Source organism: Clostridium sp. C8-1-8, assembly GCF_009928445.1.
GTDB lineage: Bacteria > Bacillota > Clostridia > Clostridiales > Clostridiaceae > Clostridium_AR.
Window position 1 is genome coordinate 115344 of sequence record NZ_JAABNO010000007.1, and the last position, 57671, is coordinate 173014.

The following is a 57671-nucleotide window of genomic DNA, read 5'->3' on the forward strand; positions in this document are numbered from 1 at the left end:
TAAACATATAAACATGTTTGATAAGAATGTAGTAAATGAAATAGGAAAAGTGGATATAATAATCTGTAGAAACGTATTAATATATTTTGACACAGATGCGATAAAGAAATTAGTGGGGACATTTTATCAACTTATAAAGCATAATGGATATCTTTTGTTAGGTCATGCAGAAACTATAACTAATATAAATCCTGGTTTTGAAACCATATATACACCATCGATCTTTTATTATAAGAAGGAGGAAGATTAATATGAAACAATATGGAGTTCTTGTGGTTGACGATTCTTCCTTCATGAGAAGATGCGTAAGCTTAATTATAGAAAGAGATCCGCAGTTTTTCATAATAGGAATTGCTAGAAATGGAATAGATGCCATAGAAAAAGTAAAAAGATTAAAGCCAGACTTAGTAACTATGGATGTGGAAATGCCAGAGTTAGATGGAAAAGCCGCTGTAAAGGAAATAATGCATCAATGTCCGGTACCTATAATTATGTTAAGTAACCACACAGAAGAAGGGACAAAAGTTGCATTGGAGTCTCTTGAATTAGGGGCTGTGGACTTTTTCCTGAAGAGCTCATTAGTAGGAGAAGATATAAAAGAAGAGGTTGTTATTGAGTTCTTGAGCAAGTTAAAGGCTATCGCAGAAAGTGGAAAAGTTCAGAATATCGAAGAAAATATTGTTGATAAACAAATCAAAATAGATAATGAGGCCAAGGTAATACATGCTAAAAAGAGAGATTTACTTATAATAGGCTGTTCTACAGGAGGACCTTCAGCACTCCAATCCATACTGCCAAGGTTCCCTAAGGATATGAATATACCAATTGTAGTACTTCAGCATATGCCTCCTGGTTTTACTAAACCACTAGCTGAAAGGTTTGATAATATCTGCAACTTAAAGGTTAGAGAGATTGAGAATGGCGATATCTTAGAAAGTGGTAATATATATATTGGACCAGCTGGATTTCAGACTTTTATAGAAAAGAATAGAGAAGGTAAATATATTTTTAAAGTTGCAGATTATTCTCCTATAGAGACCTTATATAAGCCGTCTATAAATGTTACATTAAATTCAGCAGCTCCTCTATTTAAGGAAAGACTGCTTTCGGTAATTCTAACAGGTATGGGCAATGATGGGCTCATTGGATGTGAAAATGTAAAGGCCAATAACGGTTATGTAATAGTTGAGGCCGAAGAATCTTGTATAGTTTATGGAATGCCTAAAGTAGTTTTTGAGGCTGGACTTGCAGATAGACAAGTACCTTTACCTAGGATTTTCGAACAAATCATGCTTAACTTATAGTAAAGTTTCTGTATCGTGATTAGAAATATAGATGTGGAAAACTTATTTAAAAAGCTCGTTTTACTATTATTATTTGTTAACTAATTATAATTTTTACATTAAAGTATTTATTAAATAAATATATTGTTATATATTATATTTGGTAGATATGTTTTAAGATACATATTTTTGCTATTTATCTAGTTATGTTCTTATAGAAGTTTTATTTTTAAGAAACCATAATATCTGTTAAAGAGTAAAAGTAATAATGTGGTAACAGTTGACGTTGTTAATTAACATGGAAAAAATAGTTGCAGAAAAAATATATGACTATATAAATTGGAGAGTAAAATGAGAATATTAATAGCAGAAGATGATTTAATAAGCAGAAAGTTTATGCAGAAGTTTCTTTCAGCCTATGGAGAGTGTGATGTTACTGCAGATGGAGTAGAAGCAGTAGAGGCTTTTATTGCAGCATTAGACGCAAATAATCCTTATGATTTAATATGTTTAGATGTAATGATGCCTAGGGTAGATGGAATAAAGGCATTAAAGACAATAAGAGAATTAGAAGAAATCAGAGGGATAAAGGGAGAAAAGCGTTCAAGAATAATAGTGACAACAGCTCTTGCAAAAGTGGACTATATAATTGAATCTTTTCAAACTGGCATGGAGGATTATGTTGGTAAGCCTATAGACCTAGAAGAAATGGAAGCTGCTATGAGAAGAATTGGAGTTTTGAGTAACAAATAGAAATAAGGTGAGGTACTTGAATAAATATAAGATAAAAACATCAATATGGAGTGATGGTGACATCTTGGCTCAAGACATAATAGTTGATGGTGGAAAGTTCATATGTCAGGATACTACATTAAATAAATATATAATAGATAAGTTATTGAGTAATTATATATTTGAAATCTCTGTTTATAGGGAAGAAGATGTTTCTGGTGAAGTTAATAAAAAGCAGGATGAATTGACGCAAAGAGTAAAAAGTAGCTACGGTTTATCCATATTTAATATAAAAAGAATAATAAATACAATTACATTAAGAGGTACTATAGATTACGAAGCAATATCAAATTTATCTAATTTAGTAGTAGAGCTATCTAAATTTGGAAGCAGTATTGTAAAATATCTAAGGTCTCTAAGAGACGTTGATGAGTATACTTACACTCACTGCATAAATGTTGCGATTTATGCATCCCTTATAGGAAACTGGATGGGACTTTCTCCTGATAAATTGGAGTATATAGCTCAATCAGGATTATTGCATGATATAGGAAAGATTAATATACAAGAATGTATTTTGAAAAAGCCCGGCAAGCTGACTAACAATGAGTTTTATGAGATAAAAAATCATACTATTTATGGATATGATATAGTTAATAATGATAAGAATATTGATTTTAATGTGAAACAGGCTATACTGATGCATCACGAAAGAATTGATGGCTCTGGTTATCCTTTTGGGCTACTAAGTTATGATATACCTTTATATGCTAAATTAATATCTGTAGCTGATGTGTTTGATGCTATGACTTGTGATAGAGTTTATAAGAAAGGGGTTAATCCATTTAGAGCGTTCCATATGTTTTTGACTGAAGGTATAACGCTTTTTGATACAGGAGTTTTGTATGCTCTACTTGAGAACCTATCAGCATATTATGTTGGCATGAAGGTGTTACTAGATGATGGGAAAGTAGGAGAAGTAGTTTATATACCACCTAAAAATGTATTGAGTCCAATTATAAAGATTGATGAGGAGTTCATTGATTTTTCAAAGGAGAGTATATCTCGAATAATTGATGTAATATAAAATAAGAAAATGTTTATAATTAAAAGTTTTGTAAAGCTATTGGCTATAAATAATATAAAGTAAAAAACCACTAAACTAATTTTGTTAGTGGTTTTTTCATATGTTAGTCAATTTTCATACTTTCAACTAATACTTGTGAGTTATCAGATATTTGCTTTACTGTTGACGACACCTCTTGCAGAGCAGATGCTTGGTCTGTTGCAATCTGGCCTAATTCGTTTATTGTATTAATAATGGCAGTCATATTGCTGCTCATTTCTGCAAGGGCAGCTGAAATCTTCTTAGAGAATTCTCCGCTGTTAGAAGATAATTTTCTCATCTCACCTGCTACTACTGAAAAGCCCTTACCGTACTCTCCGGCTCTAGAAGCCTCTATTGCAGCATTAAGTCCAAGTAGATTAGATTGTTTTGATATACCTTCAATTAAAGAAACAGCTTCATTACTTTCAAGTATTAATTTCTCTGTAATCTCAGTGTTCTCTATCATACGATTTAATCTTTCTGACAGTTTCATAGCACTATTTGCTATTTCAGCAATAGTTGTATTGGTTTCTTGAAGTGAACTCTTCAATTCTACTGTAGAGCCTTTTATTTTCTTTAAGTTTTCAGTGCTTGCCGACAGACTCATAAAACCAATAGCATTATTATTTTCATCTAATGCAGGAATCAAAGTAAGCTTTAAATCAGCTCCATGTTGACCTTTATTAAGACTAGCTGTAAATGATTTCTTCTTTCTGAATAAGGTATCACTAGCACCAATATTGTCTATAAATTTACTATCAAAAGGCTCTCCGACTTTTACTGAGGATTTAGTAACTTTACTATCTAAACTATATATACACTGATATTTGTCCCAAATTGTTATTACTACATTTCCTTCAAGAGCCTCGCTTATGATTGGTGCAGTATCAATTAATGATTCGAAAATTCTTTCCATATTGGTCCTCCCTAGTGGCTTTCATCGTTTCTACAGTTAAAATTATAACATTATTCGACAAAGTTTACTACTTGTATAATATGTATATGATAGAATATTGCATCAATGAATACTAGGATGTTGTGGCTAGTGAGAATTATATATTAATACCAAGAATATAATATAGACTACCATAGAATATTATTAATTAAAATTTAATATTTAACATTACATAAACGGAATAGTTAATTGTATTTTTGATAAAGATATAAAGAAGTATATTAAAAGCTAAAATGAGGTGTTATTTTGAATTTAAATACTACTACCAATAGACTAGCTGATGAGAAGTCCCCATATCTACTGCAACATGCCCATAACCCTGTTGATTGGCATCCTTGGAATGAAGAAGCTTTTGAGAAGGCTAAAAAAGAAGATAAGCCTATATTTCTGAGTATAGGTTATTCGACCTGCCATTGGTGTCATGTAATGGCTCATGAAAGTTTTGAAGATGAAGAAGTTGCAAGACTAATGAATGAAACCTTTATATCAATTAAGGTAGATAGAGAAGAGAGGCCTGACATAGATAATATTTATATGACTGTATGTCAAATGTTAACTGGACACGGGGGGTGGCCGCTAACCATAATAATGACTCCTGACAAAAAACCTTTTTTTGCAGGAACTTATATACCAAAAAACAGTAAATACGGAAGAATAGGAATGATTGAGCTTACAAACAAAACAAAAGAGCTTTGGAGAGATGAAAAAGATAGGTTATTTAATTCTGCAGAAGATATTTCTTCAAGAATTAAAGAAGCTATAAAAAGCACTCCAGGCGATGTGTTGGGAAAAGAAACTGTAGAACTTTGCTTTAAGCAGCTAGTTAATAATTTCGATAAAGTAAACGGAGGTTTTAGCAGTTCTCCTAAATTTCCAACTCCTCATAATCTTTTGTTTTTGATGAGATATTATCATATATACAATAATGAAGATGCATTAGATATGGTAACAAAGACTTTAGATAAAATGAGTATTGGTGGAATACATGATCATATAGGATACGGGTTTCATAGATACTCCACTGACTCAAAGTGGCTTCTTCCACACTTTGAAAAAATGCTTTATGATCAAGCTATGTTAATTTTAGCTTATACTGATTGTTACAATATCACTAAGAACCCTTATTATAAAGAAGTTGCTGAGAATACTATAAGTTATTGTGAGAGAGTTTTATTGTCTCCAGAAGGGGCTTTTTATTCAGCAGAAGATGCTGATAGCGAGGGAGAAGAGGGAAAGTTCTATGTATGGTCCATTAAAGAACTTAAAGATGTTTTAGATGATCAGGAGCTACAGCTTTTAAGTAAAATATACAATTTAAAGGATAATGGTAACTTTAAAGATGAAGCTACTGGCAAATTTACCGGATACAATATTCTACATCTTAAAGAAAAGTTGAGTGATATAACCTGTGAGAAGTATGACGATAATCTATATAATAGTTTAAATAAGATAAAAGAAACTTTATTTAAAAAAAGAGAGCAAAGAGTTCACCCTCATTTGGACGACAAAATATTAACTGATTGGAATGGTCTTATGATTGCCGCCTTAAGTAGAGCAGCAGCAGTATTTAATAAAAAAGACTATTCTATGATGGCAAAGCAATGCATTGATTTCTTTATAAACAATATGAAGAGTAATAGTGTGCTTTATCATAGATATTGTAAAGGAGAATGGAATATACCTGGCAATCTGGATGACTACAGTTTCATGATATTTGCTCTTATTGAACTTTATGAGGCTACTTTTGAAACAAGGTATCTTCAGCTTGCTACTGAACTTACAAATCATCAGGTTGAAAACTTTTGGGATGAGGAAGGTGGGTTTTATTTTACTTCTTCAAAGGAGGAAGAAGTTCTAGCTAGAGTAAAGGAAATATATGATGGTGCAATCCCTTCAGGGAATTCTGTCGCTTTTATGAATATGCTTAAATTAAGTAAATTAACAGGAAATGCAGAATATGAAGGGTATTGTGAAAAACTTCAAAAAGCCTTTTCTCAAGTGGTTAAGGATAGTCCGATAGCCTATACTCAACTAGTTTCGGGAATACTTTTGTCTATTAGTTCCAGTACTGAGATAGTTGTGGTAGGTAATACTGCTTCAGATGAGTTCAATAACTATGTAAATAGTCTTAGAAGTATATATTCTCCTACTTCCGTTATCCTTGGAAAGGATTCTAATGATAAAGATCCGCTTATTCATAAGTTAGCTGATTATACAAAATATCAACAAAGCGTAGATCACTACACTACCGTATATGTATGTAAAAACTTTACTTGTAGTGAGCCAACTACCAACTTGGAAGAAGCTATGAAGTTAATACTTGAAAATAAGTAAGTTATTAAATAACTTGCTTATTTTCATTTATGCTACATTTAAAGCTTACTTAAGCAAGTCACTTTAACAATACTGTAATATAAAGTTGGTCAAATATGTATTGTTGGGATTACATGAACTTTTTAACAGAAAAGAAAAAGTAGCTTCGCACGATAATAGTATTATGTATTTATAAAAATACAAAATTTAATAAGGAAATTAAATACATTAAAAAAAGTTTTCTGTTAATAGACATAATTTTTCATATGGATTATAATTATTAGTGATAATATGAAATTTATGTCAAAAAATAAGTAAAAATGTCTTTTAGAAAGGAGGCTTTGTGTTCTGATATGAAGAAAATAAAAAATAGTAGAATAAAGAGAATTACCTTTATTATTTCATTAGTGATAATATTCATATATAACATAAGTCTATCTTCTAATATGGCTTTTATAAAGGCGGAGCAACAACCCAAAAATATCTTGCTAATAAATTCCTATGATAGTACTTATACTTGGACTGTATTAGAAACAAGTGGAATTCTAGGAACTTTTAAAAATTCTTATCCAAATTCTAAGATATATGTGGAATACATTGATTGGAACAACAATCCGTATAGTGAAAACTTGGACAAGTTTAAAGATATTATAAAATATAAGTATTCCAATAAAAGAATAGACTTGGTAATGACAACTGACGATGCTGCTCTAAACTTTTCTATAAAAAATAGAAATGAACTCTTTGGTAATATACCAATAGTATTTTCGGGAGTTTATAAGTATAGAATACCAGAATTAATTAAATCCTCTAGCAATACATATGGCGTAATAGAAAAAATAGACGTTGAAGATACAATAAAATCCGCATTAAACTTGTATCCAGATGCTAGTAAAATATATGTTGTTCATGATAATACAGAGACAGGGACCGCAGCATTAAATGAGGTCAAAAGAGCAGTAGATAAATTGAAAATTAATATAAGATTGGAATCTATTAATAATCTTGATTTATATGATTTTGATAGTAAGTTACCATTAATTGACAAGAATTGTATTGTTTTAATGACTACTTATGCTAGGGATAAAACAGGAAGAGCTGTTCAGCATGAGGATGTGGCATATTACCTAAGTAGAAGAATAGAAGTACCTATATTTACTGTTTATGAAACAGGGCTTAATCATGGAGCACTTGGAGGTAATGTACTAAGTGGAGAAAGACATGGTATAAGTGCTGCTGAGATTGCTATTAAGGTAATAAGTGGAGAAAAAATCAGTGAAAATATAATTGAAGCTAATGGATCAGTTAGAAGTGTGTATGACAATCAAGTAATGAAGAAGTTTGGTATTAGTATTAATAAGATACCATATGGAAGCGAAGTGATAAACAAGGATTTCTCTTTTTATGCTTCATATAAATATCTAGTATGGATAATAACATGTATTATTACTGTATTAATTATATTTATAATAATTCTTATGAGAAACGTGGTAAGAAGGAAAAAAGCTGAAAATGAATTGTTAGAAAGTAATTATCAATTATCTGAGATATACGAGGAGTTGTCAGCTTCTGATGAGGAGCTTAGAGATCAATATATTAAGTTAGAGGAAAGTCGAGATCTTATACAGAAGAATGAAGAAATGTATAGAATTATCTTTGAGACAGCAAACGATGGTCTGTGGGAGATTGACTTAGAAACTGGTGAGAGATACTTCTCAGATAGATGGCATGAGATTTTTGGCCTTACTAGAAGTGAAGTTAAAACTATGGAAGATTGGTTTAGTATAGTTCACCCAGAAGATATTTTAGTGGCTCGAGGTGTTATAGATGATATTATTTCTGGAGCTTTAGAAAGCTTTTCCTGTGACTACAGGATAAGAAGTAAGGATGAAGACTATAAATGGATTCATGCTATTGGAAAGGTAATAAAAGATAATCATGGAAAACAATTCAAGTTAGTGGGATCTCATTCAGATATACACGAAAGAAAGCTTCAGGAAGAGCAGATAAGACAAATGGCATTCTTTGATTCACTTACAGGATTGCCTAATAGGGTAGAAATAGCCAATAACTTTAATCATTTAGTAAAAAATAAATATAACAACATAGCTGTTATATTTATGGATATAGATAATTTTAAGAATATAAATGATTCTTTTGGACATACAGTTGGAGATGATTTGCTTGTTGAAGTATCGAAAAGGATTAAAAACTTTACTGGAGATAGAGGGATAGTAGCTAGGCTAGGTGGAGATGAATTTTTAATATTATTGCCTAATATAAGTGATGATAGTGTTAATAGTTATGTTAGTGATTTATCTAATATATTAGAGGATAAGATAATAATAAATGGAATAAAAGTTATAGCTTCAGCAAGTTTTGGAGCTGCAGTTTATCCAAGAGATGGAGAGAATTTTGGTGATCTTCTAAAGAATTCAGACACTGCCATGTACAAGTCTAAGGAGGTTGGTAAAAGAACCTTTACTTTCTTTGAAAAATGGATGAATGATAATATATTAGAGATGGTTATAATGGAAAATCAATTAAGAACTGCTTTAGAAAAAGATGAATTTATACTACATTATCAACCAAAGATTTCAGTTAAGGATTCAAAGATTGAAGGTTTTGAAGCTTTGATAAGGTGGAATAGTGAGTTATTAGGATTTGTGTCTCCCTTTAAGTTCATCTCTTTAGCAGAAAAGACAGGCTTGATCATAGAAATAGGACAATGGGTTTTAGAGAAGTCCTGTGAATTTATTGAAAGAATCCATAGATTAGGCTACAAGGATATAAGTGTTTCGGTAAATGTATCAGTAGTGCAATTGCTACAGGATGACTTTATATCTATGGTAGAGGATGTTATCTCCAAGTATGATATTCAATCTAAATATATAAACTTAGAGATTACTGAGTCTATACTTATGGAATCAATAGATAAAAATATATCTAAGCTAAATAAGCTTAAAGAAAAGTCTATAAATATATCCTTGGATGACTTTGGTAAGGGATACTCTTCACTTACGTATTTAAAGGATATGCCTTTTGATGTTTTGAAGATAGACAAGGTGTTCATAGATGAGCTAAATGCGGAGAGTATAAGTAGCTCAAATGAAAGCATAGTAGGGATAATAATACAACTAGCTCATCATATGGGACTAAAGGTTGTCGCTGAAGGTGTGGAAACAGAAGAACAGTATTTATATTTGGCTAATCAACACTGTGATATCGTCCAAGGCTATTATATATCAAAGCCTTTACCAGAAAACCAAATACTGGATTTGTTAAAAAAATATAATGATATATAGATTAAAAAAAGATTTCATACATCTTTACTAAAAGAGATGAAGATTGCTAATGAATATAATCATTGGCAATTTTTTGTTCTAGAAGGTATGGAGAAAACTTTTCATTAAATAAAATGTTATTAGAGATTACAAATTAAGCTATTAATATAGTATAATACAAAATACAGTGGAAACGTGTGTTCTTTTTGATATAATAGTTATATTGTCTAATTTAAATAGAGCCTTTTCCGATGGAGGGATTGTTTTTGGATAGTATAATAATTCACGTTGATATGGATGCTTTTTTTGCATCAGTAGAGATATTGGATAATCCAAGATTAAAGGGTAAGCCGGTTATAGTGGGAGGAACTTCAAATAGAGGTGTGGTGGCAACATGCTCTTACGAAGCAAGACGGTTTGGAGTAAAAAGTGCAATGCCTATATTTATGGCAAAAGAACTATGTCCAAATGCTGTTTTTCTTAAACCTAGATTTGGCAGGTATAAGGAGATATCAAATAATATATTCAACATTTTTCGCAGCATAACTCCCTATGTAGAGCCATTAAGTATTGATGAAGCCTACTTAGATGTAAGTCATATAAAGCAAGACCCTGTAGATATAGCTAATAATATAAAAAATAGGGTTAGAGATGAGATAGGATTAACACTATCTGTTGGTATAGCTTATAATAAGTTTTTAGCTAAACTTGCTTCGGATTGGAATAAGCCTAATGGATTAAAAATAATAAATAAAGATATGGTGCCAAAGATTTTGTTCCCATTACCGATAAATAAGATATATGGACTTGGTTCAAAGTCAGTTAAGAAGCTTAACAATATAGGTATTTTTACAGTTGAAGAGCTATATAGGCTTCCAGAGGATATATTTGTCGAGTACTTTGGTAAGTTTGGTCATGAAATTTATGATAGAATAAGAGGTATAGATAACAGAAAGGTTATAACATCCAGAGAAAGAAAGTCTATTGGAAAGGAAACTACTTTGAGGACTGATACTAATGACTTTATTGAACTCAAAGATTATATTAAAGAGTTTTCTAGCGAGATAAGTTCTATTCTCAAAAATAAAAACTTTAGTGCAAGGACTATTACATTAAAAATTAAGACAGCCTCATTTATGAATCATACTAAGAGTAGAACATTGAATATATATATAAATGAAGAAAAAGACTTGTATAAAGAAGCAGTAGATATATTAGAAGGTATGGAATTAGAAGAAAAGATAAGATTGATAGGATTATCAGTTTCATCTTTGAAAGAAGGGACTATAGAGCAAATGTCTTTTTGGAGTAAATAAGTTTGTAGAGTCTATAAATATTAAATAATGGCGATAATTATTATAGGAGATATGGATTTTACAAGGATAAGTTTCTTGGGAAGGGGATTATTATATATGGAACACAATTTAAACATACAAAACGGAGCTTTATTTCAGAGTGACTCAGTTAAGGTAGAGGCTTCACCATTTGAAGTTTTATCTAGCTTCGGTGTAAGTGAAGATGATGTTGTGGCAGATGTTGGATGTGGAAAAGGTAATTTTACTATACCTTTAGGAAAATTAATAAGTAAAAATAAGATTTATGCCTTAGATGTATCTGAAAAAATGCTAGATGAAGTAGATAAAAGGGCTATGTTTAGCGAACTAAACAATATTATAACTATAAAGACTGATGATGATAATCTTAAATTGGAGTCATCTTCAATTAACTTTGCGTTATTATGTGATGTTATTCAGGAAGTACAAGATAAACAAGTTTTTTTATCTGAGGTAAGCAGAATACTAAAGGTTAATGGAAAGCTTGCTTTCTTTAATCATTTAGCAGTATGTGAAGAGCATCAAATAAAAGAAAAAGACTTGATTTCTGTAGATGTGGCTAAGGAACTATTATCTGAAGCAGGTTTTAAGATAGATAATATATATAATTTCAATGAATCAGCCTATGGAATATTAGCAGTTAAAAGATAATGTTATGAATGTGAAGATTAATGAAACTTTGTCGCATACATAAAAAATTATATATGAAAAATCGCTAACGGAAGATATCGTTAGCGATTTTTCATGTTCTTTTTATTATTTATAACTTACGAAGAATTCCATTACATTTGAATTCTGGTCATAACTGTAAGAGAAGCCCTTGGAGCTATTTATGTTTTTCAATTCTGGGTGTTTAGAAATAACATCTACTAAAGCGCTAGGGGAAAACGTATTAGTATCATAATCGCTTGTCTTACATATTATAGTGGTTTTACTTTTTGCAAGTCCATCATATATGATACTGTAAAAATCATTTTTATTGTTAGCTAATAGATTATTTACTTTAAAGTAATTTGCAGCGGTACTTGTAGCAGTAGGATAGTTGTTTCTATTCCAGCTATGATCTCTTGATATTTGACTATCAGTTATATTAAAGTAATTATAGCTTAAAAGATTACCTGAGGATGATATAGGATCATCAAAGGTTGAATCTAAGTGATAATAAGCTCCGTTTATACTAACAAGATTCCAAGCGTGAGGCACTCCGTTAGCAGTACCGGTAACTATCTTAGTTGACACCCCAGCTGCATTTAATAGTCTATACATAGCCTCAGAATATCCTTGACATACAGCAACTTTCTTAAAGAACACACCATAAGCTGTGAAGGAGTCATCAGGTAAGGTGTTTGCTTCAAGATTTTTGGAGTCATATACTGTATTGTTTACAACATAGTCATGAAGAGCTGCTTCTTTTTGAAAATCATTCATTCCTTGTTTTATAACAGAACTAACAACAGATTGGACTTTAGAGTTAACTGCTGACATCTGAGACATAAAACCATCCTTGCCAGCTTTATAGTTAAAGTGCAGAACTACAATATTTCCAGTGGTATTATACTGAACATTTGATAGATAGCCGGCATATCCGGTCTCACTAGCTACTCTTAACGCATAATCTGATATATCTTCATTTATTGAAAGCTTAGATAAATCTACAGATATGTCAGTTCCAGTTTCAATGCTTTTCTTTATTGCCTGGTACAATGAAGATTCAGATGACACATTTGCCTTAGTTGCATTACTAGTTTTTATACTGTTAGACTTACTTGAGGTTACTGACTTAACTGCAGAAGCTCCGTTGTTCTTTTCACCAGAAGCTTGAGAATTTGAATTTTTTGTATTAGAACTAGTACTACTGTTTTTCGACGAGTTAGTAGAGGATGAAGCTCCAGTAGGAGGTTCATATTTTATTACATTAGGCTCACTGCTAACAGGAGTACTGGTTACCACCGCTTCTACTTTAGTGCAACCAGATATTGCTACGCTTAGAGTTATTATAGCGCAAATAATAAGAGAAAGTTTTTTTGTATTCATAAACAGCTCACCTCTTCAATTTCTATAAGTATTTCTTCTTTTTAAAAAATAGGTACTCTATTAAGGCTATAGCTATAGCTAATATGAAAGCTAAAGCAAATCCAAATTTATTTGATAGCAAAGGCATCTTCTCAAAGTTCATCCCAAACACTCCAGTAATAATTGTCAATGGTAAAGTGAATATAGTTATAAAGGTTAGAAGTTCCATAGTCTTATTCATTCTATTTCCAGATATAGAGTTATATATATCGATACATGAATATATGGAGCTTTCAACATTTTCTACTATTTGTAATGAATGGTCAAAGGAAAAGAAGACTTTATTATACATGATCTGATCGGATAGCTCGTCCTCTAGGTAATTAACCATTGATTTATAGTAAGTGGTATACCTTTTTATAAGAGAAACGGTTTTTTTCTTTTTAAGAATTTGTTCCATTGCTATAACCTTATCAGAAATAGCGTTTTCGAATAATTCCTCTATGGTTTCATTAAGTCTCATTAGCTTGTCCATATAGGTGAAAGATAAGTATTCAAATAAATGAAGCAATAAAGCTTTTGAGTTTACATTAGTATCTGTGGCTAATTTTTCTTTCAAAAACTCAATACAGGATTTATCCTTCAGGTTTACTATTAAGATATCTTTATATAAAATAGCCTCTATAATGTATTTACTATGGGTATTTAAGTAGGGGATACTTAGCAGTATCGTATTTTTATCTTTGTGAACAATATCCCTAGTTACTGTGATTGAAGTATTTTTATGAGGAGTTTTAAAAAAACTCTCATTCTTATCTTGTGATATATATAAAATTATATCTGAATTCATATCATTAAGATTATCTATAGACGTGTTACCGACAGAATGTCCATCTTTATAAAATATATAAGCCACAATGCGCCTCCGAAAATATAATATTACTTGATATAAAGAGATGAAACAATTCTCTTTAGGGGGCATCTCTTTATAGATAATTATAAGATAAATAATGAAAGGTAACAACTATGATTATTATGGTATATTAGGATTAATATTTGAAGGCAAAAGTTGTAAGCTTTTTTAATAAAAAATGCCCTCATAATAGTGTGTTTAAGTAAGCACTATATGTGGGCAACAAAAATATATGTATTACTCTAAGCTAAGTTAGGAAGTTTTTCTGCGAATTTGTAGAAATCCTCATAACTTCCTTTATGATCAGCATTAGCTTCATCTGCAGATCTTTGCAATAAGTTATCTGTTATCAAGTAAGTTTCTATCCCTAGGTTTCCAGCAACCATATCTTCTTCTACGTCATTACCTACCATCATGCAATCACCAGGATTTTTTCCTATATCTTTCAATATTTCTTCATAGAACTTGACTTGTGGTTTACAGTAGTGGTTTTTTTCATATGAAGATATGTACACAAAGTCATCAGCATTAAGTCCAGCCCAGCTTATTCTATGTAGTATAGCTTTTAGAGGAAACAGTGGATTAGTTGCTATAACAAGTTGGTAGCCTTTTTTCTTTAATAGAGCTACGCTGTTTTTTATATGTTCATTTTCGTAAACTGCCTTTTTGGCATTTAGAAATCCAGAATCGTAAAAGCTATAAAATCTTTCTTTATAAATATTTATGTCTGTATCTATTCTAGTAGCAAAGTCCTCTAAGAATACTTCTTCATTGGTTTTGAAATCAAGACTTTTTACCATAGCTTCAGTAGAAGCCCATATGTTTTTTGCTAGAGTTTTTCCATCAATAAGATCCGAAAGGTAAATAGCCATTTCTGTAAAATATATTCTTGTGAATTCATCTGTATCCATAGGTAGCAAAGTACCATCTAAGTCAAATAATATAGTGTTCATATAATTCTCCTGTCATATATAAAGTAGTTAGAAATCTAATAAATATTATAAAGTAATAATTATGATTGTACAATATTATGTAACAACATGTTTTTTGAAAAAACAAATTCACAATAGTTGTTAACATGTTACTATAAGTGCTGTAATTGTTTACCCAATGTAATTTTAATTATAGAATTATATAAAAGGGAGTGGTGATTGTGATATACGATAAATTGAGTAAATTTCCCAAAAACTTTCTTTGGGGATCAGCTTCAGCAGCATATCAGGTAGAAGGTGCGTGGAATGAAGACGGAAAAGGTCCATCAGTATGGGACATATATACTAAGATACCAGGTACAACATACATGGGCACTAATGGTGATGTGGCAGTAGATCACTATCATAGATATAAAGAAGACGTTGCCCTAATGAAAGAAATGGGCTTAAAAGCATATAGATTTTCTATTGCATGGAGTAGAATATACCCAAATGGAAGAGGAGAAGTAAACCAAGAAGGTTTAAGGTTTTACGATAATCTTATAAATGAATTAATAGAAAATAACATAGAGCCAGTAGTAACAATATATCATTGGGATGTACCTCAGGCTTTAATGGATGCTTATGGTGCTTGGGAGTCCAGAGAAATTATAGATGATTTTAATGAATATTGTATAACTTTATTTAAGGCTTTTGGAGATAGAGTTAAGCATTGGGTTACATTGAATGAGCAGAATGTATTTATAGGACTTGGCTATGGTTCAGCACTCCACCCACCTGGAGTTAAGGATCAAAAGAGACTTTATGAAGCAAATCATATAGCATTCTTAGCCAATGCAAAGGCTATACAATCTTTTAGAAAGTATGTTCCTAATGGAAAAATAGGACCAAGCTTTGCTTATTCGCCAGCATATCCAGCTAGTTGTAAACCAGAAGATGTATTAGCTTTTGAGAACTATGAGGAATTAAATAATTATTGGTGGATGGATGTTTATGCAAGAGGTGAATATCCTGCCATAGCTTATAAGTATTTACAAAGCAAAGGGTTAGCTCCAACCATAAAGGATGGAGATATAGAACTATTAAAAGCAGGTACTCCTGATTTTATGGGAGTTAATTACTATAGAACCACTACAGTAGAGGCAAATCCACTTGATGGTGTAGGAGAAGGCAAAATGAATACTTCCGGTAAAAAGGGAAGTACTCAAGATAGTGGAATCCCAGGGGTGTTTAAGACTAAAAGAAATGAACATCTTGAAGCTACTAACTGGGACTGGGAGATTGATCCTGAAGGCTTAAGAGTTGCACTTAGAAGAATTTCAAATAGATATGGGCTTCCTGTATTAATAACTGAAAATGGACTAGGTGAATTTGATAAGCTAGAAGAAAATGATGTTGTAAATGATGATTACAGAATAGATTATTTAGAAGCTCATGTTAAGGCTTGTAAGGAAGCAATAACTGATGGAGTAAATCTTATAGGTTACTGCACATGGTCCTTTACAGATCTTTTGAGCTGGTTAAATGGATATCAGAAGCGTTACGGTTTTGTTTATGTAAATAAAGACGAAACTGGTGACAAGGATCTAAGAAGAATTAAGAAGAAGAGTTACTATTGGTATAAAAATATTATAGCTACCAATGGTGACAATTTATAAAAGCAAACCCTTATAGTTAATATATAATAAGTTCCGTTTTATAGATAGATTAATATATTTAAGCTATCTGTAAAACAGTACCTATTGCTGTATCCTAGAAGAATTAGCTTCTTTGATATAGTAATAGGTACATTTTTATTTTATCTGTGTGTAAAAGTGTTTTTATTTTTGTTCTACTATAAAGTAACAAACCTATATTAAGGATTCATATAATATATAAGAAAAGTCTTATGCTCTGATATTTATACGAGCTATCACTACTTATTCGAATTATGAGCGAGGTTTAGAAAGACTAGCTATGCTAAAATCAATAGTAGGCTTAAAAGGTAAATTATTAGACAATTCTAAGAATTTTTCGAATTTGAAAGAATTTTTTTGCTATGATATCATTATAGCTATAATGTTTTAGGAGGTATTAAATATATGGACCCGAGCCCGTATAGTAGTAGTATTTTGTTTCAATTAATATTAATAGTTATTTTAACACTAGTAAATGCTTTTTTCTCATCTGCAGAAATGGCGATAGTTTCTTTGAATAAGAACAGGATTAAAAATCTTGCTGACAAAGGAAATAAGAAAGCCATATCTCTAATCAGACTTTTAGACGAACCTAGTAACTTTTTAGCAACTATACAAGTTGGTATAACTCTTGCGAGCTTTTTTGCCAGTGCTTCAGCTGCTACTGGAATAAGCAGTCACTTTTCCACATTTTTAGATAAGTTTAATATACCTTATAGCAGCCAGATATCCTTAGTTGTTATAACTATATTACTATCATATTTTACACTGGTATTTGGAGAATTATTTCCAAAGAGAATTGCTCTTCAAAATTCTGAGGGGATAGCGATGTTTTCAGTTATGCCTATATTGTTTGTTTCAAAGGTAACTAGTCCTTTTATAAAGTTTCTTTCAGGATCTACCAATTTGCTTTTGAGACTAGTTGGAATTGATGATAAGAATTTAGAAGAAAAGGTTTCTAAGGAAGAAATAAAGTCACTGGTTCAAGTTGGACAAGAGCATGGTGTTATAAATGAAACTGAAAAAGAAATGATAGAAAGTATAATTGAGTTTGATGATAAGTTAGCCAAAGAGGTAATGACTCCAAGGACAGAGGTATTTTTATTAAACATAAATACTCCGATAAGAGAGATATCATCCAAACTGTTAAATGAAAACTTTTCTAGAGTCCCTGTTTATGAAGATGACATTGACAATATAATAGGGATATTATATATGAAGGATTTCTTCTTTCAGGCCAATAAAACTGGTATTGATAAGATCAACTTAAGAAGCATATTAAGAGCTCCTTATTTTGTTCCTGAAACAAAGAATATAGATACTCTTTTTAAAGAACTTCAGGATTCTAAGAATCATATGGCTATTCTTATAGATGAATACGGTGGATTCTCAGGAGTAGTTTCCATTGAAGACTTGATAGAAGAGGTAATGGGTAATATTTTTGATGAATATGATGATAGTGAAAGTGAAATTAAGAAGTTAGATAATAACACTTATTTAATAGATGGTCTTTTGTCGATAAATGATGTTAATGAGCATCTCCATTTGGATATAGAAACTGATAACTTTGATACAATAGGTGGTTTCCTTATAAGTATGATAGGTAAGATTCCTAGAAGCGAAGAGGAAAAAATCGTGGAGTATAAAAATGTTATGTTTAAGGTTGAAGAAGTTGGAGATAAAAGAATAAAAAAAATAAGGGCATGTATGTCCAGATAGAAAAAAAGCTAGGAGTATTTACTCTTAGCTTTTTTTGTCTCCTAGATTTTCCTTATATACTTTTTTACATGGTTGAAAGTGTATTAGAACATAATATATATGTTAACTAAAAGATATAATACATTTATATAATAAGTTACTGTTAAAGTACTCTGTTGAAATTAAGTGTTTGGATATCAAATACTTTAAGGAGCCTTTATTGAAGGATTGATTGCACAAATATGAGGAAAGGAGCTTGCTGGCCGCTTAGAACATAATTAATTTAGCAAGCAAGAAGTAATAGGTATATAGTTCTATGAGGGTTTGTCAGCAGTATTTATATGAAGAAGTTTTTGTCGGTAGTAATAGCTTTAATGATTATTATTTTATCCATATGGAAGTTTGGATATATTGTAAGAAATAAATTATCTACGTACAAGGAAGATAATATTAGTTTTGTTTCTAAAGTAGATTCTAAGAACTTTTATATTTATGATATTGGAAAGTGGAAGAAACAGTTTGTTAAAGGGGTAAATATAGGTGCTGCAAAACCTGGCACCTTTCCAGGAGAGCTTGCAATAACAAAGGAAGAGTATAAAAAATGGTTTAAGTATATAGGTGAAATGAATGCGGATTATATAAGAGTATATACTACCTTGAAACCAAGTTTTTATGAAGCTCTTTACGAGTATAACAGAGAATCAATCAAGCCAATTTATTTATTTCAAGGTCTTTGGGTAAACGAAGAAAGCATAGTTAAGATTAAAAATGCAGAGGATAGCAAGATAAAGCAACAGGCTAAAGAGGATATAAAGGCTTTAATAGATATAATCCATGGAAAGGCAGAACTTCCTGAGAAGAAAGGATATGCCAGTGGAGTATATAAGAAAGATGTGTCTCCATATATTGCAGGTTGGATACTAGGTATAGAGTGGGATCCTGATTTTGTTATAAATACCGATGAAGTTAATTCTAAAAGTAGTAGCTATGAAGGCAAATATTTATATACAAAGGGAGCATCCGCTTTTGAAAAGTTTCTTTGTGAGATAGGGGATTATGCTATAGATTATGAAACAACAAATTATAAGATGCAAAGGCCTACAAGCTTTACTAATTGGGTTACTACAGATATGTTGGCTCACCCAAATGAACCCCTTCCAAAAGAAGATAAGGTTTCTGTTAATACAGAGCATATAAAAAGTAAAGAAGCTTTTAAACCTGGTTTATTTGCTTCCTATCATATATATCCCTACTATCCTGATTTTATGAATTACCAGCATGAGTATGCTAATTATAAAGATCCAGATGGCAAAACTAATACTTATAGAGCTTATTTGAAGGAGCTTATAAAACAACACACTATTCCAGTATTAGTAGCAGAGTTTGGAATACCAGCTTCAAGAGGATCAGCTCACGTGAATATACATATGGGCTTTAATCAGGGAGATGTGGATGAGAATAGTCAAGGTGAGATGGATAAGTTCATGCTGCAGAACATATACGATGAAGGATATATGGGAGGCTTAGTGTTTACCTGGCAGGATGAATGGTTTAAGAGGACTTGGAATACCATGGATTTAGATATACCAGAGAGAAGAGCATATTGGTCTAACCCACAGACAAATGAGCAAGAATTCGGCGTTTTATCCTTTGATCCTGGGCAGAAGGAAAGTGTATGCTACGTTGATGGGGACCCTAAGGAATGGGAAGATAGTAAACTCATAGCAAAGGGAAATGACTTTAGCTTATACTCAAAGCATGATGAGAAATATTTATATCTATATGCTAAGATAGATAATTTCAATATAGATAAGGATAAATTTCTAATTCCTATAGATGTAACTGATAATTCTGGAAGCTATACTATGAAAGATACACAGATAAAGTTTCAGAGACCTGTGGATTTTGTAATACAAATAGATGGCAAAAGTAATTCAAGAGTTCTAGTCCATAGCTATTATGATGCTTTTTATTACCTATACGCTAAGCAGTTAAATATGATAGAGAGGAACTCAGAATATGAAAAGAAGCAAAATGATATCTTTAATCCAATATATTTATGTCTCAATAAAGAGTTATTTTTGCCTCAAGATAAGGTTACACTACCTCTATCAAAATATGAAACTGGAAGACTAACCTTTGGAGATGGCAATCCAAAGCATGATAAGTACAATTCTTTAGCGGATTTTAATATTAACGGAGATAACATAGAAGTAAGGATTCCATGGCAGCTTATAAACTTTATGGATCCATCAACAAAGAAAGCAATGAATGACTTTTATGTAAGTGGAATTAGTCCTAAGTCGGTAAATGGTATTTATATAGGTGGTATACATATGGTAAATAATAAAAATATAAGTAGCAACGAGATGGGATATATTAGCTGGAACAACTGGAATACTCCAAGTTATCACGAAAGGCTTAAGCCTTCCTACTATATACTTAAGGATGCATTTAAATACATAGGAGGACAGTAATTTGAAAAATAAATCACATTTGTTAGAACATAAGGTGCTTGAGGATAGTAAAGGAAACATACTAATTGTAGACGATGATATTTCATTGACTTCGATAATGATTGGCAGATATAAAAGTAAGAAATATTCAGTTTCAGTTGCTGAAAATGGCAATGATGCCTTAGTTTTTATGAAGTACACAAAATTTGATTTAATTATAATTGACTACTATATGGACACCATGTATGCAGATGAATTTATAAAAAAAGCTAAAAAGATAGATAATAATATAAAGATAATAGTATTACTTGGACAAAAAGGGGAAGAACATGAAGTGAATCTTATGGATATAGGAGCTGATGAAATCCTGAAAAAGCCATTTTCACCAAAGAAAATGGATGAATTAATAAAAAAGTATATAAAAGAATGATGGTGTATAAATGGAACAGTATATATATTATTCTATAATCCTTTTCAGCATAGTAGTTGAATTTTTATACGTGTACATAATAATTGAAAAAGCTATGGAAAGGTTAAATAAGAAAAGAAAAGCAAGGTATGAGAAACAGCTTATTCCAGAGATTGATGCTGTGGTAAATGAACTAATTGATAAATCAGAGGTTACAAATCCAAATATAACGCAGGTAAGGCTAAAAAAAATACTAAGGAGCAGTCTTAGAAGAGATATTGTGGAAGAGAGAGTAGTTTATTATCTAGAAAACTTCAAAGGTGAGTTTAGGGATATTCTCATTAAGTTTTGTGAAGATTATGGAATAGTAGATTACGAGATAAAACAGTTAAATAGTAGAAACATATATAAGATAGCACTTATATGTAAGCAGTTAGGTGAAATAAGAAGTAAAAAGGCAATACCATACTTGTTAGAGCAAATGCCTTCATCAATTCAGGATATAAAGTATAATGCTCTGCTAGCATTAGCCAAGATAGGAGAGGAAGAAAGTTTTATAAAGGCTTTCACTCAAATAGATGGATCTATACTGCTTAGTGAAAGAAGCATTATTGAAATAATAGATAGCTTTGAAGGTGAAAAAACTAAGATATATTCCAAAATGATTCATGCAGAGGATGAGTTTATTAGTTCCTTATTCATTAAGTCTGCAGGTAACTCTCTAGAATATTCTCTAGTGGAACAAATAGCTAGTTATCTGGATAATGAATCCAAAGAAAGAAGAATAGCAGCTATAAAGGCTTTAGGAAATTTAAAAGATATAAGATACTTAGAGAAAATAACAAGTCTCTTAAATGATGATAGCTGGGAGGTTAGAGCGTTGGCTGCAAAAACCTTAGGCAGATATGGGGAAAGTAGTGTTATACAGCACTTACTAGAAAAGTTATCAGATAGACAGTGGTTTGTAAGGTTTAACTCAGCTGTAGCTATATTAAAATTAGATAAAGAGCTTAAATATGTGGATAAGGTTTTCGAAGGTGAGGATAAGTTTGCAAAAGACATAATAATATCAGCTATGGAGGACTTAGATTTAATTTCAAAGATAGTTGATGAAGGTGATATGGAAAAACAATATGAAAATAAATTATCTAAGCTTATAAGGGACTATATTGAAAATGGTGGTGAGACAAAAAATGATTGATATTTTGAGAAGAATTATTTTAGCGTTTAACCACTTCATTTTATACTACGTGCTTATAATAAACGGTATATATTTTATTCAATTGATAATGTCAAGCTTCAACCTATATGATTATATAAGGAAAATGAGATATTCTAACCACAAGAAGTATACAGAATCGGACAACATGATTCCTATTTCGGTGTTAGTGCCTGCTTATAATGAACAGGAAACCATAGTTGATAATATAAGATCCCTTTTAACCTTAAACTATCCTACCTTTGAGATTGTTGTGATAAATGACGGATCTAAAGATGAAACCTTACAAAGAGTAATAGAAGGGTTTAACCTCAGAAAGGTATATCAACCTATAAGGTATAGGGTAAATACAAATAAAATTAAGGCTATATATAAAAATATAGATATACCTAAGTTGGTGGTTGTAGATAAGGAAAATGGAGGTAAGGCAGATGCTTTGAATGCAGGAATAAACGTATCTAGATATCCTGTATTTGCTTCAATTGATGCTGATTCAATCCTTGAAAGTGATTCTTTAGTTAGAGTTATAATGCCTTTTGTTGAGGATAAACTTACTATAGCTGTAGGAGGGATAGTAAGAATAGCTAATGGAAGCATAATAAATAATGGAAAGATAAAGGATATAAGACTACCTAAAAATAAAGTTGCTATGTTCCAGATAGTAGAGTATTTGAGAGCTTTCTTAACTGGAAGAATGGGATGGGATGCTATAGATGCTTTACTTATAATATCTGGAGCTTTTGGTGCTTTTAAAAAGGAGAGTGTAATTGAGGTTGGAGGATATACAGTTAAAACCATAGGAGAAGATATGGAACTGGTGGTAAAGCTTCATAGAGCTATGAGAGAGAAAAAAATAAAATATAGAATAAAGTTTATTCCAGATCCAGTTTGTTGGACTCAAGCTCCTGAAAAATTCAAAGACTTAAGGGTTCAAAGAAGAAGATGGCAAATAGGTTTAATGGATAGTCTGTTCAAAAATAAAAGAATATTATTTAATCCTAGATATGGAAAGATAGGGGTTTTAGCTGCACCTTACTTCTGGATATTTGAGATGATAGGACCTGTTATAGAGGTTATAGGATATATCTTTATTCCATTATCATATATTTTTGGACTGCTCAATGTTAGGTACTTTATTTTATTTCTAGCTGCTTCAATATTATATGGAGTAATACTTTCTATAGGCGCCATATTACTAGAGGAGTACACCTTTAATAAGTATCCATCCATATGGCAGTTGATAAAGTTAACCTTTTATGGAGTTATAGAGAACTTTGGTTATAGGCAAATGACCACATTGTACAGATTAGAGGGAATATTAAAGTTTAATAAGCTTAAGGGCAGCTGGGGAAGCATAAAAAGAAAAAAGTTTCAAGGCTAGTAGATATACTGCTTTGAAACTTTTTATGTTGACAGAACCTCTTAACCAGTTTTCAAAAGGTCATATGCTGAAAAAGTATTAATGATATATGAACTTTGTCAGTGAGCTAATTAATTACCTCACTTCTTATTTTTTCTAAGTCAATATTGTCAAAATCATTAACAGACTTTATTACACCATAGATGGTATAGTTTCTCTGGATAAAGTAAGTTTCTTCTTTATCAAATTTCATATTAAACGTTCCTTTTCCGTTGTTTATAATGAAGCTATTTACTTTTGTGTTTTTAGTGGACTCTATTATATCGTATTGACCATCAGAATCTGTCATATTTTTTAGATCAAGGGTTACTTTAGCTGCAAGGCCGTTTTTAAATACCCATACTAAAGGATCAAAGTCGTTTGACTTTGTACTTACAGTAATGCTTTGATTAACCCCATTAAGTTTTGCTTTTGCAACTATCTTATTAGTAGGAACCTGTGATATAGGGAGACCGTATAGAGTAGGCTCTTGTGCAGCTCCACCAGAAGGGCCACAGCAACTTCCACCGGTTGCAGAAGAAGTACCTTGATCTGTTTGAGCTTTAGATATATCTTCCTTAGATACACTATCAAGGTTATCAACAACTTTTATTTTTCCTGATATCATGCCCATCCAGCAACTATAGTCTATGTCTTTATCTGTTGGGGTAAATTCGACTACGTTTTCTCCAGTTTTAAGTTTCTTACTTATATTAAGGCTTGGAAAAACTATCTCATTGTTACAAGAAGTTATTTGCTTTCCATCTATTATTATCTTTGCAGGTACATTTTTTTGTAGAAAAACCACATTTGGCGTATAGCCTTTACCATCCGCTATTAGGTTAATAACTTGTTTGCCATCTACGAGTTTCCCTTTATTATCCTCTGACATCTTTACATTTGAACTCAAGGTCTTTTGGTTTATTATAGACATAGGAGATAGGTTAAAGCCCATTAGTGTAAAGCCTCTATTTGCCATTATGAAGCCAAGCAATATTACAACAACACCACTAACCTTTAACAGCTTCTTAGTATTAGAGCTATTTATAAAGCTTGCTGCTACACCAAATACAAGCATTAATGGAATGGTTCCTAAGGCAAAAATAAACATTGAAGTAGCTCCTCTAAAAGCACTTCCGGTAGCTAGTGCATATAGTTGCATAGTTTGAAGAGGACCGCAAGGCATCAATCCATTTAGTAAGCCTATAATTAATGGTTTACCAGAGGTGAGTTTCTTTGTGTTACAGCCTGACCACGGGAGCTTAATATTTATTCCTCTAAAGAATTTAAAGCCAGCTAAGTTAAAGCCCATTACAACCATAAATACTCCAGCGATTATAGATATTAAAGCCTGTGTACCAATAGTTATTGAAAACACTGAACCTATAGCACCTACAATACCACCAAGAATTGTATAGGATATTAGCCTGCCTGTATTGTAAAGTAAAGCAGGTTTAAGGTTAGATAACTTGTTTGTATTTTTTATTGAAATGCTTTGAGATAGCATTATTCCGCCACACATACCAACACAATGAATAGAAGTAAATACACCTATTACAAATAGCATAATATATGTAGTATTTGTACCAAGCTTAGAGCTCATATCAAATCCGATGGAGTTTTGTCCAAACCTAATGAATACGAAAGCTATTAGTATAATTGCTAGGATTGGTAGTAGCTCTTTTTTATTGGAGTTACTTTTTAAGTTAGCAATTGAAGATATTTCTCCTACTACATTGTAACCTGATGCTTCTATAGCGGAGCATATTCTTCCATAGGAGCATTTTTCGGTATCGAATCTTACATAAACCGATGAGTTTTTAAAACTAGCCCTAGCTTCTAGTACACCGTTTAGTTCTTTTAATGAATTAGATATTCTATTTTCACAAGAATTACAAGTCATGTCTTTAATACTAAGGTTAATAACCTTAATAGCCATTGGTATGCCCCCTTAAAATTTTATTTCATATCAGTAGATGCAGAATTATATCAATAACTCTTATCCTAAAGTACCGCATCCTTAATAATCATATCCATTTTATATGAAGTTATTATGAAGATAAAAACATTATGATGTTATATTTTTGAACATATATGTATATAGACTACATTATCAATTTAACATTTAAACTATATTTCGTATAATCTAATACGAATGATTTAATAAAAAAAAGCCATACTTTTGAAAGTTTTTAATTTTTATGAAACAAAACTCTATATAATTTTGATGTATTAACAAATTTTTCTCTTCTATACACAGTATATGTAATTTTAATGTATAATTACTAATATATGTATCATAATGTCTCAGTCATGAGTGAATATATAGTGGGGGGGATTTAAATTGGAATTTTATAGTCCAAGCGAGAAAATAAGACTAATGCGTAAAAAGTTTCGTGTTAATCAGTCACAATTAGAATGTATCAATATGACTAGAGCTTTTATAAGTATGATGGAAAGTGGCAAAAGGACAGTAAGTAAAAATAGTTCTAAGTTATTAGCTGAGAAATTTAATGAAATAGCTAAAAGGATAAGTGCTAATCTAAACTTAGATGACGAGTATTTTTCTAGAACTCCGGCGGAGGATGCACGATATTATTGTGAGCGTGAATTGCAAAGTGCTGAATCTCTAAGTTATGAAAAACTCGAAGAGCTTGTAGATATAGAAAAAAGGTTTGAACTTGATGACTTAATGGCATATACGTATAAAATATGGGGCATAAAATATCTTAAGGACAATGAATATACACAAGCGTTTATAGCTCTAAATAACTCTCTAGGAAAATATAAAGAGCTTAAAATGGAGAAAGAGCAAATAGAAGTATATATGAAATTAGGTTTTTGTAAGGTAAGAAAGAATTGCTTTGAGGATGCTGTTTTCTTTTACAAGCAGGCAATATGCTATGCTATAGATTTAGAAGATTTAGAGTCTTACTATAGTTCTAGTTATTCTCTGGCTGTAGTATATTCTCAAGTACCTAAATATGACCAAGCTGTTGATATATTAGAAAATACTATTTTAGCCGCACAGGATGAAATAAAAGATAGAGACACGGTTATAAAAGCTATGTTAACAAGAGCATCCATAATGGCTGTTACTAATCAATTAGATGATGCAGAACATGAATTTCATAATATAGAAAGAATTATTAAAGATGAAAATATGCCTCTTCTTGCATTAATATATACTAATTTATCAGAGGTATACTATAAAAAAGAAGATCTTGGAAGGAGCTTGAAATACATAAGCTTAGCACAAAGTCTAAAGGTTCAGTTTGATAAGCCTACGCTACCACACATTTTGGGCCTTAAAGGAAAAGTGCTTCTTAAACAAGGCTTATATGAAGAAAGTATCATGTTATTTGAATTGGCTATAGATATGGCAGAGCAATATAAGAGATTTGAGGCCCTTATAGAAAGCTATAGGGATTTAGTAAAAATATTAGAAACAAAGAAAGATTATCACAAGATAAAGGACAAAATGTATAGGCTTTTAGATACCTTAGAGACTAATAATTTAACTGACGGTAAGCGCTTTGCTATATATAAACTAGCTCATGTAGAGGCATTACAAGGCAACCATGATGAATTAATAAGGTTGCTAAACGAGATTGAACCTCTTATATAAAAAATTATACTTTTTGGATTATTAGTTAATGTAATATTAAAGCTGGTGTAATATAATAGAATTATATATAAAACTTGGAAGGTGTGTGTGATATGAAGAGAACTTTGTCAAAGGTAATCTTAGGCGTTTCGATTATTGTGACTTTATTTATTCCTGCAATTTCTAATATTAATGCTCAAAATATAGGAAGTTTTATAACACCATATATTCAATGGCCGGACCCTAACCAAATGTAATATTTATTAAGTTAATTATTCAGCTAAAGAGAAGGTGCTCAAAACTATTTTTATAGTTTTGAGCACCTTCTTTGATGTTACTATTTCATCGAGTCTAATAAAGCTTTCATGCTTTCCCTGATGTTTTCTAGCTTTTCAGGTGAAAGTTTAGTGTTTTCAAGCAATTTATAAGGAATGCATTCAGCAGACATTTTTTTGTTTTTTCCTTCTTCGGTCAGTTTTATAATTACGTTTCGTTCGTCTTCTTTATCTCTGATTCTTACTATTAAATTAGAAGCTTCTAGCTTTTTTAGTAGAGGAGTTAAAGTACCAGAATCAAGATAAAGTCTGCTTCCTAACTCTTTAACAGTTACACCATCTTTTTCCCAAAGAGCTAGTAATGTTATATATTGAGTATAAGTAAGACCTAAGTTATCAAGAAAAGGTCTATAGCCTTTAATTATCTCTTTAGAACAAGCGTAGATAGCAAAACATAATTGGTTATCTAATTTTAACAGTTCATCTTTTAATTCGTTCTCATTCATGTTTACACGTCCTTTAAAAGTTTAGTAATATCCTCCTCAATCTTTGAAGGAACTGTAGTTGGGGCATATCTGTCTACTACATTTCCTTTTGAATCTACTAAGAATTTAGTAAAATTCCACTTTACTGCTTTGCTTAAAACTCCGCCTTTTTGAGAAGTTAAATATTTGTATATTGGATGAGCGTTTTCTCCATTAACATCAACCTTCTCAAACATTTTGAAAGTTACTCCATAATTTAACATGCAGAAGCTTTTAATTTCATCGCTGTTTCCTGGATCTTGACTAGCAAATTGATTGCAAGGGAATCCAAGAATTTCGAATTTTTCATTGCCAAGCTTCTTGTACAAAGCTTCTAACTCTTCGAATTGAGGAGTTAGTCCACACTTACTTGCAGTGTTTACTATAAGTAATACTTTACCCTTATATTGAGAAAAGTCAACCTCTTTACCATCTATATCTGTAGCTTTAAAATCATATATACTCATTTTTAATACCTCCAATAATATTGAACTTAATTGAATTGTGTAAAATTTAATTGGTAATATAAATATATCACTTATATATTTATATGTAAATACAAATAAACGAATTGTGATAAATTGTTAAAATTACATATTTTTTAGACCGAAGAAGTTTCCTATAGATATATTATTTCTAAGTATTAATTTATAATACTACTAAGCCTTATTATAATTGTTCATATAAAAAGATATTTTGATGTAGTTTACGAAATAGATACCAGGTAAGTAATATATCTAAGATATTGATGCTTTGTAGTCTATATAAATTATAATAAAGCTTCTATATAACTTTCCATGCTAAGTGGATCCACAGGAGATTCAAATCTTCCTATTATTTTTCCATCTCTATCAATTAAAAATTTAGTGAAGTTCCATTTTATAGAGTCATCTAATAGGTAGTGAGGATACTTTTCTTCTAAAAATGCATTGAAGAACTTTTGCTCTGGATCATTCAGATTGAAACCTCTAAAAGGTTTTTCTGAAGTAAGATATTTGAATAATGGAGTAGTATCTTTTCCTCTTACCTCTGATTTTTCAAACATATTAAATGTAACTCCGTAATTTATAGAACAAACATTTTTAATATCATCATTTGAACCAGGCTCTTGATTCTCAAACTGATTTGAAGGAAATCCTAATATTTCTAAGCCTTGATCTTTATATTTTAAATATAATTTTTGTAAATCTTCAAGTTGAGGTGCAAAACCACATTTAGTTGCAGTGTTTACAACTATTAAAACCTTACCTTTGTATTGAGATAATTCAACTTCTTTTCCGTCAATGTTGTTTACCTTAAAATCATAAATACTCATTTATAACATCTCCCATTTAGTAAAATTAAATTGTATAAAATCGAATTGCATACACACATCATAGCATGAAAAAAATGTAATGTAAATATATATTTTTATTTTTTTATTAAAAATTTCACAAGCCCTGATAATTAACTGAAACGTTGACTTTTAAACGTATTAATGCTATATTTAGTCATGAATTAAAACCTTATAAGGGGTAGTATTATGAAGATAACGCAGGAAGTAGATTACGCTTTAAGAGTAGTTTTATACTTTTGTAAGCTAGATTATGGTACAAAAATAGAAGCTAGATCAATATCAGAACATGAAAAGGTTCCTATAAGATTTCTACTTAAGATACTAAGAAAATTAACTCATGCCAAGATAGTTAATTCTTATAGAGGGGTTAATGGAGGGTATTCTTTAGCGAAGCTTCCAGAAGAAATTCGCTTGAATGATGTTATAGAAGCTATAGACGGTCCTACTTATGTTGCAAAGTGCATCGGAGAGCCTGATATTTGTAATGCTAACAGAGCTGGGAAGTGTCAATTACATAATGCATTAAATAAGATTCAAAACATAGTAAGCGAGCAGCTTAATGGTATAACTTTTGATGATATAATGAATGGAAGAGTTAATTAGGGGTTATATACCCTAATTTTTTTTATTCTTTATGCAACCCATGAAGGACAAAATATCTCCAAAGTATAATTGGAAGGCTTGTGTTTTTTATAGGAAAATCATGTTTTAGATAAAGCTGTGGATAAATATCCGTACTATGTTAGCATTTTTTACTGTAACCGATTATATTGTATATGGATAATAGTAAAAAGATTATGAGATAATAGTTATGTACATTTTTAACTAATTATATAACCATAATTTATATAAATCTTTGTTTAAGTAAATACTAGTATAATTATCAAAGTAATTAATAAAGATGTGCCACTTCAATCCAAGATATAAACTTCAATATGAAGTGGTACAATATATACTTTAAGGGAGGATGCTATGGAGGAAAATTTAATTATAAGCATTTTACTGGTAGTTGTTTTAATTGCTATAAATGCATTTCTTGTAGCTGCAGAAATGTCCATAGTATCTTTGAATAAGAATAAGATAGGACTTTTAGCTGATAAAGGAAATAAAAAAGCTATATTGCTTAGAACCCTTACTCAAGAACCAAGTAAGTTCCTTGCTACCATTCAAGTTGGTATAACCCTTGCAGGATTTTTTGCCAGTGCATCTGCAGCAACGAGCTTATCAAATAGTTTTGGCAGGCTTTTGCATAAATATAATATACCGTATAGTGATCAAATAGCTTTAGTTTTGATAACAGTAGTAATCTCTTATTTCACTCTAGTGCTTGGAGAGTTGTTCCCAAAAAGATTAGCACTAAAGAAGTCAGAGTCAGTTGCCATGTTCACTGTAAAACCTATAGTTATGATATCTAAGGTAACTGTACCTTTTGTAAGATTTTTATCCTTTTCCACTAATTTGCTAATAAGACTTTTTGGCATAGATATGAACAATATGGAGGAAAGAGTCTCTGAAGAAGAAATAAAATCCTTGATAGAAGTTGGAAAAGAGCATGGGGTCATAAATGAAACTGAAAGAGAAATGATAAATGGAATCTTTAAGTTTGATGATAAGCTAGCTAAGGAAGTTATGATTCCGAGAACAGAAGTGTTTATGCTAGATGCTAACATAAAAATAGCAGATGCTATTGAGGAAATTGTAAGTGAGAAGTTTTCAAGAATACCAGTATATGAGGATGAAATCGATAATGTAATAGGTATTCTTTATACTAAGGATATATTTAGTCAGTTTATAACTAAGGATATAGATGATATAGAAATCAAAAGTTTAATAAGAGAGCCTTACTTTGTACCAGAGACAAAGCATATTGACGAATTGTTTAAAGACATAAAGGAAACAAAAAGTCATATGGCTATCTTAATAGATGAGTATGGTGGTTTTTCAGGGATTGTAACCTTGGAAGATTTGGTGGAAGAGGTTATGGGTAATATATCAGATGAATATGACGAAGATGAGCAAGAAGTAAGGAAGATAGATGACAATACCTATAGTGTAGACGGACTTTTGTCTATCTATAGAGTAAATGAGTTATTGCATCTCAATATGAGTTCTGAAGACACAGATACTATTGGAGGATTTGTACTGGAGCTTCTGGGGGCTATCCCGAAGGACATAGAAGATTCCGTAGTTGAGTATGATAATGTAATATTAAAAATAGAAGAGATGAGTGAAAAAAGAGTAGAACGTGTAAAGATATTTATTCAGAAGTAATCTAAGCAGCCACAAGAATTTAATTCTTGTGGCTGCTTTTTTACTATCATTGAAGATAAAATGTATAAGTATTTGGATGAGGTTTAAATTAAGCATCAATAAGAAATATATTACGGAAGCTAAGTTTATACGAGTTTATTATCAAGTATATATTATGTGTTTAAAAAGCAAAATATAAATCAAAGAGTAAATTATATGTTATATTTATGCATTTTGACCTCGTTAATTAATTAATGGATGTAATACTGTGTAGCCTATTTGTCTATGAATTGCTTTACATAATGTGATATAGTGCTGTGCTGTGTTTTGTAATTAAATAAGCACAAAAAAATAAATAGAATTTTTATTCAAAACTATTGCATAATTATAAAGTTTGTATGTATAATTATAACATGTTGAAAATGAAAATGTTGGAGGGTGTTTTTAATGGCGAAATTAAATAAGGTAGTTTTAGCATATTCAGGTGGACTTGATACATCTATAATAATATCTTGGCTTAAGGAAAACTATGGCTGTGAAGTAGTTGCTGTAGTAGGAGATGTTGGTCAAGGCGATGAATTGGAAGGCTTAAGAGATAGAGCTATTAATACAGGTGCTTCCGAATTTTATGTAGCGGATTTAAAAGAAGAGTTAGTTAATGATTTTATATTCCCTTGTCTTAAGGCAAATGCCATATACGAAGGGAAATATCTTTTAGGAACATCTTTTGCAAGACCTATAATAGCTAAAAGACTTGTGGAGATAGCAAAAAATGTTGGAGCTGATGCAATAGCTCACGGATGTACAGGAAAAGGAAACGACCAGGTTAGATTTGAACTTGGAATTAAGGCTTTTGCACCAAGCATGAAGATAATTGCACCTTGGAGAGAGTGGAACATAAAGTCCAGGGATGAAGAGATAGATTATGCAATAGAAAAAAATATACCTATAACTTTAACAAGAGAAACAAATTACAGTAAGGATAAAAATCTATGGCACTTAAGCCATGAAGGCTTGGACTTAGAAAATCCAGAGAATGAACCGGATTATGATAAGATTCTTGAACTTTCTGTATCTCCAGAAAAAGCTCCAGATGTACCTACTTATGTAACTATATCCTTTGAACAAGGAATACCTAAGAAGATTGATGGAGTTGAATACTGTCCTGTAGAAATAATAAAGAAGCTTAATGAAATTGGTGGAAAAAATGGTATTGGAATTGTTGATCTTGTGGAAAATAGATTAGTAGGAATGAAGTCTAGAGGTGTATATGAAACTCCAGGAGGAACTATCTTATATTATGCACATAAAGAGTTAGAAACTTTATGTTTAGATAGAGAGACTTCTCACTACAAAGAGCTAGTGGCTACAAAGTTTGGTGAGTTAGTTTATTTTGGTCTATGGTTTACTCCATTAAGAGAAGCCTTAAGTGCTTTTATAGATAAGACACAAGAAACAGTTACAGGAGATGTAAAGTTAAAGCTTTATAAAGGTAACATAATGAATGCAGGAATAACATCACCTTATTCATTGTATAGTGAAGAGATAGCAACCTTTGGAGCTGATCAAGTATATAACCAAAAGGATGCAGAAGGCTTCATAAACTTATTCGGATTACCAATAACAGTTAAGTCAATGCTTTCAAAAAAATAGGAGGTAATTTATGAAACTTTGGGGTGGAAGATTTCAAAAGGAAACAAATAGTTTAGTCAATGCATTTCATTCTTCCATATCTTTTGATTATAGATTATATGAAGAAGATATCACTGGAAGTATAGCTCATGCGAAAATGCTTGCAAGCTGTAACGTTATTTCCTTTGATGATATGGAGAAGATTGTTGAAGGGCTTAGTGCTATATTAGCTGATATAAAAGAAGGCAAAGTTGAATTTTCAGAGGCTGCTGAAGACATACACATGAATGTGGAGACAATGCTGATAAAGAACATAGGTGAAGTAGGAAAGAAGCTTCATACAGGAAGAAGCAGAAATGATCAAGTAGCCTTAGATTTGAGGATGTATGTTAAAAAGGAAATTAAAAAAGTAGAAAGCTTACTAATTAAGCTGGAAACCTCCATATATAACATAGCTTCGGAAAATATGGGAACAATAATGCCAGGATATACTCATCTGCAAAAGGCACAGCCTATAACCTTTGCACATCATCTTCTGGCTTATGGGGAGATGTTTAAGAGAGACTACTTAAGGCTTGAGGATTGTTATAAAAGAATGAACTTTTCTCCATTGGGAAGTGGTGCATTAGCTGCAACCACTTACCCATTGGATAGATATATGGTAATGGAGCAATTGGGGTTTGATGACATTACTATGAATAGTTTAGACGGGGTATCTGATAGGGATTACGTAATAGAACTTAATAGCGCTTTAGCAATAATAATGATGCATTTATCGAGGTTTTCCGAGGAAATAATCCTTTGGTGCAGTGGAGAATTTGGGTTCATAGAATTAGATGATGGATTTTCAACTGGTTCAAGTATAATGCCTCAAAAGAAGAATCCTGATGTGGCAGAGCTTGTAAGAGGAAAGACTGGAAGAGTTTACGGGGGGCTTATAACTCTTTTAACTATGATGAAGGGACTTCCATTAGCTTATAACAAAGATATGCAGGAAGATAAGGAAGCTATTTTTGATAGCTTGGATACAGTAAAGTTATGTATCGATGTATTCAGTGACATGCTTTCAACGGTGAAGGTTAATAAGGAGAAAATGAGAGATGCAGCTGGTGAAGGATTTACCAATGCTACCGATGGAGCAGATTATTTAGTAAACAAAGGCATGGCTTTTAGAGATGCTCATAAGGTGATTGGACAGCTGGTTTTTTATTGCATTGAAAAGAAAACAAAGTTGGAAGCTTTAAGTTTAGAGGAGTTCAAGGGCTTTTCAGAGCTATTTGACAAGGATATCTATGAGGTTTTAGATCTAAATGCTTGTGTTGAAAGAAGAAATGTTATAGGGGGGCCAAGTAAATCCTCTGTAAGCATACAACTAGACAATCTAAAATACTTTATTAAGAAAGAGCAGAAACTATAAGGGGGATGTTAGGTGAACAAGTTAAAGGTTGGAATAATAGGAGCTACAGGATATGTTGGAATAGAGCTTTTAAGACTTCTGCTTACTCATAGTGAAGTTGAAGTTGCAGCTATTAGCTCTTCTTCCTTTGAGAAAATGAAAATTACTGATGTGTATCCAAACTTACTTGGGTATACATCTCTTATATGTGAAAGTGCCCAGGAGGTTATTGCTAAAAGTGAGCTTCTCTTTTTAGCACTTCCACATGGCTTAAGCGAAGAAATAGCTGATACTGCCTTAGCACAAGGTAAAAAAGTAGTGGACTTAGGAGCGGATTTTAGACTGGAAGATGAAAGTGAATATGAAAAATGGTATGGGAAAAAATTCTTAAATGGTAGTCTTCATGAAAAGTCTGTTTACGGACTTTGTGAAGTAAATAGAGAGCTTATTAAAGAATCTTCAATAATAGCTAATCCAGGATGTTTTCCTACATCAATTGCTTTAGCTTTAATTCCTCTGTTAAAAAACAAACTGATTAAGAAGGATATGATAATAATAGATTCAAAATCAGGGGTAACAGGAGCTGGAAGAGGACTTTCTTTGACTTCTCATTATGCAGAAAGTAATGAGAATATATCTCCCTACAAGATCGGAGGAGTTCACAGACATATTCCTGAAATAGAGCAAAGTCTAAGCAAAGCCTTTGGAGAAGAGATAAGAGTTGTATTTACACCACATCTCATACCAGTAAATAGAGGAATTCTTTCAACTATATATTGTGAGTTAAGCGAAGATGTTAACTACGATAAAGTTTATGAAACCTTAGTTGAAACTTATAACAATGAGCAGTTTGTAAATATATTGCCTAAGGGACAGATAGCCTCAATTAAGTCTGTAACCCTGTCAAACAACTGTCAGATATCAGTTCACTTTGATGACAGGACCAATAAACTAATACTATGCTCAGTGATAGATAACATGATTAAAGGAGCCGCAGGGCAAGCTATACAAAATATGAACATAATGATGGGGTACCCGGAGAATAAGGGACTAGAATTCTTGGCACCAGCTTTTTAACATCTAATTTTTTATTCTTTAGGAGATTATATTTTAGATAAAGCTATGGATAAGTATGCGTATATAGAAGGAGGATTAATAATGGATATTTTAGTAGGTGGAGTAACAGCGCCAAAGGGCTTTGTAGCTTCAGGTATACATTGTGGACTTAAAAAGAAAAAGGAAAAGAAAGACTTAGCACTGATATATTCAGAAAAGATATGTGATGCAGCAGCTGTATATACTCAGAATAAAGTAAAAGGCTGTCCTATACTAGTTACTGAGAAAAATCTTTTAGATTATAAGGCTCAGGCTATCATAGTAAATAGTGGCAATGCTAATACTTGCACTGGTGAAGATGGAATCATTAAAGCAAATAAAATGGCTGAACTAGTAGCATCGAGGTTAGGAATAAACAAAGAAGATGTGGTTGTTGCTTCCACTGGTGTTATAGGTGTTCCTCTAAATATAGAAGCTATTGAGAGCGGTATGGATGAACTTGTTAACAGCATAAACAAAAACGGAAATATCGATGCAAGAGAAGCTATTATGACAACAGATACTATTAAAAAGGAAGTAGCTGTTTCCATAAAAGTTGGAGATAAAAAGGTTACTATAGGTGCTATGGCTAAGGGATCAGGAATGATACATCCTAATATGGCAACTATGCTCGGTTTTGTAACTACAGATGTAAGCATAGACGGAAGATTGTTAAAGGAAGCTCTTTCTTACGCTACAAATAAAAGTTTTAACAGAATAAGTGTAGATGGAGACACTAGTACAAATGATATGGTATCAGTACTGGCAAATGGAATGGCTGGAAACAAAAAGATAGCAGATAAAGATGAAGATTATTATAAGTTTGTAAATGCACTGACTTTTGTATGTACTGAGCTTGCTAAACTCATAGCTAAAGACGGTGAAGGTGCTACAAAGATGATTGAATGTTATGTAAAAGGTGCTTTGAACGAAGAGCATGCAGCGGCTTTGGCAAAGACAGTTATTCAATCCAGTCTAGTTAAAACAGCAGTTTTTGGAGCTGATGCCAACTGGGGAAGAATTCTATGTGCTCTTGGATACTCAGATGAACCTTTGGAGGTAGATAAGGTTGACGTATCCTTTGACAGCATAAAAGGGTACTTGGAAGTATGTAAGAATGGTATGCCTGTACCTTTTAGTGAAGAAAAGGCTAAGCTAGTACTTGGCGAAAGTGAAATATCCATAATAATTGATTTGAAGATGGGTGAAGAAGAAGCTGTTGCTTGGGGTTGTGACCTAAGTTACGAATATGTAAGAATCAACGGAGACTATAGAACTTAATAGTTATTTAAAGAGGTGACAACTTTGGCAAATATAGATTTTAAAAAAGCTAATACCCTTATAGAAGCACTTCCATATATAAAAGATTATTACGGAAAAACCATAGTTATAAAGTATGGCGGAAGCGCCATGAAAAACAGAACTCTAAAAGAAGCGGTAATAAACGATCTAATACTTATGAGTTGTGTTGGAATAAATGTAGTTTTGGTACATGGCGGTGGGCCAGAGATAAATATATTCTTAGAGAAGATGGGAAAAAAGCCTAAGTTTATAAATGGATTAAGATATACTGACGAAGAAACAATGGATGTAGTACAGATGGTTTTAGCTGGGAAGGTTAATAAGGAGCTTGTATTTCTTATTAACTCACTGGGAGGCAAGGCCATTGGATTATGTGGAATAGATGGTAGTATGCTGTTAACTGAAAAAGTTAAGGGTGAAGAGGATTTAGGTTTTGTAGGTCAAGTTAAGAAGGTAAATACAGAAGTTATTGATAACAGTTTAAAGCAAGGGTATATATCAGTTATAGCAACTATTGGTATAGGGGAAGATGAAAAAATTTACAACATAAATGGAGACATAGCAGCAGCTAAGATAGCTTCAGCCTTAAAAGCAGAAAAGCTTATATTACTTACTGATGTTCCAGGACTATTAAGAGATCCAAATTCTGAAGAGACTCTTATTTCAGAAATAAGAGTTGGAGAAATCCCAGAGCTTATGGAGGAAAAGGTAATAAGCGGAGGTATGATACCTAAGATTGAGAGCTGTGTAGAGTCCATAAGGAATGGTGTTAAGAGAGTTCATATATTAGATGGAAGAATCCCTCATTCAGTACTTATAGAACTATTCTCTGATGAAGGTATAGGGACTATGATTTATTAGACTTGCTTAATATAAGATTATATCTGCTCACAGATTGTTTTTAGTCATCTTTATATAATGTAGAAGCTAAAAGGGCCATAAGATATTGGAAGGTAAAAATATAACAATTTAAATTTTCATATTGTAGTATTCTTAAATTGTTTAATTGTTAAATTCTTAAGAATTTATTGATTTTTCAAGGCTTTAGCACATATTACTAGTTGATGTTTTTTTGTAAATATAATAAAAAATTATGAAGTTTTAAGTTAAATAGGAGGTGCAAGCACAATGGACTTTAAAGAAAAGTGGAGTGAATTCTTCATGGATACTTATGGACAGTTACCTATAGCTTTAGTCAAAGGGGAAGGTAATTACCTTATAGATTCAGAAGGAAAGAAGTATTTAGATTTTACTAGCGGTATAGGGGTTTCCTCTTTAGGCTATGGCAATGAGAAGTTGAAGAACGGACTTAAGGAGCAAATAGATCTCCTGTTGCATACTTCAAATATATTTTATAATCCTGTGGCTATTGAAGCTGGAGAAAAGCTTATAAATGCAAGTAAGATGAAGAAGGTTTTCTTTGCAAACTCTGGAGCAGAAGCAAATGAGGGAGCTATAAAGTTAGCAAGAAAGTATAGCTTTGATAAGTATGGAGAAGGCAGAGGTAAGATAGTTTCTCTAAAACAATCCTTCCATGGTAGAACTCTTGCAGCTCTAAAAGCTACAGGACAAGACAAATTCCATAATTACTTCTTTCCATTTCCAGAAGGCTTTGAATATGTAGAGAAGAATAACATAGAGGCCTTAAAGGAAAAGCTTGATGGAACAGTATGTGCTGTAATGATGGAAGCTATTCAAGGAGAAGGTGGAGTTTATCCTTTAGACGAAAGCTATGTAAAAGAAGTAGCTCAGTTATGCAAAGAAAAAGATGTATTAGTTATATTTGATGAGGTTCAAGCAGGTGTAGGAAGAACAGGAAAGTTCTTTGGCTTCGAGTACTTTGATGTAGAACCTGACATAGTGACCTTAGCTAAAGGCTTAGGTGGTGGATTACCTATAGGTGCTGTACTAGCAGGTGAAAAAGTAGCAGCTGTATTTAAGAAAGGTGATCATGGTTCAACCTTTGGAGGAAATCCAGTAGCCTTAAAGGGTGCCAGTATAGTTCTTGATGAAGTGACTAGTGAAGGCTTCCTAGATGAAGTAGCCAATAAAGGCGAACTTATAAAGAACATAATAGAAGGCTTTAATCACCCTAATGTAAAAGAAGTCAGGGGAAAAGGACTTATGCTTGGTATTGAACTTGAGGTAGAAAGTAAGGAAGTACAAGAAAAAGCTCTATCAAAGGGTATACTTACACTTACTGCAGGAGCAAAAGTTTTAAGACTTCTTCCACCATTGACTATAACTGAAGAAGAGATAAAGGCTGGATTAGAAGTGCTAAAAGAATGCTTCTAAAAAGTTTAACTTTAATTACTGGCTCTGTTAAAGCACTGTGTTGAGATTAAGTAGTCAGTAATCCTATGATTAGATGAGCTTACGCTAATTACTGGCTCATATAGCATCTCCTTCATGAACACTTAATTTAAACAATATTATTAAACATAATCTAAACACTAGTCTTAAATATAACTAGATGTAGAAGTTTATAAATAATAGATTATTTATGCAGCAGATGTTAGTAGCTAAAAGGTAAATAGAAATTATATATAAATACTGATTATTTTGGGGGAAAATATTATGGAAAATAGGCATTTACTAAAGTTAAATGATTATACAAAAGAAGAAATAATGGAAATACTAGAGCTTGGAGAACAACTAAAGTACGAAACTAAACACGGAATAGCTCATGATCATCTATTAAGAGGAAAGACTTTAGGAATGATATTTGAGAAATCATCTACAAGAACTCGTGTATCCTTCGAAGTTGGTATGTATCAGCTAGGAGGTTCAGCCTTATTTTTGAGTTCTCATGATCTTCAGCTTGGAAGAGGCGAGCCCATAAAAGATACAGCAAGAGTTCTATCTAGATACGTAGATGGAATAATGATAAGAACTTTCTCCCAAAAAGATGTTCAAGATCTAGCTGAATACTCAAAAGTCCCTGTAATTAATGGACTTACAGATGAAGAACATCCATGTCAGGTACTGGCAGACTTACTTACCATAAAGGAGTTCAAGAGAAAGTTTGATGGCTTAAAGGTAGCTTTTATTGGTGATGGTAATAACATGGCCAACTCTTTGATGGTAGGCTGCTTAAAGGTTGGAATGAGCATAGGTATTGCAACTCCAAAGGGCTATGAACCTCCTGAACATGTTATAAAGGCAGTAAAGGCTGTGGAAGAAGCTTCAAAAGGAATAGTGACCTTTGCAAGTAATCCAGAAGAAGTAGTAAAAGATGCAGATGTGGTTATTACTGATGTATGGACTAGTATGGGACAAGAAGAAGAAACCATTAAGAGAAAAGAAGCCTTCAAGGGATATCAAGTAAATACTGATCTTATGGCTATTGCTAAGAAGGATGCGATGGTACTTCATTGCCTTCCAGCCCATAGAGGAGAAGAAATAACTGAAGATATACTAGAGCTACACGCGAAGGAAATTTTTGAAGAGGCGGAAAATAGACTGCATGCCCAAAAAGCAGTTATGGTTAAATTGATGCAGAAAAACTAATAAAGATATAATTAGGTGTCTTGCAATAGTCTCCTTATGTACATGAGGAAATATAGATACTAAAAAGTCCACTGAAGGGAGTCGCTTCAGTGGACTTTTTAAAATTAAGTGCTTATTATTTTGATACTCTAATTTCAACAATATTATTAAACATAGCCTAATTTTAATAACTCGCTGATATGTCACTTTCTTCATAGGCACTTAACTTAAATAATATTTATAAACATATCCTTTATTCAAGACAGGTCTAATATAGCTGTTTAGAGGTATTATAATTTTATCAAGAAATAAAAAATAATAATGAGTGTTGAAAACCTAGTGGATTAAATTGACAATCCTGTGGATAATTTATATATTATTAACCTACCATATAAAAGGAATTACTTTTTTAGTGCTTTTTATATATTCTATATAAGACGCCTTGAAGTTTTCGATTAATACAGTTTCTTCTATGCTAATCCTATAGCCATAGATTAATGAAATAATCACTAGACTTATAGCAACACCAATAACACTTCTAAAGCATAAGGCTATGCCTATAATGGTCAATATACTGCCGCTGTATGCAGGGTGTCTTATAAACTTATAAGGTCCAGTTTGAACTATTTTTTGGTTTGAATTAACCTGTACATTGAAAGTAAAGAATTTTCGTAGAGTCCATATAGAATAGGCTCTTAATGAGATACCAGCAATGGTGAATAGAGCTCCCAACCAGAAAAATGTACTTGGTAGTATTAAGAAAAGATTTTTTCTACAAAACATATTTATGAATACTATAGATGCAATTCCTAAGGTTATTAAGAAGAAAGAGCCTCTATCAGAACTTTTCTTTGTACCAGAGTTCTTTAAGTTTTCATAGGAAGTGAAAAGAAAAAATAATATCTCTGATACTAAGAATAAAGTGAAAACAATTTGAAAAACATAACATAGAGTGGTGGTCTCAAAATAAGAGTGCCCAAAAAGATACATATAAAATTCATCTCCTAATTTCTATTTCTTATATTCTGGTTTATTGTATCTGCATCAAGTTTTGTGGTTTTATATAAGGTTAAAATAGTTGTACCATAGGTTATGGATATAATGAAAAGTGCCTCTAATAAGTCACTTATAGAATTGATAGAAATAATATTCATAGGTATACCTATACCTAAAGTTACCAAAAAGCACAATATTAACTCGATTAGAATGTGTACAATTTGAGACTTTATATTAAGATTTTCCATAAGGAAAAGGATTATTTGAATCAAAATTATAAAGAATAAAGTACTGAGCTCTGACTTAGTTTGAATAGTTTGCCTGCTTTGAAAAAGGTGTGTAAAAATCGTTATTATATTTATTACAGTGAAAGCTATGCAGCCTCCTAAGATATATTGATTTATTCTTTTCATAATTACCTCCAATCAACTAATAATCTATGACCGTAATTTTTGTTTTATTTCTTGTACATAGCTTCGGTTTATTATGAGTTTTTCACCATTATATAGAGTTGCAAGCAGACGTCCATTTAACTGACCTTTGACTTTTTGAAGTTTGTCTAGATTTAGTATGCAGGCTTTATTTATCCGTGTGAATGTAGTGTTATATAGTTTGTTTTCCAATTCGTATAACTTCATATCACTTTTATAAACTTTATTTTCAGTATAGATGTATGTTCTGTTATCCACTGACTCAAAATAATAAATGTCTTTTGAAGAAAGTTTGAACTGTTCATTATTTATTGTACCTATCAAGGTTATTTCGCTTTCACTAAGTTCATTTACTAACTTATCAACATAGCTAGTTCTTTCCTTACAAAATATCTTGATTTCGATATCTTCTATTAAAGGATCCTCAATTACTGATATTCTCATAAACATCCTCCCTTCGTAAAAATAATAGCATAACCTTTTATCTATAACAATTAACATACATGTATCTTGCATATAAGGCATATTAAGTTGCAATTTATTGTTAATAACCTAGTGCAGAAATATAGAGAAGAGCAAAAAAATTCACTGAAGAAGAGTGCTTCAGCGAATTTTGCTATAGGTAATATGGTATTTATATAGATTATTATATTAATTAAATGCACCCTTATATTGTTCTGGATAGGAGATAGAGATACTTTTTCTTTTGGCTTCACTTAGTACAAAGTAAGGATTCCTCAAAAGTTCTCTTCCAATGGCAACTAAGTCAGCTCTTTTATTTGAAACAATTTCTTCAGCCATATTAATGTCTGTTATCAAACCTACAGCAATTGTAGGGATATTACATCTATTTCTTATTTCATCAGAAAAATTGATTTGATACCCTGGATATACATCAATAGATGCAGGGATTAAGCCTCCGGCACTTACATGTACCATATCTATGTGCTCCTTTACTAGGTTTATAGTTTCTATCATATCTTCTAGGGTAATACCCCCGTCCTTATAATCATAAGCAGAAACTCTTAGTAAAATAGGCTTTTCCTTAGGCCATACCTCTTTCACAGCCTCTAGGACTTCCTTTAAAAATCTTGCTCTATTCTCAATGGTGCCACCATACTCATCTTTTCTCTTATTTGATAGTGGTGATAAAAACTGGTGGATTAGATAGCCATGTGCAGCATGAATCTCAATAGCATCAAAGCCTGCTTTATCGGCTCTTAATGCTGCGGATTTAAATGAGAAGACTATATCTTTGATTTGTTCCTTAGTCAATTCTTTTGGTAAAGAGCTATTTTCATCAAAAGCAATTTCACTTGGAGCTAATAGATCACCAGAAGCTCCAGTATATTTTCTACCTGCATGATTGAGCTGAAGTGCTATCTTTGTGCCGTTTTGCTTAACTCCATCTACTATAGCTTTTAATCCATCGATATGAGAATCATCCCAAATTCCAAGATCTTTATCTGTAGTACGACCATTTTTCGTAACACCGGTGGATTCCACGATTATGAACCCTACACCTCCTAGGGCTCTTGTTACGTAATGAGTGTAGTGAAACTGATTGGCTTTGCCAGTTTCATCTGAAGAATACATGCACATAGGTGGCATGACCAATCTGTTTTTTAAAACTGTATTTTTTAAGGTATAGCTGCTAAAAGTATTCATAAATTTTCTCTCCTTATATTTGAAATATATTGTTTAATGTTAGTGTATAGCATATACTGTAATTAAGGAAGTAGTGATATTTTTATCATATAATTTCAAAAAAGTAAGTAATGTGATAAATACTCATATAGGAGGTTGAAAAAATGTCAGAAGTAGTTCTTGAAAGAGGTAATCCAGGGGAGAAATGTCCCATAGAAGCAGCTATTGATGTGATAGGAAGCAAATGGACATTTTTAATTATAAGAGATCTATTGATAGATGGAACAATAAGATTTGGGGATCTGTTGAGATCTCTTGAAGGGATAAGCCCAAAAACTTTATCTGTTAGATTAAGAGAACTTGAAAAGGTTGGATTGGTAGATAGAATTGTGTACCCAGAGATTCCGCCAAAGGTTGAGTATAAGCTCACTGAGAAAGGAAAGGAGTTGGAAAAGGTATTTATTGAGTTAAAAAGATGGGGGCTTACTATTTTGGAGTAGTTATGGTGCAGTAGTAAGAGTATCTATATTGCAATAGTAAGAGTAGCTAGAGGTGTTCTACTTTTATCTGAATTATATTTGCAGAAATCCTTTGCTTTCTAAGAGAAGGATTTCTGCAAATCTAAGGTTTATTACAAAGTAGTATAGTTATATTTATACAATAAACGGAAGTTTTAAAAATAAAGCAAAACACTACAATTAGTTACTTGAAGTGTTTTGCTTTATTAAGCTTGTTATATTAATTATGAACGAGCATATTGAAGGTTATGAATAAATATATTTTAGCTAATCTCGTTCAACAATCATAGCAGTTCCTTGACCGCCACCTATACATAAGGTTGCAAGACCTCTCTTTGCATCTCTATTTTTCATAGCATGTAAAAGAGTAACTAGTATTCTTGCACCAGAAGCTCCAATAGGGTGCCCTAGAGCTATGGCTCCACCATTGACATTTACCTTGCTCATATCAAGTTTTAGATCTCTTGCTATAGCTATACTTTGTGATGCATAAGCTTCATTTGCCTCAATCAAATCTAAATCTTCAGCAGTTAAATGTGCTTTATCTAAAGCTGCTTTTGTAGCATAAAAAGCGCCATAGCCCATTATAGCGGGGGCAAGTCCAGCAGAACCATAGGAAGTAATTTTTGCAAGAGGCTTTATTCCCAGTTCTTTTGCCTTATCAGCACTCATTACTATAAGTGCGGCAGCGCCATCATTAAGACCAGAAGCGTTTCCTGCAGTTACGGTTCCATTTTCTTTAAATATAGGTTTTAGTTTTGCTAAGGCTTCTATTGTATTTCCGAATCTAGGGAATTCATCAGTATCAAAAACTAATTCACCTTTTTTAGTTTTTATAGTAACAGGAACAATTTCTTCTTTGAATTGGCCACTCTTTATAGCTTGTTCAGCTTTATGCTGAGATTCTAGAGAGAACTTGTCTTGGTCTTCTCTAGACACATTCCATTGCTCAGCTACATTTTCAGCAGTTATTCCCATGTGATAGTTGTTGAAAGCATCTGTTAAGCCGTCTTTTATCATTTCATCAACTAACTCGTTATTGCCCATTCTATAGCCCCATCTTGCATTGTTTAATAAGAATGGAGCAGCAGACATGTTTTCCATACCACCAGCAACTATTATATCAGCATCACCTGCTTTTATTATTTGCGCCGCTAAACTCACGCTTCTTAAACCGGAACCACACACCTTATTAAGAGTAAGGGCTGGGATTTCCACAGGTAAACCTGCTTTTACAGCAGCTTGTCTTGCTGGATTTTGTCCTAGTCCAGCTTGTAGTACGTTACCGAATACTACTTCATCTATAGAGTTAGCATTTATTCCAGCTCTTTTTACAGCCTCCTTAATTACTATTGCACCTAAATCAACAGCGGGAACGTCCTTAAGAGTTTTCCCGTATGCTCCTATAGCTGTTCTTACTGCACTTACTATTACTACTTCTTTCATATCAAAATACCTCCTAAAGTTAATATATATAATAGACTGGTCTGTCTATTAGTTCGAAATTTAATAGCACTCAGATATATGAGAGCTTAACAAAAATAATATTTCAATTGCCTACTGGACAAGATTTTAAGAAATCAAAGCATATATATTGAATTCCAATAGATTTTGCTGAAGGGAAAAGATATTCAATATTTTCCCTTCATTAGTAAATAGTTAAAACACTGAAATAAGATCAGTTTTCATTCTATTTAATAAACTTATATCCTTACTAATGCGGTAATACAGTAAATAACCTTCATAAATTGCAAAGGCTTTGTTGGCCAATGCATCTATTTCTGCTTCAGGAGCATTAGAAAATTTTAAAACCTCACTAAAGATATCAATTAATTTTTTCATTGCCTTTGAATAATATTCTGCAAGGTCAGGTTCAGAAAAGGCAATTTCTAGTCCAAGTACTGCAAAAGGGCAGCCATAGTGAGTGTTATCTTCAGCAGATGCTATCATTTTATTCATTAAATCATTTATAAATTCAGTCCACTTTCTATTCTCAGCAGAATTAAGTACCATTGAACCAATTCTTTCCCCAAAGTAAAAACATACACTTAAGGCCAAGTCTTTTTTGCTTTTGAAATGAAAATAGAAGGAGCCTTTAGGAAGACCGGTACAAGCTAATATATCATTAATTCCTGTGGCATTATATCCATTTTTCATGAATAAACTCGAAGCACATTCTATTATATTATTTTTTGATTGTTCACCTTTTGTATTTTTTGCCACTGTAAGGTCTCCTTTTATCGTGTATTAATTTTTGTGTGATTATATTCTTAGAAGTCATCTTATTTCTAAGATGATGTATTGCTTAATTTAATAATAGACCAGTCTGTCTAGTTTGTCAATAGTTTAACAGACACTATGGGTAATACAGTAAGCTATGATTTTGATGAAAGCAAAGGGTTATTAAATAGTATAACTGACCCGAAAGGAAGTAAGACAAGTTTAAGCGATGGTCGTGTCGTAGGATTTAAATATAATGATGCAGGAATAAGAACAGAAAAGCGTGTAAATGGAGTAACTACAAAGTACTATCTAGATGGAGATAAAGTAATATCTCAGCAAGATGAAGAAGGTACAAGCATAAGATATAATTACGATGCTAATGGAAAACTAGTTAGCATTATACTAAACGGCACAGAATACTTCTATATAAGAAATGCCCAAAGTGATACAATAGGCTTAATAGACACTTCAGGAAACCAAGTAGTAAGTTATACTTACGATACTTGGGGAAAACTTATATCAATAACAGGAAGTCTAAAAGATACTGTAGGAGTTAAAAATCCTTATAGATATAGAGGCTATAGGTATGATACCGAGACTGGGTTATATTATCTACAATCAAGATATTATAATCCTGAATGGGGGAGATTTATTAATATTGATGCAGTAGATGGTAGCTTAGGTGAATTATTATCCCATAATGTATTTGCATATTGTGGTAATAATCCAGTTACTAGATTTGATCCAGATGGATATGACTGGATGGATAGCTTAATATCGTGGATATTCGGAGAATCTGGTAATAAACCATCGCAATCTCAAAAGATGTGGGAAGCATATTTTGCAGGAATTCAATCTGCCATAAACAACTTCGCTCAAGAGATTAGTTCGATGGTAGAAGGCTTATGTCGTAGTATAGATTCTGAAGAAAGAATAAATGAAATTGTAGGTGCATGCTCAGATTTTAATTGTTTCGTAGCAGGAATACAAGTTGAAACAAAGGACGGGCCAAAATCAATTGAAGATATAAAGCCTGGGGATGAAGTTTATTCTGAGAATCCAGAAACAGGTGAAAAAGAGTTTAAGAAAGTAAAACAAACTTTTGGGCATGAAGTTGATACACTTGTTCATGTGAGTATAGGGAATACAAAGCTAGATACCACAGAAGGGCATAAGTTTTGGGTGGTCGGAAAAGGGCAAGCACCTAAAATGAGTCCAACGAATTCTATATATGAGAAATTGGATAATGAAGTTCCTGGACTTGTTAAATCATGTACTTTCTATAATGATATTGGAAAGCAATTTAGTAGATAGGATTTTTATATAGGAAGCGATCCACATACACATAATTCGAACGGTGTGGATTTATATGACCATGAACATATTTTTCAATATAATTCTAAGGGTCAAAGAACAGGAGAATATGTTATTCCTCTATTCACAGAAGGATATTAATGGGGATACAAGGAGGTAATGATTATGAGTATTGGAGTATTTGGGGTTTTTCATATATCAGAAAATTATATTACTAGTGAAAAAATGACGGATTTATCGTACTTTATTGCTAAAAGGGCATTAGATTCAAGATTTTGGGTTAATCAAGGTACAAATGTAAGCGAAAGAACAAAATACTATATTAATAAAGTTCGAGGGAAAAATGAATTGGAAAAAGTCTTTGAGTTAACAGATAATCCCATGGATTCAAATGCAGAATGTTTATTTGGGGCTGATGGGATTGAAATTTATGTATGTGGCAATAGATTAGATAGTGGTGAAAGTTTAACAGTAAGGATGTCTATAGTTCAAGAATTTTTTAAATCAATATTGAGGACTGGTGATATTATTGAAATAGAATTATACATAAATATTGAGCCTGGAGACGAATATGATATTATAAATGTAGAAGTAGATAATTTTTGTGAAGTTCTATCTGAAGTATATAAAAATGAGGATGGATGGACACCTAGTATAAAGATTTTAATGAAATAACGAAAATACAAATTGATTAATATAAGAAAATATATTATTAAGGTTTTACAATAAGTAGTATGTCATATTAACTATATGGTCTGAAACTGAGAGAAATTTGAGTTTTAGGCCATTTTTCTTGATAATAAAATAAGTTGTTATGCAATAAATATAAAATACAGTATATAGGTATAGAATTTAATAATGTTAAAAAATTCATTATATATTAAAGTATACGATAGAAGAGGAATTACTTTACCGGAGCCAATAGGTACCGATATAGTTTATATTTTCACAAAATTAATGGAGGGGTTAAAAATATTTACTAAAATACGAGAATTTATCGATAAGTCAATTGATGGAACAGAAGTATGCATGGAGGATTTTATAGTTTATGGAGATAAAAAGGTAGACATAGTTCTTACAAAAGAATTTTATGCAATATCAATTTCTATACTTTCTAGTTACACCTATGATTGTTTTATATTAGAAATAATTTCAGATAAATGGATAAAAAATCATACTAAATATTATAGCAATATTGAAAGCATATTTAGTACGCTTAAAGAAGATGTGAATGAGTTTATAAATTTATAAAACCGCTGAAATAGATAATAATATGAAGTTTAGATACATTCATCACTGAAAAAGTATAAATAATCTCTCTGCATAATCTTAGAAGCTTAGTTGATATTACTTAACTAGCAGAATTTCTAATAGTAGATGGGATTACAATTGGCATATGCTTTGAGACATGAATGATGGGAACAGGGAATAGATATGCTAAGCAGGGATCCTGAAACAGTAATGCTTGCTGAACTTCAAATGAAGCAGATACTAGATGAAAAAAGTATGGTTGAAGGAGCAAGAGAAAAAGTAAAAGTTGAAGGAATGGCTGAAGGAAGAGCCGTAGGAATCCCTGAAGGAAAAGCAGAAGCAGCATAAGTAAACTTTATAAAATTAGGAGTTAGTGAATAAGTGGTTGAACAAAGAACTGGCTTAAGTATTGATAAAATAAAAGAAATTAAGATTAAATTAGAAAGATTATATCTGAATTAACATTATAGCTAGAAAATCTAAAAATGATTAATTTAATTAAGATATATATAAAATCAGGACTGAGCAGCGTTGAACGTTAATTCTTAAGGCACAGTCCTATTCTAATCTCTACGAATCTAACTTGAAGGATAAATTAGTTTGAAGTTCTATAGATAGCCCTTCTTAAACTCTAGATATCCGTTTTTTCTTAACTTGCAAGCAGGGCAGTCTCCGCAACCATTTCCTTTTATTCCATTGTAGCAAGTCAAGGTTTCATTTTTTACTATTTCTAAAACGCCTAAGTCGTGGGCTAGCTTCCAGGTTTCAGCCTTATTGATCCACATCAAAGGGGTAAGTATCTCAAACTGATAATCCATAGCAAGATTTAAAGTAACATTTAGAGATTTTATAAATACATCTCTGCAGTCTGGATATCCACTGAAATCGCTTTGAGATACTCCAGTTATTATTGTGTTTATATCTCTCTGTTTAGCAAATACAGCCACAAAGGTTAAAAATAAAAGATTTCTTCCGTCTACAAAAGAGTTTGGAAGGCCTTCTGTAGGAGCATTTTTATCAACGGTTATATCTTGTCTTGTTAAAGAGTTTGGTGCTAGTTGATTTAATAAGTTTAAATCTAAAATATGATGTTCTACACCATGTTTTTTGCAAATATCCTTAGCGCATTCTAGCTCAAGCTTATGCTTTTGATTGTAGTCAAAGGATACAGCTACAACTTCTTTAAATTTCTTCTTAGCCCAAAATAAACATGTGGTGCTGTCTTGTCCACCACTAAATACTACAACAGCTTTTTCTTTGTTCATAATTACACCATCCTTAATATATATCGTGTACTCACTTGTACATAGATTTATTTCATTTATTTTATACATAGACTAAATATAAGCAATGTAGTCTATAATTCATCTGACTTATTAACTATAGTTTTCATCTAAGAATTTCTAATTGTTTTTTAAGTCTTTTATTTAATATTTTAAAGGATTACTTAGCTTATACAGCATAGTGTTATAACTAATTTGAAGCGCTTTAGTTATATTACTTACTATAAAGCATAATCAACTTACTATTTAACATTTGATCTGTATTAAATCTACCTCTTAGTGTAGTGGTTATGGTTTTAGTTCCAGGTTTTTCTATACCTCTAGTGGTCATACAGCCATGTTCACCTTGGATGATAACTGCTACATCCTCAGATTTCGTTATCTTTTGAAGTATCTCAGCAATATCGCTGCCTATTCTTTCTTGAAGCTGAAGTCTTCTTCCAACCATGTCTGCTATTCTTGCTATCTTGCTTAGACCTATAATTTTTTTATTAGGAACATAAGCTACTGCGACCTTCATATTGTACATTAGTGCTAGATGATGTTCGCAATGGCTAAAGATTTCAATATCCTTAATAAACACCAAGTCATTTAGGTTTCCAGTTACATTCAAGTCATCTTCAAAGGTTACATTGAACATGTTAGCTATGTCTTCGTTGCTGTAATTCATTCCTTTAAAAACCTCTTCATACATCTTTGCCACACGTTTTGGCGTATTTAATAAGCCTTCTCTTTCTGGGTCATCACCTAAGGCTATTAAAATACCTCTTATATGTTCTTCAATTGCTTTAGTATCAATGGACATATCATACACCTCTCTCAGTTGGGTCCCATATAATCTTATGAAGCTGTATTTGAAGCTTAACGTCATTCATTATATTTTCCTTTAAGAACTCCACAATGCTGTCTAAGGATATTTGGCCAAACACAGGGCTTATATATACAGTAGTTTTCTCTGTAAGCTTGTAGCTAGTTATTATTTCTTTAGCTTTTTCCAAGTCTTCCATGCTGCCAGAAACGAATTTTACTGTATCCTTAGCAGAAAGATATTTGAAGTTGTCTAGCTTCATGTGTCGTTCCATATTACTTGAAGGAAGCTTATAATCCATAGTAAAGCTAGGCGGATTGCTAAGTTTAGTGAAGTTCTCAAGAAGTACACTTCCGTTAGTCTCAATCTCAACTCTTAGGTTGTCATCACTTGCTAGAAGTTCTAAAAGCTCAACTATACCTTCTTGAAGAAGGGGCTCACCTCCAGTTAAGGTTATGTTTTTAACCTTTGTTGATTTTATATAATTATAGATATCCTCAGAAGACATAAGTTCATATGGAGCATTTTTCTCATTTGCCCAGGTGGTATCACAGTAGCTGCAGTTTAAGTTGCAGCCAGCAAATCTAATAAAAATAGCAAGTTCTCCGGAACGCTTACCTTCACCGTTTATGCTGATGAATTTTTCAACTACCTTATAGGTCATATAAAGTTTCCTCACTTTCCTCATATCTAGCACTGTTAGTAGGTGTCTCATAAACCGTAGCGCTCTTAACCTTATAGCCTTTTTCCTTCATAGTTTTATAGAAAAAAGCTGAGAAGTTTTCTGCTGTAGTTCTAAAGTTCATCTCGATTATTTTAAAGCCATCTTCCTTAAGTGCAGATAATGTTGTTTCTCTCATAGTGTTCTTTTCTACAATTAAAGCATGGTCATAATAATCAACCATAGCTTTAACATCTTTTTTCAAATCACCAAAATCTATTACCATACCGTCTAGATGACCACCACTGACTAATTTATCTGCTTGAACTTCAATTTCTACTTTCCATCTGTGACCGTGGATATTTCCACACTTTCCATCATAGTGAGCAAGAAAGTGAGCACTGTCAAAGCTGTGTTCTGCTTTTAAGATATACATTTTATTCCTCCTAATCTATTTTAAAAACTTGCTTCCATAGTAGCAGCAGCCAATGGCTCCATTAAACTGTGGCTCTTCTACAGAGATTATTTCATTATAGTCATTCTTTAGATAATTTTTTATTGCAGTATTATTAGCAACACCACCAGTTAAGACTAGCCTATCTCCTTTAAAATTGCTTAAAAGAGGACGAAGTCTTTTATACATGGAGTAGTTTACTCCTGCACATAATTTCTCTATAGGTACACCTTCAGCTATCTTTCCAATAAGCTCTGATTCGGAAAATACTGCACAGGTAGAGTTCAAGTCTACAGGGTCCTTTGCGTATTTACTCATTTCCTCAAAGGATATCTCAAGAACATTGGCCATGTTTTCTAAATACCTTCCACAGGAAGCTGCGCATTTTTCATTAAGCTCCAAATCAGTAGTAAGCCCTTTTTCAATCTTAACGATCTTAACGTCTTGTCCTCCTACATCTAGTAGAATAAAATCCTTTAAAGAGCTTTGATACATTGCTCCATAGGCATGAGCTTTTATTTCATTTATCTGAGTGAAGAGTTTTAAGTCAGTATTGTTTTTTCCGTAGCCTGTAGATACGGCTTTATCAAAAGGTCCTACCTGAAGCTTATCTAAATCAACTACAATCTTTCCATCTAAATGGCAGAAGTCTCTGTAAAACCTCATAGTGCTGATCTTTTTCTTTTCAACTAGAAGGTTATCTTCCATTATTACAATCTTAACCTCTCGACTGCCCAGGTCTATTCCTAAAATTCTCATTTGTCTGCCTCCTTCAAGTCTAGTAACATATCAAGGAAAGCTTCTAATCTGAGCTTTGTTCTTGCGTCTAAAGTGTTTAGCTTGTCACCTTCGATATTTAAGATAGGAATATCAAGGTTATTTTTAATTACTATATCTTCTACAGCTCTATAGCAGAAGGCCTGAGTATAGTGGATTATTCCATCTAATTGTCTCTCTTTTATCTGCTTTTTTAGCTCAATAAGTCTAAAGTCAGTGTTATATGGATAGGTGTAATCATAGTATTGCTCATATATATTATTAGCTTCATTTCCTCGCGGAAAGGCAAACTCTCTTTGAACCTCATTATATACAAAGTGAGCATTAAGATTTTCCACGAAGCTGTAGATATCCGTAGTCATTGGTGGAACACCTATATAGCCTAAACGAAGCTTTTTATCTATGGCTTTTCTAGTTTTTATTTCCCCTATTACTTTTACTAAATCAGCCTCATAACCATCTATATCTCCGTTGAAGTCACTTAGACTAACTTGATATAAGTGATTTTCAAAACCTGTGGCTTTATTGTGAATGTAAGTTAGTTCATCTAACTCTTTGCCAAGAAGTCTAACTTGATTTAGTCTTCTTCTAACAGCTTCAACCTCAGCTTCTTCTACCTTAAAGATAGCCATTAGCTTCTTTATTTCTCTTTCTATATCCTCTAGGCTGTGACTGTGAGGAAAAGAAAAGGGATGTACCTTAATTCCTTTTAATTGAAGCACTTCAATAAGTGCCTTTGTATTGGAGCAGTCCCCCTCCATAACGCCAATTATTTCTTCAATTCCGTTTTCTATACAAGCTCCGTATAGCCCTTTTATCCAAGCACAAAGGCTTTTAGGGAAACCATCTTTTTCAGCTAAATCAATGTATTTTAAGTGGTTATCTGAAACTACAAAAATATTATTTAAATCTACTGGGGTATAGCCTGCAGCTATAAGAACCTCTATAGGAACCGTTGTTGTTAAACCAATCTTTTTAATTTTAAAGCCTCCCTAACTTAGAGAGTTCGAAACCATTATTGTTCATAATATTTTTCTATACAGCAAAAAAGGGCATAAAATGCCCATAAACAAAAAAAACTACCTAAACCGGTAGTAGTAGGGTATATGTATAGCTACAGAAATTCCAATACAAAAAGAGCTATCATATTGAAATAATCAGCTTAAAAACCCATTACGTCCTAGTTTTGTTTATAGACAGGATGGTTACGAACTGTCTGTATTTAATTTTCTATTCACGTAATTTACTATAATACAGCGGCTAAGTATAGTCAAGTTAAAAATATAACAAGGATAATACAAAAAAGTTATCAATGATATGAAATAAGTCACATTAGAGAAAAATATGTACCACTTTAATATGAAAACTATTTTTAAAGCTCATATAGGTTCTGAGAGAAGACTTTAAAAATGTAAATTTAAATAAAGGGGTACATACTTATAGAGTTTCTATATGAGGACTTAATTTATGACTGTTCGAAAATCCAGTGTTATACGAGTTTTCATGAGAGCATAAATTAATGATTGAGTTATAAACTCTGCAACCTACACCTAAACTTCAACCTCTAAGCCATCTATTGCAGCAAAGGTGCTATTAAATATTTGTCCAGCACTTAGTTCGGCACTTACTCTGTCTTCTAGCTTTAGATAACTACTGGCATCAAAATGCATAAGTAATAATTTCTTTACGTTAGCTTCTGAAGCAAGTTTTGCTGCAAGTTCAGGGTTTAAGTGAATTTTATCTGAAAAGGTTTCTTTGGATTTCATACTGCATTCGGTAATTAAGACGTCAGCATCTTTAGCTAAGGTTATCACATTTTCGCAGTAGGCTGTATCTGTACAGTAGCAGATAACTGTATCCTCTATTTCGAATCTGCCACCTAAAACCTCTGTACTATGAACTAAAGGTAAGAAGGTTGCATTAAAAGGTAAATCAATATTAGGTTCAAGGGCATTGATTATATGTGTATCAAAAGGTAATTTTTCTATAGGCACTGTGTAAGGATTGTTGATAAATTGTTTAATAATCCCTTCACTGTTAGGCTGAGATATAATATATAGGCCTTTAGAGAATTTGTTAAGAGATAAGGTGTGAAGCCCAGATATATGGTCTAGGTGAAAATGACTTAAAAATAAATAAACAGGTCTATCATCTTTTATATACTGTGGTAGTCTTGAAATGCCATTGCCAGCATCTAGTACTATATAGTAGTCATTGTGCTCTATGAGTATTGATACAGTTCTTCCTGTTTCAGTGTCAAACCATCCATTTGTTCCTAGAAAGGTTATTTTAATCATAAAATCTTCCTCCATAGCTTTCTATAAACTACTTAAAGTCTGTTATTAAATATGATAACTCTTTGGAGATTCCAATACAACTAGCAATTTGATCAATTGTCATAGACTCTAGTTCTATAATATCAAGCTTTATGTTTAGCATCTTGAAAGCAAAATAATTAGCTTGTTTTTCAAATTTGCCTATGTTACTAAAGTTTTTATTAAATGCAGCTTGAAAAACTTCTGTATGAAGAAGTGCATGACCTAGTTCATGAAGTAATATAAAGTTCTCCATTACTCCCTTGATATCATTCCTAATAAAGACTATTTCTTTATCATTTAGATCTCTATAATAGAAGCTATAATTCCCACTTAATAATATATTATCAGCTTCTATCTTATGTATTTTTATATCTAGGTAGTCGTACAGCTCATAAACATCCTCTGTACTATAGCTTTCCTTGAGTCCGAAAATTATATCATCAATCCAATAATACATATTATCCTCCTTTACTTTTTGTATTTAAGACCTAATAATTGCAGCTGATTTAGTAGTTCGTTAGCAAATTGAAGCAATTCATCATCTGATAGTTTTTTTATATCAAAGCCTCCATAGCCCATGATTGCAGGTTGCTTTAGTATGAACTGCATAGCATCCTCTGCACTTTCAAATTCTTCAGTTTTGGTATTAGCTAAAGATATTTTTTCATTAAGATTTTGTTGATTTGAAGTTGGACTTTCATAAGAATTAGTAGCACTGATTTTCATAATATCATTTATATTAACTTTTAGTGCATCAGCTAGTTTTTCTAGTGTGTTTACTGAGGGGTTCTTTTTTTCATCTCTTTCTAAGGCACTAATATAGCTTGCATTGACGCCGCTTAGTCTAGACAATTCATTTACTCCAAGTCCTTTAGCTTCTCGAATAGCTCTTATGTTCTTGCCGAACAAAATAATCACTCCTTTATTTGGATATGTACTTATAGAATATATTATATTCCAATAGCACATAAAGTCAATCGAAAAAATAAGAAAATAGAACATGTGTTCGCAAAAACTGAAGATAAATTCGTAAAATAAAGAAATATATACCAAAGTGGAGTTGGCGTATTCTATTAGAACATGATATTATCTCATTAAACAATAATAAAGGAGGGAAGATTATAATAGATACTTAATATAACATCTTAATTTAATATATATAAGGATAGGTGAGAAATAATGAGAGCAAGTAATGAATATAAGAAAATTGAAGCGATGCTTTTTAATTATAAGCAGACTGAAGTAGAAATAAAAAATATAGATCTCGACATAGAAGAAATAAAGAATGAATATAGGGGAGTGGGTGCAATCTACTATGGAGGAAGGACAAGTTCTACGAATAAGATTACTTCAAGTGTAGAGAATGAAGTAGAGTATAAGGAAAATAAAATCTATAATTTAGAAATGCTTAAGAGAAAGAAAGAGATAGAATTACAGAGGATAGATAATGTATTGAGCATATTAACAGAGGATGAGTATAAACTTATTGAACTTAGGTATTTTAAGAAACTGCAATATAAGCAAATAGCTGATAGGCTTTGCATGAATGACATTTATATAATTGATAAAAAGAAAAAGATACTAAATAAGCTAATACCTTTAATGAACTTATGCTAATTAGTAGGAAGTAAAAATGAAGACAGAAGCTAATTCAAGTTAAGAGCATTTCTTAAGCTATAATTTATAGCCTTAGAGATGCTCTTTCAATTTAGCATATTTTTTACAGATTTATTGTTAGTTATTATATATAATTGATAAACATTACTTAGCTTATTACATGTTTATAGAAATTACTTAAAGTACTATTGGTATTATTAATACTCTTATTTATATCTTGATATTGCAATTTTAAATCAATGTAATCCCCTATAGCATGAGGAGCATCTATACTTATTGAAATTGAGTTTTCATATAGATATATATAGATAATTGAGTTGTTAAAATTATTTGTAGAATAACTTTGTAGCTGGTCCTTCTGGGCATTATACAAGTCTTTATTAGAATTATTAGCTATAATCCCTTTACTTTTTAATGTTATTAAAAAGTTATTATCTAAGTTTACAATGTCTCCAGAATTGAGAACTTTATTATTTTTTAAATCAACGTTAGTTGAAAATAATAGGTTTGTTGGATAAGCCACGTCTTTTGAAGAAAAAATGCCTGAATATTTGATACTCAAAAGATCATATTTATTTAAACATATCTCATAACCTAAGTTAATGTTGAAGTTTTCTTTGTTATCTAAATAAACTTGCACATATTTTAACGCTTGTTCTTTTATTAAAGTATTTATTTTATTTTGATTACTAGCATTTGACATTCCATTTATTTGAGGATATTTCAAAGCCATTGTTTTGTTA

The 57671-nt window shown here is 31.9% G+C and carries 55 protein-coding genes (2 of these 55 cut by a window edge); 31 read left to right on the forward strand and 24 right to left on the reverse strand.

What is annotated here, in order from left to right; translation table 11 throughout:
- From GXK57_RS09535 to GXK57_RS09550, 4 genes are all read left to right on the forward strand, one after another.
- Window positions 1-250: the 3' end of a protein-glutamate O-methyltransferase CheR gene (locus GXK57_RS09535; RefSeq protein ID WP_160674956.1), read on the forward strand. 560 nt of this gene lie to the left of the window's left edge; only the last 250 of its 810 coding nucleotides appear in the window; its start codon lies off the left edge, out of view; it ends in the stop codon at window positions 248-250.
- Between the two features lies 1 nt (window position 251).
- Entirely contained in the window at window positions 252-1304 is a 1053-nt protein-coding gene (locus GXK57_RS09540) for a chemotaxis response regulator protein-glutamate methylesterase (RefSeq protein WP_160674959.1), read from the forward strand.
- A gap of 330 nt (window positions 1305-1634) precedes the next feature.
- On the forward strand, window positions 1635-2036 hold the full coding sequence (locus GXK57_RS09545; RefSeq protein WP_160674962.1) for a response regulator: 402 nt from the start codon (window positions 1635-1637) through the stop codon (window positions 2034-2036).
- 16 nt (window positions 2037-2052) lie between these two features.
- On the forward strand, window positions 2053-3102 hold the full coding sequence (locus GXK57_RS09550; protein ID WP_243156398.1) for an HD-GYP domain-containing protein: 1050 nt from the start codon (window positions 2053-2055) through the stop codon (window positions 3100-3102).
- Window positions 3103-3205: 103 nt separating this feature from the next.
- Here the strand turns inward: GXK57_RS09550 and GXK57_RS09555 are convergent, their stop codons facing one another.
- Complete coding sequence (locus tag GXK57_RS09555; protein ID WP_160674965.1) at window positions 3206-4039, reverse strand: methyl-accepting chemotaxis protein; 834 nt, start codon at window positions 4037-4039, stop codon at window positions 3206-3208.
- A gap of 285 nt (window positions 4040-4324) precedes the next feature.
- Here GXK57_RS09555 and GXK57_RS09560 point away from each other — a divergent pair, with 285 nt between their 5' ends.
- From GXK57_RS09560 to GXK57_RS09575, 4 genes are all read left to right on the forward strand, one after another.
- Window positions 4325-6412, forward strand: coding sequence for a thioredoxin domain-containing protein (locus GXK57_RS09560; protein WP_160674968.1), 2088 nt, complete (start codon window positions 4325-4327; stop codon window positions 6410-6412).
- A gap of 332 nt (window positions 6413-6744) precedes the next feature.
- Window positions 6745-9696 (forward strand): ABC transporter substrate binding protein, encoded by a 2952-nt coding sequence (locus GXK57_RS09565; RefSeq protein WP_160674971.1) that lies wholly within the window; start codon window positions 6745-6747, stop codon window positions 9694-9696.
- Window positions 9697-9941: 245 nt separating this feature from the next.
- Window positions 9942-10991 (forward strand): DNA polymerase IV, encoded by a 1050-nt coding sequence (locus GXK57_RS09570; protein ID WP_160674974.1) that lies wholly within the window; start codon window positions 9942-9944, stop codon window positions 10989-10991.
- Between the two features lie 96 nt (window positions 10992-11087).
- Window positions 11088-11660, forward strand: a complete 573-nt coding sequence (locus tag GXK57_RS09575; protein ID WP_160674977.1) for a methyltransferase domain-containing protein — start codon at window positions 11088-11090, stop codon at window positions 11658-11660.
- Window positions 11661-11765: 105 nt separating this feature from the next.
- On the opposite strand, the gene GXK57_RS09580 is transcribed toward GXK57_RS09575, so the two are convergent.
- From GXK57_RS09580 to GXK57_RS09590, 3 genes are all read right to left on the reverse strand, one after another.
- Window positions 11766-13043 (reverse strand): transglutaminase domain-containing protein, encoded by a 1278-nt coding sequence (locus GXK57_RS09580; RefSeq protein ID WP_160674980.1) that lies wholly within the window; start codon window positions 13041-13043, stop codon window positions 11766-11768.
- Between the two features lie 22 nt (window positions 13044-13065).
- Entirely contained in the window at window positions 13066-13938 is an 873-nt protein-coding gene (locus GXK57_RS09585; RefSeq protein WP_160674983.1) for a CorA family divalent cation transporter, read from the reverse strand.
- Window positions 13939-14177: 239 nt separating this feature from the next.
- Window positions 14178-14888 carry an HAD family hydrolase gene (locus GXK57_RS09590; protein ID WP_160674986.1) on the reverse strand — a complete coding sequence of 237 codons (711 nt, stop codon included), beginning with the start codon at window positions 14886-14888 and terminating at the stop codon, window positions 14178-14180.
- A 200-nt stretch (window positions 14889-15088) separates the two neighbouring features.
- On the opposite strand from GXK57_RS09590, the gene GXK57_RS09595 reads away from it, so the two are divergent.
- The 6 genes from GXK57_RS09595 (at window position 15089) to GXK57_RS09620 (ending at window position 23706) form a co-directional block, all read left to right on the forward strand.
- Entirely contained in the window at window positions 15089-16525 is a 1437-nt protein-coding gene (locus tag GXK57_RS09595; protein WP_160674988.1) for a glycoside hydrolase family 1 protein, read from the forward strand.
- Between the two features lie 423 nt (window positions 16526-16948).
- A complete protein-coding gene (locus tag GXK57_RS09600; RefSeq protein WP_160674991.1) occupies window positions 16949-18262 on the forward strand; it encodes a hemolysin family protein in 1314 nt (437 codons plus the stop codon).
- 320 nt (window positions 18263-18582) lie between these two features.
- A complete protein-coding gene (locus GXK57_RS09605) occupies window positions 18583-20718 on the forward strand; it encodes a family 2 glycosyl transferase (RefSeq protein ID WP_160674994.1) in 2136 nt (711 codons plus the stop codon).
- Between the two features lies 1 nt (window position 20719).
- Entirely contained in the window at window positions 20720-21127 is a 408-nt protein-coding gene (locus GXK57_RS09610) for a response regulator (RefSeq protein ID WP_160674997.1), read from the forward strand.
- 10 nt (window positions 21128-21137) lie between these two features.
- The gene (locus tag GXK57_RS09615) at window positions 21138-22307 is read left to right on the forward strand and encodes a HEAT repeat domain-containing protein (RefSeq protein ID WP_160675000.1); all 1170 of its coding nucleotides are present in this window, start codon (window positions 21138-21140) and stop codon (window positions 22305-22307) included.
- A complete protein-coding gene (locus GXK57_RS09620; RefSeq protein WP_160675003.1) occupies window positions 22300-23706 on the forward strand; it encodes a glycosyltransferase in 1407 nt (468 codons plus the stop codon). Before GXK57_RS09615 ends, GXK57_RS09620 begins: the two co-directional genes overlap by 8 nt.
- Before the next feature lie 106 nt (window positions 23707-23812).
- Here the strand turns inward: GXK57_RS09620 and GXK57_RS09625 are convergent, their stop codons facing one another.
- Window positions 23813-25663, reverse strand: coding sequence for a sulfite exporter TauE/SafE family protein (locus GXK57_RS09625; RefSeq protein ID WP_160675006.1), 1851 nt, complete (start codon window positions 25661-25663; stop codon window positions 23813-23815).
- Window positions 25664-26068: 405 nt separating this feature from the next.
- Here GXK57_RS09625 and GXK57_RS09630 point away from each other — a divergent pair, with 405 nt between their 5' ends.
- Window positions 26069-27352: a helix-turn-helix transcriptional regulator gene (locus GXK57_RS09630; protein ID WP_160675009.1), complete on the forward strand. Its 1284-nt coding sequence runs from the start codon at window positions 26069-26071 to the stop codon at window positions 27350-27352.
- A gap of 92 nt (window positions 27353-27444) precedes the next feature.
- A complete protein-coding gene (locus GXK57_RS09635) occupies window positions 27445-27588 on the forward strand; it encodes a hypothetical protein (RefSeq protein WP_160675012.1) in 144 nt (47 codons plus the stop codon).
- Window positions 27589-27668: 80 nt separating this feature from the next.
- On the opposite strand, the gene GXK57_RS09640 is transcribed toward GXK57_RS09635, so the two are convergent.
- From GXK57_RS09640 to GXK57_RS09650, 3 genes are all read right to left on the reverse strand, one after another.
- Window positions 27669-28112, reverse strand: a complete 444-nt coding sequence (locus GXK57_RS09640) for a MarR family transcriptional regulator (protein ID WP_160675015.1) — start codon at window positions 28110-28112, stop codon at window positions 27669-27671.
- Between the two features lie 2 nt (window positions 28113-28114).
- On the reverse strand, window positions 28115-28597 hold the full coding sequence (locus GXK57_RS09645; protein WP_160675018.1) for a glutathione peroxidase: 483 nt from the start codon (window positions 28595-28597) through the stop codon (window positions 28115-28117).
- A 302-nt stretch (window positions 28598-28899) separates the two neighbouring features.
- On the reverse strand, window positions 28900-29445 hold the full coding sequence (locus tag GXK57_RS09650; RefSeq protein WP_160675021.1) for a glutathione peroxidase: 546 nt from the start codon (window positions 29443-29445) through the stop codon (window positions 28900-28902).
- A gap of 207 nt (window positions 29446-29652) precedes the next feature.
- Between GXK57_RS09650 and GXK57_RS09655 the strand changes: the two genes are divergently transcribed.
- The 9 genes from GXK57_RS09655 to argF all read left to right on the forward strand — a co-directional run bounded on the left by GXK57_RS09655 (window position 29653) and on the right by argF (window position 40651).
- Window positions 29653-30069: an Rrf2 family transcriptional regulator gene (locus tag GXK57_RS09655; RefSeq protein WP_160675024.1), complete on the forward strand. Its 417-nt coding sequence runs from the start codon at window positions 29653-29655 to the stop codon at window positions 30067-30069.
- Between the two features lie 369 nt (window positions 30070-30438).
- Entirely contained in the window at window positions 30439-31737 is a 1299-nt protein-coding gene (locus GXK57_RS09660) for a hemolysin family protein (protein ID WP_160675027.1), read from the forward strand.
- A 426-nt stretch (window positions 31738-32163) separates the two neighbouring features.
- The gene (locus GXK57_RS09665) at window positions 32164-33369 is read left to right on the forward strand and encodes an argininosuccinate synthase (protein ID WP_160675030.1); all 1206 of its coding nucleotides are present in this window, start codon (window positions 32164-32166) and stop codon (window positions 33367-33369) included.
- A 10-nt stretch (window positions 33370-33379) separates the two neighbouring features.
- A complete protein-coding gene (argH, locus tag GXK57_RS09670; protein ID WP_160675033.1) occupies window positions 33380-34765 on the forward strand; it encodes an argininosuccinate lyase in 1386 nt (461 codons plus the stop codon).
- A gap of 12 nt (window positions 34766-34777) precedes the next feature.
- Window positions 34778-35821: an N-acetyl-gamma-glutamyl-phosphate reductase gene (argC, locus tag GXK57_RS09675; protein ID WP_160675036.1), complete on the forward strand. Its 1044-nt coding sequence runs from the start codon at window positions 34778-34780 to the stop codon at window positions 35819-35821.
- Window positions 35822-35902: 81 nt separating this feature from the next.
- Window positions 35903-37120: a bifunctional glutamate N-acetyltransferase/amino-acid acetyltransferase ArgJ gene (gene argJ, locus GXK57_RS09680; RefSeq protein WP_160675039.1), complete on the forward strand. Its 1218-nt coding sequence runs from the start codon at window positions 35903-35905 to the stop codon at window positions 37118-37120.
- Between the two features lie 33 nt (window positions 37121-37153).
- Window positions 37154-38002 carry an acetylglutamate kinase gene (gene argB, locus GXK57_RS09685; RefSeq protein ID WP_202127703.1) on the forward strand — a complete coding sequence of 283 codons (849 nt, stop codon included), beginning with the start codon at window positions 37154-37156 and terminating at the stop codon, window positions 38000-38002.
- A gap of 267 nt (window positions 38003-38269) precedes the next feature.
- Window positions 38270-39436, forward strand: a complete 1167-nt coding sequence (locus tag GXK57_RS09690) for an aspartate aminotransferase family protein (protein ID WP_160675045.1) — start codon at window positions 38270-38272, stop codon at window positions 39434-39436.
- Between the two features lie 282 nt (window positions 39437-39718).
- A complete protein-coding gene (argF, locus tag GXK57_RS09695; RefSeq protein WP_160675048.1) occupies window positions 39719-40651 on the forward strand; it encodes an ornithine carbamoyltransferase in 933 nt (310 codons plus the stop codon).
- 363 nt (window positions 40652-41014) lie between these two features.
- Here argF and GXK57_RS09700 read toward each other — a convergent pair whose 3' ends face one another.
- From GXK57_RS09700 to namA, 4 genes are all read right to left on the reverse strand, one after another.
- Window positions 41015-41620: an isoprenylcysteine carboxylmethyltransferase family protein gene (locus tag GXK57_RS09700; protein WP_160675051.1), complete on the reverse strand. Its 606-nt coding sequence runs from the start codon at window positions 41618-41620 to the stop codon at window positions 41015-41017.
- A 14-nt stretch (window positions 41621-41634) separates the two neighbouring features.
- Entirely contained in the window at window positions 41635-42039 is a 405-nt protein-coding gene (locus GXK57_RS09705; RefSeq protein WP_160675054.1) for a hypothetical protein, read from the reverse strand.
- 24 nt (window positions 42040-42063) lie between these two features.
- Window positions 42064-42501, reverse strand: a complete 438-nt coding sequence (locus GXK57_RS09710; RefSeq protein ID WP_160675057.1) for a LytTR family DNA-binding domain-containing protein — start codon at window positions 42499-42501, stop codon at window positions 42064-42066.
- A gap of 207 nt (window positions 42502-42708) precedes the next feature.
- Entirely contained in the window at window positions 42709-43725 is a 1017-nt protein-coding gene (gene namA / locus GXK57_RS09715) for an NADPH dehydrogenase NamA (protein WP_160675060.1), read from the reverse strand.
- 143 nt (window positions 43726-43868) lie between these two features.
- Here namA and GXK57_RS09720 point away from each other — a divergent pair, with 143 nt between their 5' ends.
- Complete coding sequence (locus GXK57_RS09720; RefSeq protein WP_160675063.1) at window positions 43869-44204, forward strand: helix-turn-helix domain-containing protein; 336 nt, start codon at window positions 43869-43871, stop codon at window positions 44202-44204.
- 285 nt (window positions 44205-44489) lie between these two features.
- Here the strand turns inward: GXK57_RS09720 and GXK57_RS09725 are convergent, their stop codons facing one another.
- Window positions 44490-45668, reverse strand: coding sequence for an acetyl-CoA C-acetyltransferase (locus GXK57_RS09725; protein WP_160675066.1), 1179 nt, complete (start codon window positions 45666-45668; stop codon window positions 44490-44492).
- 213 nt (window positions 45669-45881) lie between these two features.
- Window positions 45882-46445 (reverse strand): TetR/AcrR family transcriptional regulator, encoded by a 564-nt coding sequence (locus GXK57_RS09730; RefSeq protein ID WP_160675069.1) that lies wholly within the window; start codon window positions 46443-46445, stop codon window positions 45882-45884.
- A gap of 135 nt (window positions 46446-46580) precedes the next feature.
- Between GXK57_RS09730 and GXK57_RS09735 the strand changes: the two genes are divergently transcribed.
- The 4 genes from GXK57_RS09735 to GXK57_RS09750 all read left to right on the forward strand — a co-directional run bounded on the left by GXK57_RS09735 (window position 46581) and on the right by GXK57_RS09750 (window position 49358).
- Window positions 46581-47759: an RHS repeat-associated core domain-containing protein gene (locus tag GXK57_RS09735; RefSeq protein WP_160675074.1), complete on the forward strand. Its 1179-nt coding sequence runs from the start codon at window positions 46581-46583 to the stop codon at window positions 47757-47759.
- Window positions 47760-47924: 165 nt separating this feature from the next.
- Window positions 47925-48434: a hypothetical protein gene (locus tag GXK57_RS09740; RefSeq protein ID WP_160675077.1), complete on the forward strand. Its 510-nt coding sequence runs from the start codon at window positions 47925-47927 to the stop codon at window positions 48432-48434.
- A 183-nt stretch (window positions 48435-48617) separates the two neighbouring features.
- Window positions 48618-49010 (forward strand): hypothetical protein, encoded by a 393-nt coding sequence (locus GXK57_RS09745; RefSeq protein WP_160675080.1) that lies wholly within the window; start codon window positions 48618-48620, stop codon window positions 49008-49010.
- Window positions 49011-49193: 183 nt separating this feature from the next.
- Window positions 49194-49358, forward strand: coding sequence for a hypothetical protein (locus GXK57_RS09750; RefSeq protein ID WP_160675083.1), 165 nt, complete (start codon window positions 49194-49196; stop codon window positions 49356-49358).
- 260 nt (window positions 49359-49618) lie between these two features.
- Here the strand turns inward: GXK57_RS09750 and queC are convergent, their stop codons facing one another.
- The 9 genes from queC to GXK57_RS09795 form a co-directional block, all read right to left on the reverse strand.
- Window positions 49619-50278, reverse strand: a complete 660-nt coding sequence (queC, locus tag GXK57_RS09755) for a 7-cyano-7-deazaguanine synthase QueC (RefSeq protein WP_347709087.1) — start codon at window positions 50276-50278, stop codon at window positions 49619-49621.
- Window positions 50279-50507: 229 nt separating this feature from the next.
- Window positions 50508-51098 carry a GTP cyclohydrolase I FolE gene (gene folE / locus GXK57_RS09760; protein WP_160675089.1) on the reverse strand — a complete coding sequence of 197 codons (591 nt, stop codon included), beginning with the start codon at window positions 51096-51098 and terminating at the stop codon, window positions 50508-50510.
- Between the two features lies 1 nt (window position 51099).
- On the reverse strand, window positions 51100-51765 hold the full coding sequence (queE, locus tag GXK57_RS09765) for a putative 7-carboxy-7-deazaguanine synthase QueE (RefSeq protein ID WP_160675092.1): 666 nt from the start codon (window positions 51763-51765) through the stop codon (window positions 51100-51102).
- Window positions 51755-52198, reverse strand: coding sequence for a 6-carboxytetrahydropterin synthase QueD (queD, locus tag GXK57_RS09770; RefSeq protein ID WP_160675095.1), 444 nt, complete (start codon window positions 52196-52198; stop codon window positions 51755-51757). The genes queE and queD overlap by 11 nt, the downstream gene beginning before the upstream one ends.
- Window positions 52199-52213: 15 nt before the next feature.
- Window positions 52214-52975, reverse strand: a complete 762-nt coding sequence (locus GXK57_RS09775; protein WP_160675098.1) for an acyl-CoA dehydratase activase — start codon at window positions 52973-52975, stop codon at window positions 52214-52216.
- Entirely contained in the window at window positions 52972-53973 is a 1002-nt protein-coding gene (locus GXK57_RS09780; RefSeq protein WP_160675271.1) for a 2-hydroxyacyl-CoA dehydratase, read from the reverse strand. Before GXK57_RS09780 ends, GXK57_RS09775 begins: the two co-directional genes overlap by 4 nt.
- A 570-nt stretch (window positions 53974-54543) precedes the next feature.
- Window positions 54544-55290: a ribonuclease Z gene (locus tag GXK57_RS09785; protein WP_160675101.1), complete on the reverse strand. Its 747-nt coding sequence runs from the start codon at window positions 55288-55290 to the stop codon at window positions 54544-54546.
- Window positions 55291-55318: 28 nt separating this feature from the next.
- The gene (locus GXK57_RS09790; RefSeq protein WP_160675104.1) at window positions 55319-55768 is read right to left on the reverse strand and encodes an ImmA/IrrE family metallo-endopeptidase; all 450 of its coding nucleotides are present in this window, start codon (window positions 55766-55768) and stop codon (window positions 55319-55321) included.
- Window positions 55769-55779: 11 nt separating this feature from the next.
- Window positions 55780-56220 (reverse strand): helix-turn-helix transcriptional regulator, encoded by a 441-nt coding sequence (locus tag GXK57_RS09795; RefSeq protein ID WP_243156399.1) that lies wholly within the window; start codon window positions 56218-56220, stop codon window positions 55780-55782.
- A gap of 270 nt (window positions 56221-56490) precedes the next feature.
- Between GXK57_RS09795 and GXK57_RS09800 the strand changes: the two genes are divergently transcribed.
- Window positions 56491-56928, forward strand: coding sequence for a sigma-70 family RNA polymerase sigma factor (locus tag GXK57_RS09800; protein WP_160675110.1), 438 nt, complete (start codon window positions 56491-56493; stop codon window positions 56926-56928).
- A 148-nt stretch (window positions 56929-57076) separates the two neighbouring features.
- Here GXK57_RS09800 and GXK57_RS09805 read toward each other — a convergent pair whose 3' ends face one another.
- Window positions 57077-57671, reverse strand: the 3' portion of a protein-coding gene (locus tag GXK57_RS09805; protein WP_160675113.1) for a hypothetical protein. Its footprint extends 284 nt past the window's final position; only the last 595 of its 879 coding nucleotides appear in the window; its start codon lies off the right edge, out of view; it ends in the stop codon at window positions 57077-57079.

Excerpts from the sequence above, each read along its gene's own strand:
- GXK57_RS09540 (WP_160674959.1), top strand. The coding sequence starts at position 252 with ATGAAACAATATGGAGTTCTTGTGGTTGACGATTCTTCCTTCATGAGA.
- GXK57_RS09545 (WP_160674962.1), top strand. The coding sequence starts at position 1,635 with ATGAGAATATTAATAGCAGAAGATGATTTAATAAGCAGAAAGTTTATG.
- GXK57_RS09555 (WP_160674965.1), bottom strand. The coding sequence starts at position 4,039 with ATGGAAAGAATTTTCGAATCATTAATTGATACTGCACCAATCATAAGC.
- GXK57_RS09565 (WP_160674971.1), top strand. The coding sequence starts at position 6,745 with ATGAAGAAAATAAAAAATAGTAGAATAAAGAGAATTACCTTTATTATT.
- GXK57_RS09575 (WP_160674977.1), top strand. The coding sequence starts at position 11,088 with ATGGAACACAATTTAAACATACAAAACGGAGCTTTATTTCAGAGTGAC.
- GXK57_RS09580 (WP_160674980.1), bottom strand. The coding sequence starts at position 13,043 with ATGAATACAAAAAAACTTTCTCTTATTATTTGCGCTATAATAACTCTA.
- GXK57_RS09590 (WP_160674986.1), bottom strand. The coding sequence starts at position 14,888 with ATGAACACTATATTATTTGACTTAGATGGTACTTTGCTACCTATGGAT.
- GXK57_RS09600 (WP_160674991.1), top strand. The coding sequence starts at position 16,949 with ATGGACCCGAGCCCGTATAGTAGTAGTATTTTGTTTCAATTAATATTA.
- GXK57_RS09605 (WP_160674994.1), top strand. The coding sequence starts at position 18,583 with ATGAAGAAGTTTTTGTCGGTAGTAATAGCTTTAATGATTATTATTTTA.
- GXK57_RS09615 (WP_160675000.1), top strand. The coding sequence starts at position 21,138 with ATGGAACAGTATATATATTATTCTATAATCCTTTTCAGCATAGTAGTT.
- GXK57_RS09620 (WP_160675003.1), top strand. The coding sequence starts at position 22,300 with ATGATTGATATTTTGAGAAGAATTATTTTAGCGTTTAACCACTTCATT.
- GXK57_RS09625 (WP_160675006.1), bottom strand. The coding sequence starts at position 25,663 with ATGGCTATTAAGGTTATTAACCTTAGTATTAAAGACATGACTTGTAAT.
- GXK57_RS09635 (WP_160675012.1), top strand. The coding sequence starts at position 27,445 with ATGAAGAGAACTTTGTCAAAGGTAATCTTAGGCGTTTCGATTATTGTG.
- GXK57_RS09640 (WP_160675015.1), bottom strand. The coding sequence starts at position 28,112 with ATGAATGAGAACGAATTAAAAGATGAACTGTTAAAATTAGATAACCAA.
- GXK57_RS09645 (WP_160675018.1), bottom strand. The coding sequence starts at position 28,597 with ATGAGTATATATGATTTTAAAGCTACAGATATAGATGGTAAAGAGGTT.
- GXK57_RS09650 (WP_160675021.1), bottom strand. The coding sequence starts at position 29,445 with ATGAGTATTTATGATTTTAAGGTAAACAACATTGACGGAAAAGAAGTT.
- GXK57_RS09655 (WP_160675024.1), top strand. The coding sequence starts at position 29,653 with ATGAAGATAACGCAGGAAGTAGATTACGCTTTAAGAGTAGTTTTATAC.
- GXK57_RS09660 (WP_160675027.1), top strand. The coding sequence starts at position 30,439 with ATGGAGGAAAATTTAATTATAAGCATTTTACTGGTAGTTGTTTTAATT.
- GXK57_RS09665 (WP_160675030.1), top strand. The coding sequence starts at position 32,164 with ATGGCGAAATTAAATAAGGTAGTTTTAGCATATTCAGGTGGACTTGAT.
- argH (WP_160675033.1), top strand. The coding sequence starts at position 33,380 with ATGAAACTTTGGGGTGGAAGATTTCAAAAGGAAACAAATAGTTTAGTC.
- argJ (WP_160675039.1), top strand. The coding sequence starts at position 35,903 with ATGGATATTTTAGTAGGTGGAGTAACAGCGCCAAAGGGCTTTGTAGCT.
- GXK57_RS09690 (WP_160675045.1), top strand. The coding sequence starts at position 38,270 with ATGGACTTTAAAGAAAAGTGGAGTGAATTCTTCATGGATACTTATGGA.
- argF (WP_160675048.1), top strand. The coding sequence starts at position 39,719 with ATGGAAAATAGGCATTTACTAAAGTTAAATGATTATACAAAAGAAGAA.
- GXK57_RS09700 (WP_160675051.1), bottom strand. The coding sequence starts at position 41,620 with ATGTATCTTTTTGGGCACTCTTATTTTGAGACCACCACTCTATGTTAT.
- GXK57_RS09705 (WP_160675054.1), bottom strand. The coding sequence starts at position 42,039 with ATGAAAAGAATAAATCAATATATCTTAGGAGGCTGCATAGCTTTCACT.
- GXK57_RS09710 (WP_160675057.1), bottom strand. The coding sequence starts at position 42,501 with ATGAGAATATCAGTAATTGAGGATCCTTTAATAGAAGATATCGAAATC.
- namA (WP_160675060.1), bottom strand. The coding sequence starts at position 43,725 with ATGAATACTTTTAGCAGCTATACCTTAAAAAATACAGTTTTAAAAAAC.
- GXK57_RS09720 (WP_160675063.1), top strand. The coding sequence starts at position 43,869 with ATGTCAGAAGTAGTTCTTGAAAGAGGTAATCCAGGGGAGAAATGTCCC.
- GXK57_RS09725 (WP_160675066.1), bottom strand. The coding sequence starts at position 45,668 with ATGAAAGAAGTAGTAATAGTAAGTGCAGTAAGAACAGCTATAGGAGCA.
- GXK57_RS09735 (WP_160675074.1), top strand. The coding sequence starts at position 46,581 with ATGGGTAATACAGTAAGCTATGATTTTGATGAAAGCAAAGGGTTATTA.
- GXK57_RS09740 (WP_160675077.1), top strand. The coding sequence starts at position 47,925 with ATGAGTATTGGAGTATTTGGGGTTTTTCATATATCAGAAAATTATATT.
- GXK57_RS09745 (WP_160675080.1), top strand. The coding sequence starts at position 48,618 with ATGTTAAAAAATTCATTATATATTAAAGTATACGATAGAAGAGGAATT.
- GXK57_RS09750 (WP_160675083.1), top strand. The coding sequence starts at position 49,194 with ATGCTAAGCAGGGATCCTGAAACAGTAATGCTTGCTGAACTTCAAATG.
- folE (WP_160675089.1), bottom strand. The coding sequence starts at position 51,098 with ATGTCCATTGATACTAAAGCAATTGAAGAACATATAAGAGGTATTTTA.
- queE (WP_160675092.1), bottom strand. The coding sequence starts at position 51,765 with ATGACCTATAAGGTAGTTGAAAAATTCATCAGCATAAACGGTGAAGGT.
- queD (WP_160675095.1), bottom strand. The coding sequence starts at position 52,198 with ATGTATATCTTAAAAGCAGAACACAGCTTTGACAGTGCTCACTTTCTT.
- GXK57_RS09775 (WP_160675098.1), bottom strand. The coding sequence starts at position 52,975 with ATGAGAATTTTAGGAATAGACCTGGGCAGTCGAGAGGTTAAGATTGTA.
- GXK57_RS09785 (WP_160675101.1), bottom strand. The coding sequence starts at position 55,290 with ATGATTAAAATAACCTTTCTAGGAACAAATGGATGGTTTGACACTGAA.
- GXK57_RS09790 (WP_160675104.1), bottom strand. The coding sequence starts at position 55,768 with ATGTATTATTGGATTGATGATATAATTTTCGGACTCAAGGAAAGCTAT.
- GXK57_RS09800 (WP_160675110.1), top strand. The coding sequence starts at position 56,491 with ATGAGAGCAAGTAATGAATATAAGAAAATTGAAGCGATGCTTTTTAAT.